This is a genomic window from Nitratireductor mangrovi (assembly GCF_007922615.2).
Classification (GTDB): domain Bacteria; phylum Pseudomonadota; class Alphaproteobacteria; order Rhizobiales; family Rhizobiaceae; genus Mangrovimarina; species Mangrovimarina mangrovi.
This window is the reverse complement of the sequence record NZ_CP042301.2, coordinates 621883-676362: the sequence shown is the minus strand read 5'-3', so window position 1 is coordinate 676362 and position 54480 is coordinate 621883. Positions and strand designations below refer to the sequence as shown.

The 54480-nt window shown below is 65.8% G+C and carries 64 protein-coding genes (2 of these 64 cut by a window edge); 27 read left to right on the top strand and 37 right to left on the bottom strand.

Translation table 11 applies throughout. The features are described 5' to 3' along the window. From FQ775_RS03235 to FQ775_RS03195, 9 genes are all read left to right on the top strand, one after another. A protein-coding gene (locus tag FQ775_RS03235; protein ID WP_146299669.1) for a cyclopropane fatty acid synthase crosses the window boundary here: on the top strand, positions 1-21 show its final stretch. The gene continues 1269 nt to the left of window position 1, outside the view; the window shows 21 of its 1290 coding nt (coding positions 1270-1290); the start codon falls outside the window, past its left edge; the stop codon is at positions 19-21. Between the two features lie 204 nt (positions 22-225). Next, the gene (locus tag FQ775_RS03230) at positions 226-1716 is read left to right on the top strand and encodes a replicative DNA helicase (protein ID WP_146299670.1); all 1491 of its coding nucleotides are present in this window, start codon (positions 226-228) and stop codon (positions 1714-1716) included. A gap of 5 nt (positions 1717-1721) precedes the next feature. Continuing rightward, positions 1722-2894 (top strand): alanine racemase, encoded by a 1173-nt coding sequence (gene alr, locus FQ775_RS03225; RefSeq protein ID WP_146299671.1) that lies wholly within the window; start codon positions 1722-1724, stop codon positions 2892-2894. 72 nt (positions 2895-2966) lie between these two features. Next, positions 2967-4364, top strand: a complete 1398-nt coding sequence (gene radA / locus FQ775_RS03220) for a DNA repair protein RadA (protein WP_146299672.1) — start codon at positions 2967-2969, stop codon at positions 4362-4364. A gap of 30 nt (positions 4365-4394) precedes the next feature. Continuing rightward, complete coding sequence (locus tag FQ775_RS03215; RefSeq protein WP_146299673.1) at positions 4395-4916, top strand: CvpA family protein; 522 nt, start codon at positions 4395-4397, stop codon at positions 4914-4916. Positions 4917-4983: 67 nt separating this feature from the next. Beyond that, positions 4984-6489, top strand: coding sequence for an amidophosphoribosyltransferase (purF, locus tag FQ775_RS03210; protein ID WP_146299674.1), 1506 nt, complete (start codon positions 4984-4986; stop codon positions 6487-6489). A gap of 15 nt (positions 6490-6504) precedes the next feature. Continuing rightward, complete coding sequence (locus tag FQ775_RS03205; protein WP_146299675.1) at positions 6505-7266, top strand: SDR family NAD(P)-dependent oxidoreductase; 762 nt, start codon at positions 6505-6507, stop codon at positions 7264-7266. A 27-nt stretch (positions 7267-7293) separates the two neighbouring features. Then, on the top strand, positions 7294-7881 hold the full coding sequence (locus FQ775_RS03200) for a hypothetical protein (RefSeq protein WP_146299676.1): 588 nt from the start codon (positions 7294-7296) through the stop codon (positions 7879-7881). A 123-nt stretch (positions 7882-8004) separates the two neighbouring features. Next, positions 8005-8625, top strand: coding sequence for a hypothetical protein (locus tag FQ775_RS03195; RefSeq protein WP_146299677.1), 621 nt, complete (start codon positions 8005-8007; stop codon positions 8623-8625). A 70-nt stretch (positions 8626-8695) separates the two neighbouring features. Here FQ775_RS03195 and FQ775_RS03190 read toward each other — a convergent pair whose 3' ends face one another. The 4 genes from FQ775_RS03190 to FQ775_RS03175 all read right to left on the bottom strand — a co-directional run bounded on the left by FQ775_RS03190 (position 8696) and on the right by FQ775_RS03175 (position 11493). After that, the gene (locus tag FQ775_RS03190; protein WP_146299678.1) at positions 8696-9343 is read right to left on the bottom strand and encodes a hypothetical protein; all 648 of its coding nucleotides are present in this window, start codon (positions 9341-9343) and stop codon (positions 8696-8698) included. 138 nt (positions 9344-9481) lie between these two features. After that, on the bottom strand, positions 9482-9799 hold the full coding sequence (locus FQ775_RS03185; protein WP_146299679.1) for a hypothetical protein: 318 nt from the start codon (positions 9797-9799) through the stop codon (positions 9482-9484). Between the two features lie 81 nt (positions 9800-9880). Continuing rightward, complete coding sequence (locus tag FQ775_RS03180) at positions 9881-10384, bottom strand: OsmC family protein (RefSeq protein ID WP_146299680.1); 504 nt, start codon at positions 10382-10384, stop codon at positions 9881-9883. 83 nt (positions 10385-10467) lie between these two features. Then, on the bottom strand, positions 10468-11493 hold the full coding sequence (locus tag FQ775_RS03175) for an AraC family transcriptional regulator (RefSeq protein WP_246730257.1): 1026 nt from the start codon (positions 11491-11493) through the stop codon (positions 10468-10470). Between the two features lie 164 nt (positions 11494-11657). Between FQ775_RS03175 and FQ775_RS03170 the strand changes: the two genes are divergently transcribed. Continuing rightward, positions 11658-12110 (top strand): cupin domain-containing protein, encoded by a 453-nt coding sequence (locus FQ775_RS03170; protein ID WP_146299681.1) that lies wholly within the window; start codon positions 11658-11660, stop codon positions 12108-12110. 107 nt (positions 12111-12217) lie between these two features. Then, positions 12218-13708, top strand: a complete 1491-nt coding sequence (locus tag FQ775_RS03165; protein ID WP_146299682.1) for a flavin-containing monooxygenase — start codon at positions 12218-12220, stop codon at positions 13706-13708. A gap of 83 nt (positions 13709-13791) precedes the next feature. Here FQ775_RS03165 and FQ775_RS03160 read toward each other — a convergent pair whose 3' ends face one another. The 6 genes from FQ775_RS03160 to FQ775_RS03135 form a co-directional block, all read right to left on the bottom strand. After that, a complete protein-coding gene (locus FQ775_RS03160; protein WP_146299683.1) occupies positions 13792-14136 on the bottom strand; it encodes a RidA family protein in 345 nt (114 codons plus the stop codon). A 66-nt stretch (positions 14137-14202) separates the two neighbouring features. Further along, positions 14203-15012, bottom strand: a complete 810-nt coding sequence (pssA, locus tag FQ775_RS03155) for a CDP-diacylglycerol--serine O-phosphatidyltransferase (RefSeq protein WP_246730256.1) — start codon at positions 15010-15012, stop codon at positions 14203-14205. A 3-nt stretch (positions 15013-15015) separates the two neighbouring features. Then, positions 15016-15714 carry a phosphatidylserine decarboxylase gene (locus FQ775_RS03150; RefSeq protein WP_146299684.1) on the bottom strand — a complete coding sequence of 233 codons (699 nt, stop codon included), beginning with the start codon at positions 15712-15714 and terminating at the stop codon, positions 15016-15018. A gap of 89 nt (positions 15715-15803) precedes the next feature. Then, a complete protein-coding gene (locus tag FQ775_RS03145; protein ID WP_146299685.1) occupies positions 15804-17696 on the bottom strand; it encodes an ABCB family ABC transporter ATP-binding protein/permease in 1893 nt (630 codons plus the stop codon). 45 nt (positions 17697-17741) lie between these two features. Continuing rightward, on the bottom strand, positions 17742-18071 hold the full coding sequence (locus FQ775_RS03140) for an ArsR/SmtB family transcription factor (RefSeq protein WP_146299686.1): 330 nt from the start codon (positions 18069-18071) through the stop codon (positions 17742-17744). A 57-nt stretch (positions 18072-18128) separates the two neighbouring features. After that, a complete protein-coding gene (locus FQ775_RS03135; protein ID WP_167812753.1) occupies positions 18129-20090 on the bottom strand; it encodes a LysM peptidoglycan-binding domain-containing protein in 1962 nt (653 codons plus the stop codon). A gap of 115 nt (positions 20091-20205) precedes the next feature. On the opposite strand from FQ775_RS03135, the gene FQ775_RS03130 reads away from it, so the two are divergent. After that, positions 20206-20811 carry an LOG family protein gene (locus tag FQ775_RS03130; RefSeq protein ID WP_146297378.1) on the top strand — a complete coding sequence of 202 codons (606 nt, stop codon included), beginning with the start codon at positions 20206-20208 and terminating at the stop codon, positions 20809-20811. A gap of 100 nt (positions 20812-20911) precedes the next feature. Further along, the gene (locus tag FQ775_RS03125; RefSeq protein ID WP_146297380.1) at positions 20912-22138 is read left to right on the top strand and encodes a glycerophosphodiester phosphodiesterase family protein; all 1227 of its coding nucleotides are present in this window, start codon (positions 20912-20914) and stop codon (positions 22136-22138) included. A gap of 52 nt (positions 22139-22190) precedes the next feature. Here the strand turns inward: FQ775_RS03125 and rarD are convergent, their stop codons facing one another. From rarD to cysS, 7 genes are all read right to left on the bottom strand, one after another. Next, a complete protein-coding gene (gene rarD / locus FQ775_RS03120) occupies positions 22191-23123 on the bottom strand; it encodes an EamA family transporter RarD (RefSeq protein WP_146297382.1) in 933 nt (310 codons plus the stop codon). Between the two features lie 77 nt (positions 23124-23200). Continuing rightward, a complete protein-coding gene (cimA, locus tag FQ775_RS03115) occupies positions 23201-24820 on the bottom strand; it encodes a citramalate synthase (RefSeq protein WP_146297384.1) in 1620 nt (539 codons plus the stop codon). A gap of 115 nt (positions 24821-24935) precedes the next feature. Continuing rightward, positions 24936-25895, bottom strand: coding sequence for a prolyl aminopeptidase (gene pip, locus FQ775_RS03110; RefSeq protein ID WP_146301762.1), 960 nt, complete (start codon positions 25893-25895; stop codon positions 24936-24938). Then, positions 25889-26359: a GFA family protein gene (locus FQ775_RS03105; RefSeq protein WP_146297386.1), complete on the bottom strand. Its 471-nt coding sequence runs from the start codon at positions 26357-26359 to the stop codon at positions 25889-25891. The genes pip and FQ775_RS03105 overlap by 7 nt, the downstream gene beginning before the upstream one ends. Continuing rightward, positions 26352-26846, bottom strand: coding sequence for a GFA family protein (locus tag FQ775_RS03100; RefSeq protein WP_146297388.1), 495 nt, complete (start codon positions 26844-26846; stop codon positions 26352-26354). The genes FQ775_RS03105 and FQ775_RS03100 overlap by 8 nt, the downstream gene beginning before the upstream one ends. After that, positions 26843-27283, bottom strand: a complete 441-nt coding sequence (locus FQ775_RS03095) for an endonuclease domain-containing protein (protein WP_146297390.1) — start codon at positions 27281-27283, stop codon at positions 26843-26845. The genes FQ775_RS03100 and FQ775_RS03095 overlap by 4 nt, the downstream gene beginning before the upstream one ends. 187 nt (positions 27284-27470) lie before the next feature. Next, positions 27471-28970 carry a cysteine--tRNA ligase gene (gene cysS, locus FQ775_RS03090; RefSeq protein WP_146301763.1) on the bottom strand — a complete coding sequence of 500 codons (1500 nt, stop codon included), beginning with the start codon at positions 28968-28970 and terminating at the stop codon, positions 27471-27473. Positions 28971-29380: 410 nt separating this feature from the next. Between cysS and FQ775_RS03085 the strand changes: the two genes are divergently transcribed. Continuing rightward, the gene (locus FQ775_RS03085; RefSeq protein ID WP_146297392.1) at positions 29381-29545 is read left to right on the top strand and encodes a transcriptional regulator; all 165 of its coding nucleotides are present in this window, start codon (positions 29381-29383) and stop codon (positions 29543-29545) included. A 32-nt stretch (positions 29546-29577) separates the two neighbouring features. Here the strand turns inward: FQ775_RS03085 and FQ775_RS03080 are convergent, their stop codons facing one another. Further along, positions 29578-30342 carry an SOS response-associated peptidase gene (locus FQ775_RS03080; RefSeq protein ID WP_146301764.1) on the bottom strand — a complete coding sequence of 255 codons (765 nt, stop codon included), beginning with the start codon at positions 30340-30342 and terminating at the stop codon, positions 29578-29580. A gap of 88 nt (positions 30343-30430) precedes the next feature. Here FQ775_RS03080 and FQ775_RS03075 point away from each other — a divergent pair, with 88 nt between their 5' ends. The 7 genes from FQ775_RS03075 (at position 30431) to FQ775_RS03045 (ending at position 34651) form a co-directional block, all read left to right on the top strand. Further along, positions 30431-30892 carry an NUDIX hydrolase gene (locus tag FQ775_RS03075; RefSeq protein ID WP_146297394.1) on the top strand — a complete coding sequence of 154 codons (462 nt, stop codon included), beginning with the start codon at positions 30431-30433 and terminating at the stop codon, positions 30890-30892. Continuing rightward, positions 30889-31266, top strand: coding sequence for a TIGR02301 family protein (locus FQ775_RS03070; protein ID WP_146297396.1), 378 nt, complete (start codon positions 30889-30891; stop codon positions 31264-31266). Before FQ775_RS03075 ends, FQ775_RS03070 begins: the two co-directional genes overlap by 4 nt. A 131-nt stretch (positions 31267-31397) precedes the next feature. Continuing rightward, positions 31398-31655, top strand: a complete 258-nt coding sequence (locus tag FQ775_RS03065; RefSeq protein WP_146297398.1) for a hypothetical protein — start codon at positions 31398-31400, stop codon at positions 31653-31655. 25 nt (positions 31656-31680) lie between these two features. Further along, positions 31681-32490, top strand: coding sequence for a hypothetical protein (locus tag FQ775_RS03060; protein WP_146297400.1), 810 nt, complete (start codon positions 31681-31683; stop codon positions 32488-32490). 65 nt (positions 32491-32555) lie between these two features. Continuing rightward, positions 32556-33008 carry a hypothetical protein gene (locus tag FQ775_RS03055; protein WP_146297402.1) on the top strand — a complete coding sequence of 151 codons (453 nt, stop codon included), beginning with the start codon at positions 32556-32558 and terminating at the stop codon, positions 33006-33008. A gap of 120 nt (positions 33009-33128) precedes the next feature. Continuing rightward, complete coding sequence (gene ygfZ / locus FQ775_RS03050; RefSeq protein ID WP_146297404.1) at positions 33129-34046, top strand: CAF17-like 4Fe-4S cluster assembly/insertion protein YgfZ; 918 nt, start codon at positions 33129-33131, stop codon at positions 34044-34046. Next, positions 34046-34651, top strand: coding sequence for a YfbR-like 5'-deoxynucleotidase (locus FQ775_RS03045; protein ID WP_146297406.1), 606 nt, complete (start codon positions 34046-34048; stop codon positions 34649-34651). The genes ygfZ and FQ775_RS03045 overlap by 1 nt, the downstream gene beginning before the upstream one ends. Before the next feature lie 7 nt (positions 34652-34658). Here FQ775_RS03045 and FQ775_RS03040 read toward each other — a convergent pair whose 3' ends face one another. The 5 genes from FQ775_RS03040 to FQ775_RS03020 form a co-directional block, all read right to left on the bottom strand. Next, on the bottom strand, positions 34659-35354 hold the full coding sequence (locus FQ775_RS03040) for an RNA polymerase sigma factor (RefSeq protein WP_146297408.1): 696 nt from the start codon (positions 35352-35354) through the stop codon (positions 34659-34661). Positions 35355-35362: 8 nt separating this feature from the next. After that, entirely contained in the window at positions 35363-35788 is a 426-nt protein-coding gene (locus tag FQ775_RS03035) for a plastocyanin/azurin family copper-binding protein (protein WP_246730255.1), read from the bottom strand. Between the two features lie 98 nt (positions 35789-35886). Then, the gene (locus FQ775_RS03030; protein WP_146297410.1) at positions 35887-36312 is read right to left on the bottom strand and encodes a DUF5602 domain-containing protein; all 426 of its coding nucleotides are present in this window, start codon (positions 36310-36312) and stop codon (positions 35887-35889) included. Between the two features lie 166 nt (positions 36313-36478). Further along, positions 36479-37012, bottom strand: a complete 534-nt coding sequence (locus FQ775_RS03025) for a GFA family protein (RefSeq protein WP_246730254.1) — start codon at positions 37010-37012, stop codon at positions 36479-36481. Positions 37013-37071: 59 nt separating this feature from the next. Beyond that, positions 37072-37935 carry a GNAT family N-acetyltransferase gene (locus FQ775_RS03020; RefSeq protein ID WP_146297411.1) on the bottom strand — a complete coding sequence of 288 codons (864 nt, stop codon included), beginning with the start codon at positions 37933-37935 and terminating at the stop codon, positions 37072-37074. A gap of 129 nt (positions 37936-38064) precedes the next feature. Between FQ775_RS03020 and FQ775_RS03015 the strand changes: the two genes are divergently transcribed. After that, positions 38065-39045 carry a LysR family transcriptional regulator gene (locus FQ775_RS03015; RefSeq protein ID WP_146297412.1) on the top strand — a complete coding sequence of 327 codons (981 nt, stop codon included), beginning with the start codon at positions 38065-38067 and terminating at the stop codon, positions 39043-39045. Between the two features lie 45 nt (positions 39046-39090). Here the strand turns inward: FQ775_RS03015 and FQ775_RS03010 are convergent, their stop codons facing one another. Next, entirely contained in the window at positions 39091-40104 is a 1014-nt protein-coding gene (locus FQ775_RS03010; RefSeq protein WP_146297413.1) for a GlxA family transcriptional regulator, read from the bottom strand. Positions 40105-40263: 159 nt separating this feature from the next. Between FQ775_RS03010 and FQ775_RS03005 the strand changes: the two genes are divergently transcribed. Then, positions 40264-40488, top strand: a complete 225-nt coding sequence (locus FQ775_RS03005; protein WP_146297414.1) for a nickel-binding protein — start codon at positions 40264-40266, stop codon at positions 40486-40488. Between the two features lie 108 nt (positions 40489-40596). On the opposite strand, the gene FQ775_RS03000 is transcribed toward FQ775_RS03005, so the two are convergent. After that, a complete protein-coding gene (locus FQ775_RS03000) occupies positions 40597-42063 on the bottom strand; it encodes a RimK family ATP-grasp domain-containing protein (protein ID WP_146297415.1) in 1467 nt (488 codons plus the stop codon). Between the two features lie 33 nt (positions 42064-42096). Here FQ775_RS03000 and FQ775_RS02995 point away from each other — a divergent pair, with 33 nt between their 5' ends. Further along, entirely contained in the window at positions 42097-42684 is a 588-nt protein-coding gene (locus tag FQ775_RS02995; protein WP_146297416.1) for a peptidase C39 family protein, read from the top strand. Here FQ775_RS02995 and FQ775_RS02990 read toward each other — a convergent pair. The 3 genes from FQ775_RS02990 to FQ775_RS02980 form a co-directional block, all read right to left on the bottom strand. Continuing rightward, the gene (locus FQ775_RS02990) at positions 42681-43136 is read right to left on the bottom strand and encodes a GNAT family N-acetyltransferase (protein WP_146297417.1); all 456 of its coding nucleotides are present in this window, start codon (positions 43134-43136) and stop codon (positions 42681-42683) included. The genes FQ775_RS02995 and FQ775_RS02990 overlap by 4 nt on opposite strands. Next, on the bottom strand, positions 43136-44086 hold the full coding sequence (locus FQ775_RS02985; RefSeq protein ID WP_146297418.1) for a hypothetical protein: 951 nt from the start codon (positions 44084-44086) through the stop codon (positions 43136-43138). Before FQ775_RS02985 ends, FQ775_RS02990 begins: the two co-directional genes overlap by 1 nt. Before the next feature lie 266 nt (positions 44087-44352). Then, positions 44353-44526 carry a hypothetical protein gene (locus FQ775_RS02980; protein ID WP_167812752.1) on the bottom strand — a complete coding sequence of 58 codons (174 nt, stop codon included), beginning with the start codon at positions 44524-44526 and terminating at the stop codon, positions 44353-44355. Positions 44527-44813: 287 nt separating this feature from the next. Between FQ775_RS02980 and FQ775_RS02975 the strand changes: the two genes are divergently transcribed. The 3 genes from FQ775_RS02975 (at position 44814) to FQ775_RS02965 (ending at position 49180) form a co-directional block, all read left to right on the top strand. After that, entirely contained in the window at positions 44814-45674 is an 861-nt protein-coding gene (locus FQ775_RS02975) for a mechanosensitive ion channel family protein (RefSeq protein WP_432420062.1), read from the top strand. Positions 45675-45825: 151 nt separating this feature from the next. Continuing rightward, positions 45826-47064 (top strand): MFS transporter, encoded by a 1239-nt coding sequence (locus FQ775_RS02970; protein ID WP_146297420.1) that lies wholly within the window; start codon positions 45826-45828, stop codon positions 47062-47064. 97 nt (positions 47065-47161) lie between these two features. After that, a complete protein-coding gene (locus FQ775_RS02965) occupies positions 47162-49180 on the top strand; it encodes a PhoX family protein (protein ID WP_146297421.1) in 2019 nt (672 codons plus the stop codon). Between the two features lie 52 nt (positions 49181-49232). On the opposite strand, the gene FQ775_RS02960 is transcribed toward FQ775_RS02965, so the two are convergent. From FQ775_RS02960 to FQ775_RS02920, 9 genes are all read right to left on the bottom strand, one after another. After that, positions 49233-49751, bottom strand: a complete 519-nt coding sequence (locus FQ775_RS02960) for a PaaI family thioesterase (protein WP_146297422.1) — start codon at positions 49749-49751, stop codon at positions 49233-49235. Continuing rightward, positions 49748-50509 carry a DNA repair protein RecO gene (gene recO, locus FQ775_RS02955; RefSeq protein WP_146297423.1) on the bottom strand — a complete coding sequence of 254 codons (762 nt, stop codon included), beginning with the start codon at positions 50507-50509 and terminating at the stop codon, positions 49748-49750. The genes FQ775_RS02960 and recO overlap by 4 nt, the downstream gene beginning before the upstream one ends. Then, on the bottom strand, positions 50496-50750 hold the full coding sequence (locus FQ775_RS02950) for a hypothetical protein (RefSeq protein WP_146297424.1): 255 nt from the start codon (positions 50748-50750) through the stop codon (positions 50496-50498). Before FQ775_RS02950 ends, recO begins: the two co-directional genes overlap by 14 nt. A 71-nt stretch (positions 50751-50821) precedes the next feature. After that, complete coding sequence (locus FQ775_RS02945) at positions 50822-51241, bottom strand: MAPEG family protein (protein ID WP_146297425.1); 420 nt, start codon at positions 51239-51241, stop codon at positions 50822-50824. Between the two features lie 114 nt (positions 51242-51355). Then, on the bottom strand, positions 51356-52276 hold the full coding sequence (era, locus tag FQ775_RS02940) for a GTPase Era (RefSeq protein ID WP_146297426.1): 921 nt from the start codon (positions 52274-52276) through the stop codon (positions 51356-51358). Then, entirely contained in the window at positions 52273-52995 is a 723-nt protein-coding gene (gene rnc, locus FQ775_RS02935) for a ribonuclease III (protein WP_146297428.1), read from the bottom strand. Before rnc ends, era begins: the two co-directional genes overlap by 4 nt. Continuing rightward, the gene (gene lepB / locus FQ775_RS02930; RefSeq protein ID WP_146297430.1) at positions 52992-53738 is read right to left on the bottom strand and encodes a signal peptidase I; all 747 of its coding nucleotides are present in this window, start codon (positions 53736-53738) and stop codon (positions 52992-52994) included. Before lepB ends, rnc begins: the two co-directional genes overlap by 4 nt. A 101-nt stretch (positions 53739-53839) precedes the next feature. After that, positions 53840-54241 (bottom strand): holo-ACP synthase, encoded by a 402-nt coding sequence (acpS, locus tag FQ775_RS02925; RefSeq protein WP_146297432.1) that lies wholly within the window; start codon positions 54239-54241, stop codon positions 53840-53842. Next, a protein-coding gene (locus FQ775_RS02920) for a DUF2062 domain-containing protein (protein ID WP_146297434.1) crosses the window boundary here: on the bottom strand, positions 54238-54480 show its 3' end. The gene runs 348 nt beyond the window's last position; the window shows 243 of its 591 coding nt (coding positions 349-591); the start codon falls outside the window, past its right edge; its stop codon occupies positions 54238-54240. Before FQ775_RS02920 ends, acpS begins: the two co-directional genes overlap by 4 nt.

Below are 54480 nucleotides of genomic sequence, written 5' to 3'. Positions count from 1 at the left end.
CGCCGCAAGCGCACGGCCTGACACACCTCCCGCCGCGACCATTGTCGAGCCTTCTGGTATAGAATCGGGCGGCTGGTCCGGGCGCTGATTCGCGTCAACCGCATTTCACCGGCAAACGACGATTGTCCTGTGGATGGCTGTGAATCACGTGTGGTGAGCCGCATTCCTTCACCCATTGGTAAGGAGTTCTGGTACCGAGGTTCGGCATAAATCCGAAGAGAGACGATGGCAGAAGCAGTCCGCAAACTCGGCGCGGCGGAAACCCCGCTTTATCGCGAGCCTCCCAACAACATCGAAGCCGAGCAGGCCCTGCTCGGCGCCATTCTGGTCAACAACGACGCCTTCTACCGGGTATCGGATTTCCTGAAGCCAGGGCATTTCTACGAGCCGCTGCACCGCAAGATCTTCGAGGTCGCGGGCGAGTTGGTGCGGATGGGCAAGATGGCCAATCCGGTGACCATGAAGACCTTCCTGCCGGCCGAGGAGAAGGTCGGCGACATGACGGTCGCGCATTACCTGGCGCGGCTGGCGGCCGAGGCGGTCACCGTCATCAACGCCGCCGACTACGGCCGCGCAATCTACGATCTGGCGACGCGCCGGGCGCTGATCACCGTCGGCGAGGACATGGTCAACATCGCCTTCGACGCGCCGGTCGACATGTCGCCGTCCGACCAGATCGAGGACGCCGAGCGGCGGCTGTTCGAACTGGCCGAAACCGGCCGCTATGACGGCGGCTTCGAAAGCTTCACCGACGCCGTCAAGACGGCCATCGACATGGCCAACGCCGCCTATATGCGCGACGGGCACCTGTCGGGCATCTCGACCGGCTTCCGCGACATCGACCGCAGGCTCGGCGGGCTGCAGCCGTCGGACCTCGTGATCCTCGCCGGACGCCCGGCGATGGGCAAGACGTCGCTTGCCACCAACATCGCCTTCAACATCGCCTCGTCCTACGTGCCGGCGCAACAGGCCGACGGCTCCTTCAAGGCCGCCAATGGTGGCGTGGTGGGCTTCTTCTCGCTGGAAATGTCGTCAGAGCAGCTCGCCACCCGCATCATCTCCGAGCAGACGGAAATCTCCTCATCGAAGATCCGCCGCGGCGAGATTTCCGAGGTCGAGTTCGAGAAGCTCGTCGCCTGCTCGCAGATGATGGAAAAGACGCCGCTCTACATCGACCAGACCGGCGGCATCTCGATCGCCCAGCTGGCCGCGCGTGCGCGGCGGCTGAAACGCCAGCGCGGCCTCGACGTCATCATCATCGACTATGTGCAGCTCATGCAGGGCACCTCGGCGCGCGCGGCCCAGAACCGCGTGCAGGAGATCACCGAGATCACCACCGGGCTAAAGGCGCTCGCCAAGGAACTCAACGTGCCGATCATCGCCCTGTCGCAGCTGTCGCGCCAGGTCGAGAGCCGCGACGACAAGCGCCCGCAGCTTGCCGACCTGCGCGAATCCGGCTCGATCGAGCAGGATGCCGATGTGGTGCTGTTCGTCTATCGCGACGAATATTACCTGCAGAACCGCGAGCCGGAGCAGGGCACGCCCGAATATGAGGACTGGCTGGTGAAGTTCGAGCGCGTACGCGGCAAGGCCGAACTGATCGTCGCCAAGCAGCGCCACGGTCCGACCGGAACGGTCGATCTCGCCTTCGAGGGCCAGTTCACGCGCTTTTCCGATCTGGCCGAGGAAGATCGGCTGCCGGAACGCTTCGAGTAAACGGAGTGGCGGACGAAGTACGTTATCGCGAAGCCGGGCCGGACGCGCGGCTCGCCGGCGGCCAGCTGACGATCGATCTGCGCGCCCTGCAGGCGAACTACCGCGCCCTCTCCCGCATTGCAGGCAAGGCGCACACGGCCGGCGTGGTCAAGGCCGATGCATACGGGCTCGGCGCGGAAGCAGTCGTGCCCGCACTTGTCGAGGCCGGCTGCGACACCTTCTTCGTCGCGCTGCCGACCGAGGGCATCGCCGTGCGCGAGGCGGCACCGAAGGCGCGCATCTACGTGCTGGGCGGGCTGTTCGGCCGCGAGGCGGCGGAAGTCTATGCCGAGGCGGCACTGGTGCCGGTCATCAACACGCGCGAGGAAGCGGCGATATGGGAAGCTGTGGGGCACGCCGGCGGCAAGCCGTGGCCCTGCGCCATCCATGTCGACACCGGCATGAACCGGCTCGGGCTGACCATGGCCGAAGCAAGGGCGCTCGCGGAGGAAAACGCGCTCACCGGCGCGCTCAGGCCGGTGCTGATAATGAGCCACCTTGCCTGCGCCGACGAACGCGAGCATCCGCAAAACAGGCTGCAACTGGAGGCGTTTCGCGCCGTGCGAGCGCTCTTTTCCGGTGTCCCGGCGAGCCTCGCCAATTCGGCCGGCATCGTGCTCGGGCGCGACTTCCATTTCGACATGGTGCGGCCGGGCATCGCGCTTTATGGCGGCTCGCCGGGCGGGCGCACCGGCATGCATCCGGTCGCGACCACCGCCGCGCGCATCGTCCAGATCCGCCACGCCGCAGCCGGGGAAACGGTGAGCTACGGCGCGACCGTCACACTCGAGCGCGCCACCATCATCGCCGTGGCCTCAGCCGGCTATGCCGACGGCCTGCATCGCGCGCTTTCGGGCAGCGGCGTGCCGCTGCGTGCCGCCTCGGCGGCAGGCGGCCAGGGTTTCGTGCATGGGCGGCGGGTACCGATCCTCGGCCGCATCACCATGGACCTGACCATGTTCGACGTGACCGAGCTCGGCGACGGGGCGCTCGCGGTCGGCGACACGATCGAGCTGTTTGGTCCCAACATTCTTCTCGATGAGGCCGCTGCCGCTGCCGGAACGATCTCGTACGAGTTGCTCACGAGTATGGGCCGGCGGTTTCACCGCAGCTATGTCAGCAACGACGACGAGGCCTGATGGCCGGCGCACGGGCCTTGCCGCCGGTTGACGGCGCGCAACAAGTATGGAACTGGAACAAGAAGGCATTCCATGGCCAAATCCCGCATCCAGTTCATCTGCCAGAGCTGCGGCACCGTGCATTCGCGCTGGGCAGGCAAATGCGACGCCTGCGGCGAATGGAACACGCTGGTCGAGGAAGGCACGGCCGGCGGCATCGGCTCCGGCCCGGCGACCCTGCGCAAGGCGCGCAAGGGGCGCGCCGTGGCGCTGACGACGCTTTCCGGCGAAATCGAGGACGCGCCGCGCATCGCGTCGGGCATCGGCGAGCTTGACCGGGCGACCGGCGGTGGCTTCGTGCGCGGCTCGGCGCTGCTGATCGGCGGCGACCCCGGCATCGGCAAGTCGACGCTTCTGACCCAGGCGGCGGCGGCCCTGGCACGCCAGGGCCACCGCGTCGTCTACGTCTCCGGCGAGGAGGCGGTGGCACAGATCAGGCTGCGGGCGCAGCGGCTGGAAGCCGCCGACACGCCGGTGGAACTGGCGGCGGAGACCAATGTCGAGGACATCCTTGCCACCATCGCCGACGGCCGTCGGCCGGACCTGCTGATCATCGATTCGATCCAGACGCTTTGGACCGACGTGGCCGAATCGGCGCCGGGCACCGTCACCCAGGTGCGCGCCTCCGCCCAGGCGCTGATCCGCCACGCGAAATCCACAGGTTCCGCGGTCGTGCTTGTCGGCCATGTCACCAAGGACGGCCAGATCGCCGGACCGCGCGTCGTCGAGCACATGGTCGACGGCGTGCTCTATTTCGAGGGCGAAGGCGGCCATCACTACCGTATCCTGCGGACGGTCAAGAACCGCTTCGGGCCGACCGACGAGATCGGCGTCTTCGAGATGTCGGATCGCGGCCTGCGCGAGGTTCCGAACCCGTCGGAGCTTTTCCTCGGCGAACGCAGCGCGCAGGCGCCGGGCGCGGCGGTCTTCGCCGGCATGGAGGGCACGCGGCCGGTGCTGGTCGAGATCCAGGCGCTGGTCGCCGCCTCGCCGCTCGGCACGCCGCGGCGGGCCGTGGTCGGCTGGGATTCCTCGCGGCTTTCCATGGTGCTGGCGGTGCTGGAAGCGCATTGCGGGGTGCGCTTCGCCACCAACGACGTCTATCTGAACGTCGCCGGCGGCTACCGCATCGCCGAGCCCGCGGCCGACCTGGCGGTGGCGGCGGCGCTGGTTTCCTCGCTCACCGGACTTGCCCTTCCGGCCGATTGTGTCTATTTCGGCGAAATCAGCCTATCGGGCGCCGTCAGGCCTGTCGCGCATGCGCAGCAGCGGCTGAAGGAAGCGGAGAAGCTGGGATTTGGCCAGGCTGTCCTGCCGGCCGGAAGCGGCGAACTGGCCGGCGGCATCGCGACGCGATCGTTCCAGCCCGGAGCGCTGGCCGACCTGGTGGCCCGGATCGCCGGTTCGAAACGAGGGCATGGCGGGGAATGACGCCGATGCCCCAAACGGAGCGGAGCCCTAATGCCGATCACGCTGCTTGACGGAATCCTCGTCGGCTTCACCCTGGTTTCGGCGGTTCTCGCCATGGTGCGCGGTTTTTCGCGCGAGATCCTGTCGATCGCGTCGTGGGCGGCATCGGCGGCGGCGGCCTTCTTCTTCTATCCCCTGGTGCTGCCCTATGTGACGCCCTATGTCGACAACGCCCAGCTGGCGCTCGCGGTGGCGGCGGCGATCGTGTTCTTCATCGCGCTGATCGTGGTGTCGGTGATCACGATGAAGATCGCCGACTTCATCATCGACAGCCGCATCGGCGCGCTCGACCGCACGCTCGGTTTTGTCTATGGCGCGGCGCGCGGCGTGCTGGTGATCGCGGTGGCGCTGCTGTTCTTCAACTGGCTCGTCGGCGAGAACCGGCCGGCCTGGGTCAACGAGGCGAAGTCGCTGCCGCTGCTGGAAGGCATCGGCGAGCGGCTGCAGGCGCTGCTGCCGGACGACCCTGAGAACTCGATCATCAAGAAGATCACCAGCAGCGACGGCGGCTGAGACCCGGCCGAAGCCGGCGGCGACGCGGACGGCACCGCGCATCGGACCCTTCGAAAGGCGGCCTGTCATGGCAGACACGCTTGCAAGCCCCGTTTCCGACCAAACTTCCCGCGAGGGACAGGTGACGGACGAGGCGGACGATCATTTCCACGACGAATGCGGCGTCTTCGGCATCTTCGGGCGCCAGGACGCGGCGGCGATCGTCACGCTCGGGCTGCACGCGCTCCAGCATCGCGGCCAGGAGGCGGCCGGCATCGTCTCCTTCGACGGCAGCCAGTTCCACATCGAACGGCATGTCGGGCTGATCGGCGACACCTTCACCAAGCAGGCGGTGATCGACAGCCTCAAGGGCAGTCGCGCCATCGGCCACACGCGCTACGCGACCACCGGCGGCTCGGGCGTGCGCAACATCCAGCCGCTGTTCGCCGAACTCGCCGATGGCGGCTTCGCCGTCGCCCACAACGGCAACATCACCAACGCCATGACGGCGCAGCGCAACCTGCAGAAGCAGGGCGCGATCTTCTCCTCGACCTCCGATACCGAGACCATCCTGCACATGGTCGCGACCAGCAAGGAGAAGGATTTCAACGCGCGCTTCATCGAGGCGGTGCGCCAGCTCGAAGGCGCCTTCTCGCTGGTGGCGCTGTCGTCGAAAAAGATGATCGGCTGCCGCGACCCGCTCGGTATCCGCCCACTGGTGCTGGGCGATCTCGACGGGGCCTGGATCCTCGCCTCGGAGACCTGCGCGCTCGACATCATCGGCGCCCGCTTCGTGCGCGACATCAAGCCGGGCGAGATGGTGGTGATTACCTCGAAAGGGGTCAACAGCCACTTCCCGTTCGAGGAAGCGAAGCCGCGCTTCTGCATCTTCGAATATGTCTACTTCGCGCGCCCGGACTCCTCCGTCGAGGGCCGTAACGTCTACGACGTGCGCAAGCAGATCGGGGCGGAACTGGCGCGCGAGAACCCGGTCGAGGCCGATCTGGTGGTGCCGGTACCCGATTCCGGCACGCCGGCAGCGATCGGCTTCGCGCAGGCGGCGGGCCTGCCCTTCGAGCTCGGCATCATCCGCAACCATTATGTCGGCCGCACCTTCATCCAGCCGACCGATTCCATCCGCCACATGGGCGTGAAGCTCAAGCACAACGCCAACCGGCGCATGATCGAGGGCCGGCGCGTGGTGCTGGTCGACGATTCGATCGTGCGCGGCACAACCTCGCAGAAGATCGTGCAGATGGTGCGCGACGCCGGCGCGAAGGAGGTGCACATGCGCATCGCCTCGCCGCCGACGCGCGCCTCGTGCTTTTACGGCGTCGACACGCCGGAGACCGCCAAGCTGCTCGCCTCGCGCATGTCGATCGAGGAAATGCGCGACTTCATCCGCGTCGATTCCCTGGGCTTCCTGTCGATCGACGGGCTCTACCGGGCGGTCGGCGAGGCGGCGCGCGACAACGATGCGCCGCAGTTCTGCGACGCCTGCTTCACGCGCGACTACCCGACCCGGCTGCTCGACCACGAGGGCGCCGACAACGTGCGCACGCTCTCGATCCTCGCCTCGCGCGCACAGCTTTAGGAAAGCGTTCTCGAATTGACATCCTCCCCCGACCTTACCGGGCGCGTCGCGCTCGTCACCGGCGCCTCGCGCGGCATCGGCTATTTCGTCGCCAGGCAGATGGCGGCGGCCGGCGCGCACGTGATCGCGGTTGCCCGCACCGTCGGCGGGCTGGAGGAACTCGACGACGAGATCAAGGCCGAGGCGGCCCGCACCGGCAAGGGTGAAGCGACGCTGGTGCCGCTCGACCTCACCGACATGGCCGGCATCGACCGGCTCGGCGGCGCGATCAACGAGCGCTGGCAAAAGCTCGACATTCTCGTCGCCAATGCCGGCGTGCTCGGCGTCATCGCGCCGATCGGCCATGTCGAGGCCAAGGTGTTCGACAAGGTGATGGCGGTCAACGTGACCGGTACCTGGCGGCTGATCCGCTCCGTCGATCCGCTGCTGAGGCGGTCCGACGCCGGCCGCGCGATCGTGCTTTCCTCGGGGTCGGCGCATTCGGCGCGCGCCTACTGGGCGCCCTACGCGGCATCGAAGGCGGCGGTCGAGGCGCTGGCGCGATCCTGGGCCGACGAGACCAGAAACACGCCGCTCCGGGTCAACATCGTCAATCCCGGCGTGGCGCGCACGGCCATGCGCGCGCTGGCGATGCCGGGCGAAGACCCCGAGACACTGCCGCATCCTTCCGAGGTTGCGGCGGAGATCCTGCCGCTTGCCAGCCCCACTCTGACCGAGACCGGGCTGATCTGGAACGTCGAGCTCGGCCGCTTCACGGCCTGGCAGAAGCCGGCGTAAAGCCGTGCCTGCCCAAGCGACCGCATCGTGATCGATTTCCTCGCGACCGGAAAGCTCGGGCCGCTTTCGGTTGTGCAGAACCGCGCAGAGGTCGAAAGTTTGCTGGGAACTCCCGACGATACCGATCTCTGCCCTTTCTACCGGCGATACGGCAATCTCGAGATTCTCTTTGCAGAGGCCGAGCCGCACTCGATCCGGTGGTTTCAGATCGAGGGTTTCGCCTACATGAGGCGGGCTACGACCGCCCTGTGCTCGCGATTGAGGCTTCAGCTCGATGGCGTCAGGCGATCGACCACAGTCTCCAAGTTGATTCGACTGAGCCTCCGGCAACCGGCGGAGACCGAGCTTCATTTCTACGCCGATGGCGATGAGTTCGTCCTGCATCTGTTCCTCGGCGACGCCGTGGAAGTCGTGGGCACATGCCAGGCAGACTCCGGCAGTGAATGGCAGCCAGGCCGCAGTCCGAGTCCCTTTCCCGAGGACCGGTTCGACATCGACAGCATCTATGGCCATTCAACGCCGTCTGGCCGCGAGCAGCGTAAGGCACTGTCGAGGATCGTTACCCACAGAGTGAGTGGGACTGACTATCTGCAACAGGCAGCAGCCACGAAATAGACCGCTTCACGGCCTGGCAGAAGCCGGCATAGGCGCTTTCCACACGCGTTGTTGATTTTCCTCCTTTTGTTCCGGCCCGTAGCCTTTGCGACGGGCCGGGGAGCTCAGTTCGGGAGGAAACCGATGACGAGAACGTTCCTTGTCGCCGCCGCGCTCTTGGCCGGCGGCGTGCTTGCCGCCAACGCCCAGGACAATTCGATGAGCTTCTTCATCACCAGCGCCGGGCCCGGCAATGGCGCCGATCTCGGCGGGCTGGAAGGCGCCGACGCCCATTGCGCAAGCCTTGCCGAGGCGGCCGGCGTGTCCGGCAAGACCTGGCGCGCCTATCTGTCGACCGACGGCGAAAACGCCCGCGACCGCATCGGCAGCGGTCCCTGGCACAACGCCAAGGGCGACAAGATCGCCGACGATGTCGCCGCGCTGCACAGCGACGCCAATGCGATCTCGAAGGAAACGGGACTCGACGAGAGCGGCAACACGGTCAACGGCCGCGGCGACCAGCCCAACCGGCACGACATCCTGACCGGTTCCAACCCCGACGGCACGGCGGCCGCCGCGACCTGCGAGAACTGGACGGCGAGCGGCGAAGGCTCGGCGATCGTCGGCCATCACGACCGCATCGGCCTGCGCGACGACGCCCCCTCGAAATCATGGAACTCGTCGCATCCCTCGCGCGGCTGCAGCCAGGAAGCGCTGCAGGGCACGGGCGGCGACGGCCTGTTCTACTGCTTCGCGGCCAACTGATCGCAACACGGCTACACGCAAGAAAGCCCCGGCGACGCTTCGCCGGGGCTTTCCTGCGGACAATCCTCGCTCAGCGGCCGAGGCGCATCTGGTAGCCGGGGCCATGGCGGTCGTAGTTGTTGCCACCATATTTCTTGTGCAGAGCCGCCCGCTTGACCGCCTCCTCGTGCAGGGCTTTCATCGCCGCGTCACGCTTGGCTTTCTGCTGGGCGCGCCAGGCGGCAAGCCGCTCATCCTTCTTCTTTTCCTCCTGGCATTTGGGGCAGTCGTCGCGATATTTCGATGCCTTTTCCTTCTTTGGCTTCGGTGCGCGCTTGGCGGGCTCGTAGCCCATCACCTGGCGGGTCACGTCGCCGGGCGTGTAGCGGGTGTCGAAGCCGAGAACCTGATCGAAGATGCACCACACCACCGTGCAGGAAAAATCGCCGACGACGCCGCCGATCAGGCCCAAACCGATGCGGCGCGGCGCGCCGGCGGTCTGGATGATCTTCGCGGCATCCTCGAAGCTGTCGCGCTTCTTCGGCTTGGGCTTGCTGGCGGTTTCCTTCTTCTTCGGAGTGGCGGTTGCGGGCGTGTCGCCGATCTCGATCGTGCCGGCATAGGTGCGGTCCGGGCCGCCGCCGTCACGGGCCGAGGCGATGTCGGTCGCCGCCAGGGTGCCGGCGAGGATCGCGGTTGCGGTCACGAGATTGGTCAGTTTGAAAAAGCTGGCAGACATCTTGTCCCTCCATGGTTTGCGTTTGCCAATGACTGTTGGTCGCGGCGGCGGGACAAAAGGTTCAAAGGAGCGGCGAAAAAATCCGGGCGTGAAAAAGGCCCGGCTTGCACCGGGCCTTTTCCTTCCCTCTCGGCCTTGTCAGCGGCCGAGTTCGAACCGGAAGCTCGCGCCCGGAGTTGTACTGAACGGATGCGGCGACAGCGGCGCAGGCGGGTTGGAGCGGTTGAAAATGTCGGGCAAGCGCCGATCCTCGCCGGGACCGGGCTGACAGTTACGGCACGGCCGGATGTCGTCGAGAATGCCCGGCGGCGGCACGGTATCGAGGAAGATCGGCCGGGCATCAATGTCCGGCAGACCGCCGTCGCGGGCCGAGGCGACATTGGTTGCGGCCAGCGATCCGGCGAGGATCGCGGCGGCGGCGAAGGCATTCATAAGCTTGGAGATAGTCGTGGACATGGCGTCCCTCCATGGTTTGCGTTGCCAATGCCGGTTGGTCGCAACGGAGGGACGAAAGGTTCAAAGCGTCCAAAAAACCGGTCAGGCGACCGAGACGGACAGCTCCGGTTTCGTGCTCAGCGTCTGGAACACGACGCAATAACGTTCGGTAAGCTTCAGCAGGCTGTCGATGCGCTCCTGCGGCTCGTCGGTGTCGAGGTCGAAGGCAAGCCGGATCGCGGAAAAGCCGACCGGCGCATCCTTCGCGACGCCGAGCGTGCCGCGGAAGTCGAGGTCGCCCTCGGCCGATACCGTCGCGTTGCCGAGGCGGAATTCGAGCGCGGTAGCGACAGCCTTGAGCGTCACGCCGGCGCAGGCGACCAGCGCCTCCAGCAGCATGTCACCCGAGCAGAGCTCGGCGCCGGTGCCGCCGGTGGCCGGGTGCAGGCCCGCGACAGCGATGGCGCGGCCGGTCTCGACCTTGCAGGCGATGTTCCGGTCGTCGACCGCGCCCGTCGCCTTCAGAGTGATCAGGCCGGCCGCGGCATCCTCGCGCAGGCGCGCCTTGATCGGGGCCTGCAGGCTCTTCAGCGCTTCCGCATCCATCGGATTTCCCTCCGTTACAGAAGGCGCTCAGAAAATCACGGCCCCCGCGCAGCAGCAAGCGGGATTGCGGCCGAGGAAGAGCGTCAGTTCGCGCGGGTGCGGCGCGCGGTCTCGCTTGGCAGTTCGCCGAACTCGCGGCGGTAGGCGGCGGAAAAACGGCCGAGATGGGCAAAGCCCCATTTCAGCGCCACGTCGGTTACCGACACACCCTCACCGCCGTCGAGCAGGTCGAAGCGGACACGGCGCATGCGTTCGCGCTGCAAGGCGCGCATCGGCGACACGCCGTGCCTGTCCCTGAAAGCCAGTTGCAGCGTACGCGGGGTGACGCCGGCGGCTTGCGCGATGTCGAGCACGGTGATGGCGCGAGCGCTGTTTTCGCGGATGAACTCTTCCGCCCGGCGCAGATGCCGCGGCGCGGCGCCGCGGCCCGACCGGTCGAGGAACAGCGTCATGTTGCTCGGCTGCCAGGTCAAAAACGCCTCCATCAGCCGCTGTTCGTTGAAGGTGGCCTGGATGCCGGAATGGACGCCGGCTTCCGCGCCCTCGAACAGAAGCCGCGACAAGGCACGCCAGCCATTCATCTCGGGCCGGGTGAAATCGATGCACGGGTCGAAGACGAGCGGCCCCGGCAGGGCGCGGTCGAATACCTTTTCGGCGAAGGCGAGGAACGGCGCCTTGCTGACCTGGATCAGCAACTGCCCGCAGCCGCTCCACCAGCGCATGCGGGTCTCCAGATCGGCGTTGAGCACCGATGCGGTCTGCGGCCCGGTCAGGAACTCACGCCCGCCGTTGCGGATCGTCGCCGCCCCGGCGATCGGCATCTGGATCAGGTAAAAACTGTCGAGCGCGCCGGGATCGATCATCACGTCGGCGCCGTAGCTGATGTAGTTGAGCGAGATCATCTCGCCGGGCACATGGCGGTGGGTCGCGCGGAAGGAGCGCCCCTGGCCGATGATCTCGAGCCGGTGGCTGCAGAAAATGCGGGCGACCCTTTCGCGCGCGCAGTCGAGATCGTCCGTGTCGAACAGGACGTGGCGGGAAAGCGGAAGCTCGCGGCGGGAACCCTCTTCAGCCCACATTGGCAAAGTGTAGCACCGTTGGCGTTCCATCCAAGCTTTTGCCGCTTCAAGACGCCGCGCATGGCAGAAAATTTCGTTTTCCGGATAGTGATCTCGTTTTGCGGACAGCCGAGCGGCCGCCGGCGGGTCTAGTCTTGCAGGCAGGAAAAGGCGTCCCGAGAACGCGCCTTTCCAGCCACAAATGGGAGAACAACATGAGCGACAACCTCGACAAGGGCATCACCCGCGAAGGCACCGGCTTCAACGGCAAGACCTGGAACATCCTCGGCCAGGTCTATTTCCCGAAGGCCGTATGCGAAAGCACCTTCGCGTTCGAGACCAACAGCGAGCCCGGGCAATTCGTGCCTGTCCACGTCCATCCGACCCAGGACGAGTTCATCCTGGTGCAGGAGGGTGAGTTGGACCTGAAGCTCGATGGCGAATGGGTGAAGGCGAAAGCCGGCGACCTGGTGCGCATGCCGCGCGGCATCCCGCACGGCTATTTCAACAAGTCGGACAAGCCGGCCCGGGCGATGTTCTGGGTGTCGCCGGCGCGCAAGTTGGAAGAATTGTTCAACCGGCTGCACGACCTCACCGATCCGGAGGAGGTGGTGAAGATCTCCGCCGATCACGAGGTCGACTTCCTGCCGCCGGAAGCCAACGACTGACCGCCTGAACGCAACAAAGCGGCCGCCGCGAGCGGTCCGGGCGGCGCGCAGCAGCGCGCCGCGGGGCGGAGCCTTGCGCCGACGGTCGCCAGACAAGGGGAATCACGATGGTCGAGAAGAAAAAGGTCGCCGTCATCGGCGCCGGCGTCAGCGGGCTTGCCGCCGCCAAGGCGTTCAAGGAACGCGGACATGAGGTGACGGTCATCGAGCGCAGCCAAGGGCTGGGCGGCGTCTGGGAGCCGTCGCGCTCCTATCCCGACGTGCAGACGCAAAGCCCGAAGGACCTCTATCGCTACACCTCGAAAGCGATGCCGGGCGACTACCCGGAATGGCCGAAGGGGCCGCAGGTGCATGCCTATCTCGAAGATTACGCCGCGGAAAACGGCATCGTGCCGCTGATCCGCTACCAGACGCGGGTCGCCGGCATGGAGCGGCGGGGCGGCGGCGCCAGAGGCTGGACGCTGAAGCTGGAAGACAAGGATGGAGCTTCGACCGGAGAGGATTTCGACTTCGTCGCCATCTGCACCGGCCAGTTCTCCGAAAAGAACGTGCTGACCCATCCCGGCCAGGACGATTTCGTCGCCGCCGGCGGCAAGGTCATGCATTCGTCCGAATACACCGACCCGGCCGCGCTCAGGGGCCGGAAGGTGGTGGTGCTCGGCTTTTCCAAATCCGCGACCGACATCGCCGTCAATGCGGTCAAGTCCGGCGCCGCCGCCGTCACCATCGTCTATCTGGAATCGGTCTGGCGGATCCCCTACTTCATCGGCGGGCTGATCAACTTCAAGCGCATCCTCTATATCCGCGCCCAGGAAAAGATGTTCCCGGGCTGGGGCCAGTCATGGCTGGCGCGGGCCAACCACGCGATCGCCAAGCCTTTCGTGTGGGCCAACTGGCGGGCGCTGGAGAGCCTGCTGACCATGCAGCTCAAGCTGAAGAAGACCGGGCTGAAACCCAACGAGCCGATCGAGCGCGGCATCAATTGCTCGGTGCCGATCGTCACGCCCGGGTTCTTCGACATGGTCGCCGACGGCCGCATCCGCGCCATCCAAGGCACGTTCGCGCGCTACGAGCCCGGAACCGTGTTTCTCACCGGCGGCGAGCGGGTGGCGGCCGATATCGCCATCCAGGCGGTCGGCTGGAAACTCGGCGTGCCGTTCCTGCCGGAGGAATACCGGCAGAAGCTCGTCGAGCGCGACGGCCAGTACCGGCTCTATCGCATCATCGCCAATCCCGACCTGCCGGACATGGGATTCGTCGGCTTCAACTCCTCCTTCTGCACCGTGCTCAGCGCCGAACTCGCCGCCAACTGGCTGGTGCGCTACGCCGATGGCATGCTGGCGCGCCAGCCGAGCGCGGAAGAGATGAACCGCAACATCGAGATGATGCTCAACTGGAAGCGCAAGGAGCGGCCGGCCGCAGGCGTCTATGGCGGGCTCTGCGTGGCGCCCTACCATTTCAAGCATTTCGACGAGCTTCTGGCCGACATGGGCGCCAGGGTCAGGCGGCGCAATCCGCTGGCGGAAAACCTGACGCCGCCCAATGCCGACGCGTTTGCGCGCTACCTCGCCTCGACGCCGCAATACCGCGCCGCCTGACAGGCCTCCCTCGCCGGCCGGGCTCCCTCCGGGCGGCAACTGGAAGGGCGGGCGACCGCCCTTCCCTTTTGCTCGACGAGCGCTTACGCGGCAGCGACGATGATGATCTCGACCAGAAGGTCGGGGGCGGCCAGCCGCGCCTCGCCGGTGGCACGCGCCGGCGGGTTGGCCGGATCGATCCAGGCCTCCCAGACCTCGTTCATGGCCGCGAAGTCGCGCATGTCGGCGAGCCAGATCGTGGCCTGCAGCAGCTTCGACTTGTCGGTGCCGGCGGCGGCAAGCTGGCGGTCGACCGCGGCGAGGACGTCCTTCGTCTGCTCGGCGACCGGCTTGCCGGGCGTTCCGACCTGGCCGGCGAGATAGACGGTGCCGTTGTGGATCACGGCCTGGCTCATGCGCTTGCCGGGTTCGATGCGGCGGATGGTCATGGTTTTTTCTCCTTGGGACTTGGAAATCGGAGCTATGCCGGGGGCAGGCGCCGGGTGTGGGACCGATCAGCCCTCCCCCCCCTCGTCCGGCCCGTCGCGCGCCTCGCGGCGGCGGTAGCCGAGCCAGCTCAGGGGGATGAAGCAGAGATAGGCGAGCGCTGTCACGCTCATCGTGTGCCAGGGATAGTTGATCAGCAACAGCACGTAAAAGACGATCAGAAGGATCAGCGGCATGACCATGTCGCCGCGGATGCGGCCGAGGTTCTTGCCCGACCAGACCGGAATGCGGCTCACCAGCAGGACGGCGACCAGCAGCGTGAAAGCGCAGGAAAACCAGGCAAAGCCCCGCGAATGCTCGACGCCCAGAAAGCTCAGATAGGCCGGCAGCAGCACCAGCATGGCGCCAGCCGGGGCCGGCACGCCGGTAAAATAGCCGGCGCGCCAACCCTTGCCCGGATCGTGGTCCATGACGTTGAAACGCGCGAGCCGCAGCCCGCAGGCGATGGCGAAAAGCAGCGCGGCGATCCAGCCCGGCGCACCCGCGCGGTCGAGCAGAAAGGCGTAAAGCACCAGCCCCGGCGCGACGCCGAAATTGACGATGTCGGCCAGAGAATCCATCTCGGCGCCGAACTTCGACGTCGCTTTCAGCGCCCTCGCCACACGGCCGTCGACGCCGTCGAGGAAGGCGGCGAGCAGCACCATGGCGACGGCCAACTCGATGCGGTGTTCGAAGGCCAGACGAATGCCGGTCAGCCCGGCGCAGATGGCGAGCACGGTGACCAGGTTCGGGATCACCATGCGCAGCGGGATTTCGCGGATGCGCGGCCCGCGCGGGTCGCGTCTCGGTGCGCTGCCCGGTTCGAGGCCGTCAGCCACCGGTCACGATACCCGCATCAGCGGCGCCGAAGCCGGTGCGCCGAACTCGGCGATCACCGTCTCGCCGGCAATCGAGGTCTGGCCGACGGCGACGCGCGCCACCGCGCCCGCCGGCAGGAAGACGTCGACGCGCGAGCCGAAGCGGATCAGCCCGATGCGCTCGCCGACGGCGATATCGGTCTCCTCCTCGACCCAGCAGACGATGCGGCGCGCCACGAGCCCGGCGATCTGCACCGTGGCGACCGGACCGTTGGGGCTTTCGATCAGCAGGCTGTTGCGTTCGTTCTCGCGGCTCGCCTTGTCGAGCTCGGCGTTGAGGAACTTGCCGGCGCGATGCTCGATGCGGCTCAGCCGGCCGCGCACCGGGGCGCGGTTGATGTGGCAGGAAAAGACGTTCATGAACACGGAGATGCGCAGCATCTCGACATCGCCGAGACCGAGCTCGCGTGGCGGCATGGCCGGCCCGACATTCGACACGATGCCGTCGGCGGGGCTGACGACGAGCCGGTCGTCGACCGGGGTCACGCGCTCGGGGTCGCGGAAGAAATAGGCGCACCAGGCGGTCAGCGCTACGCCGATCCAGAACAGGCTGGTCGAGAAGACGCCCAGAATGATGGCCGCACCGGCAAAGGCGCCGACAAAGGGCCAGCCCTCGCGGTGCACGGGAACGAGGGCGTTGCGGATCGATTGCTGCAGGCTCATCGCCGTGGCGGGCTCCGGTTTTTCAGAGCCGGATGCTTAGCGGAAACGACCTTGCGCCGCAACGCGTGGCGCGACCATGGCGACGCCCATCAGGCCTCTCCGACCTCGGCCGTCCGCCGGCGGACAATGACGCCCATCTCGTCGGTCTCGCGGGCGCGGCGCAGCTTCTCCTCGGCTTCGGTCGCCTCGCGCTGGCGGTCCCACATCTCGGCGTAAAGACCGCGGCAATCGAGCAGCGCACGATGGGTGCCGCGCTCCGCGATCACGCCGTCCTTCAAGACGATGATCTCGTCGGCGGCGATGACGGTGGACAGCCGGTGCGCGATGACCAGCGTCGTGCGGCCGCGGCTGACCAGGTCGAGCGCGCTCTGGATCTCCTGCTCGGTGTGGGTGTCCAGCGCCGAGGTCGCCTCGTCGAGAATCAGGATCGGCGGCGCCTTGAGGATGGTGCGGGCGATCGCCACGCGCTGCTTCTCGCCGCCGGAGAGCTTGAGGCCGCGTTCGCCGACCATGGTGCGATAACCTTCCGGCAGCTGCGCGATGAAAGCGCCTATCTGGGCGAGATCGGCGGCCTTTTCGACCTCCTCGTCGCCCGCCTCGGTGCGGCCGTAACGGATATTGTAGGCGATGGTGTCGTTGAAGAGCACCGTGTCCTGCGGGACCATGCCGATGGCGCCGCGCAGGCTTTCCTGGGTGACGTCGCGCACATCCTGGCCGTCGATGGTGATCGTGCCTTGCTGGATATCGTAGAAGCGGAACAGCAGCCGCGAGATGGTCGACTTGCCGGCCCCGGACGGGCCAACGATCGCCACGGTCTTGCCGGGCGGCACCTCGAAGCTGATTCCCTTCAGGATCGGCCGGCTGGCGTCATAGGCGAAATGCACATCGTCGAAGCGGATCGCGCCTTCGCTGACCTCGAGCGCGGTGGCGCCCGGCCGGTCGGTAATTTCCTGCGGCACGTCCAAAAGGTCGAACATCTGCTCGATGTCGGTCAGGCCCTGCCTGATCTCGCGGTAGATGAAGCCGATGAAGTTGAGCGGGATCGAGAGCTGCATCAGCATGGCGTTGACGAAGACGAAGTCGCCGAGCGTGTGGGTTCCGGCGGCGACCTCGAGCGCCGACATCACCATGACGGTGGCCATGCCGGCGCCGAAGATGACGCCCTGGCCGAAGTTCAGCCAGCCGAGCGAGGTCCAGATGCGGGTCGCGGCCACCTCGTAGCGGGCCATCGAGCGGTCGAAGCGGCGCGCTTCCATCGCCTCGTTGCCGAAATATTTGACCGTCTCGAAATTGAGCAGCGAATCGATCGCCTTGGTGTTGGCGTCGGTGTCGCTGTCGTTCATCTCGCGACGGATGCCGATGCGCCAGTCGCTCGCCCTGACCGTGAACCAGGTGTAGAGCCAGACGGTGACGGCGATGACGGCGACGTAGCTCCAGCCATAGGCGACCGCGAACACGATCGCGACCAGCGCGAACTCGATCACGGTCGGCAGCGTGTTGAGGATGGTGAAGCGGACGATCGTCTCGATGCCCTTCACGCCGCGCTCGATGATGCGCGACAGGCCGCCGGTGCGGCGCTCGAGGTGAAAGCGCAGCGACAGCGTGTGCAGGTGCACGAAGGTCCTGTAGGCGAGCTGGCGCACCGCATGCTGGCCGACACGCGCGAACAGGGCGTCGCGCAGCTGGTTGAAACCAAGCTGCACCAGGCGCACGACATTATAGGCGACGACCAGCATCACCGGCGCGATGAGGAAAGCGGGCAAGGCAGGCAGAGCCGACAGGTCGCCGTCGAGCGCGTCGGTCGCCCATTTGAAGAAATAAGGCACCAGGAGCAGCACGAGCTTGGCGGTGACGAGGAAAAGCGTCGCCCACACGACCCGCATCTTCAGGTCGGCGCGGTCGGCGGGCCACATATAGGGCCATAAATTGCGCAGCGTCTGCAGCGTCGAGCCGGATTCGGCGGAAACGGTCTTGTCGGCCAAGGATGGCTCCCGGGGTTTGTCGCGGCGTCGCAGCCGCCCTTGTCGCTATTGGTCGCAGCAGCCGGCGAGGAAGGTCGACGCGCTGCCCGAGAGGCGGGCGACGGCCTCGCGATCGACCGTGTATTGCGAACGCCGGTTCTCGGGCCGGTAGCGCACCAGCCCGGCCTCGACCAGCACCTTGAGATGCTGCGAGACCGTGGACTGGGCAAGGTCGATCTCGTCGACGATCTCGCGGCAGCAGCACGCTTCACGGCCGGCGAGATGGCAAAGGATGCGCAGACGGGCCGGATGGGCAAGTGCCGCGAAGCCGGCGGCAAGCGCCGGCAGGGCGGTACCGTCGGGTTTCAGGCAGGTTGTTGCGGCCGCGATATTCATCGTAAATCGACGATATACGATGAATTGCCCCGGCGCAACGTCGGCTAGCAAAAACGTCTACTCGATCGCGGAAGCGGCGTCGCCCGACGCCTCGATGGTCGTCATCTGGTCTTCCATCGCCTGCATGTCGGCATCCTCGCCGTCATTCGACTTGTCCGGCACGCGGAAGACCTGTCCCGGCCAGATGCGGTGCGGATCCTCGATCTGGTCCTGATTGGCCAGATAGATGGTCGAATAGCGAATGCCGCGACCGTAGACCCGGCGCGAAATACGCCACAGCGTGTCGCCGCGCCGGATGATGACGGCACTCGCGACCGGCTGCAGCTTCGGCGCCAGAACCTCCTCGACCTCCGGCGCAGTGGGCACGGTGTCTGCGGCAGGCTCGGTGGCCGCGACCACAGCCTCCGGCGCGGGCTTCTCGGACGTGACGGCCGGTTCGGGCGACGCAGCCTCTTTGCCGGCCGTGTCCTCGCCCGTCTCTCCGGCAGGCGTTGCCGCCTTCATCTCCGGCTCCGGCTTTGCCGCCGCAGGCGCTTCGGCCGCCTCCGTCTCGCCGTTGTCGGCCGACATCGCCGGCTTTTCCTCGGCCCTGGCCATCGCCAATTCTTCTTCACCGTCGGCTTCCGCCGGCGTCTCGGCGCGCGGTTCGGTCTCGACCACGACCGGTGCCGGCATTTCCGGCGCCGGCGCCACGGCGGCGATCGCCTCGCCGGGCTCGCGCTGGAACGGCACGGCGGCGCGCGCCACCACCTTGCGGCCGCCATCGTCGAGCAGGTCGGCACGAATGATGTAGTCGCCTACGGGCAGATCGCGTTCGGTCTCGATCAGGAAGCGGCCGGAGGGCGACACTTCGGTCTCGCCCAAGAGGTCGGCATTGGCATAGACACGCACCGTCAGGCCGGGTTGGCCGATGCCGGCAACGAAGACCTTGCGGCCCTCGATCTCGACCGCCTCGACCAGCACCACGGGCCGGTCGGCTTCGGCAGGCGCGGGCGCCTGCGCGGCCGGCTCGGCGGCCGGCGGTTCCGGCGTGGCCTGTTCGGCCGGCGCGGGGTCTGCCCTGGCGACGTCGACGGGCTCTTCCGCAGGCTCGGGCTCGGCGGCGGCTGGGGTCGACTCGGCCTCCTCGGCCGGCGCTTCGGCAGCGTCGGCGGGCGCTGCCTCGGGTGCGGCCGCTTGCGGCTCCTCAGCCATGCCTTCGGCCTCCGGCTCAACGGCCGGGTCCGGCTCCGCCCTGGCGACAACCGTTTCCCCTGCCTCGGCGGGGGCCGCGGCTGTCTCTTCAGCAGGCGCTTCGCTTTCCACGGCAGGCGCCTCGGCGGTGTCCGGTGCCGGCGGGGCTTCTTCCGTCTCTGGCGCCGGCGCCTCGGCGGTTGCGGCCGGCTCGGCCTCCTCGGCGGGCGCCACCTCTTCCGTCGCAGCCTCGGCCGGCGCGGCCTTGGGCACAGTGATCAGCTTGCTCGGCTTGCCGGGCTCCTCGACCAGCGCCAGGACCTCGCCGGACGCCGTTTCGGGAACCGACACCAGCGCCGTCTCGACCGACGTTGCAACAAGATTGTCGGGCGTCGTCGAGCGCAGCACGATCTGGTAGTCGCCGGGCTTCAGCGGATCGTCCAGCACCACGGCAAAATCGCCTTCCGGCGTTGCGGTCGTGCGCGCAATCACTGTCGTTCCGGTGATGATCTCGATCGCAGCGTTGGCGGCGGCCTTTCCGGCCAGCACCACCGAACCGTCGGGCTCGACCCGCACCAGATCGAAGGTAGGCGGCACGACCTCGGCCTTGTCCGGAGGCGCGTCCTCATTGTTGCCGGCCGCGGGCGCCGCGTCCGGCTTGTCGGGAGCCGGGATCACCGCTTCCCCGGGGGCGTCGTCGGGGGCTGCCGGGTCGGGCAGCGCAGCGATCATCGCCGGCGGGTCCTCGAGGACACCGTCCAGTGCGCCGGTAACGTAGGCAGTCGTGACGGCTGCGGCCGATCCACCGGCCAGGAATAGAAGCGCCTTCAGCGGCGAGATGACCATCGGTTGTGCGAATCCTTTGCCGATTACGGACGATTAGCCTGTTTTTGGCAGTGCGACAAGAAAAACGCCGTGCCGGCCTTGACGCCCACGGCGACTGTCACCACCAATCTGAAACATGAGCGACATCCACTCCATCTGCGTCTATTGCGGCTCCTCGCCGGGCAAATCTCCGCTGCACGTCGAGGCGGGCCGGCGGCTTGGCAACGCCATCGCCGATGCCGGCCTGCGGCTGGTCTATGGCGGCGGCGCCAGGGGCATCATGGGAGCCGTCGCCACCGGCGCGATGGAAGCCGGCGGCAAGGTGACCGGCATCATCCCGGAATTCCTGATGAACAAGGAAGCGACCGAAGACGCCCTTGCCCAACTCGACGAACTCGTCACCACCGAGGACATGCATCAGCGCAAGCACATCATGTTCGAGAAATCCGACGCTTTCGTGGCGTTGCCGGGCGGCATCGGCACGCTGGAGGAAATCGTCGAGATCATGACCTGGGCCCAGCTCGGGCGGCATTCTAAGCCGATCGTCTTCGCCAATCTCGACGGCTTCTGGGACCCGATGGTGTCGCTGCTCGATCACATGAAGGCGCAGGGCTTCATCCATTCGGCCGCCAATGTCCGGCCGCTGGTGCTCGATGATGTCGACGATGTCGTTCCGGCGATCCTGAACACGAGGCAGGGCAAGCACCCGGAAGGCTCGCAGGCCGTCATCGAGCGCATGTAGCGCGCCCTTGCGCGTCGTCACGAAACTGTCGCGCGCCCGCAGTCGGCCTGTCATCAGCCGCTGGTTCTGTGGTCTCTTCGCAAAGCTGCAGGAGACCATCATGATTCGCATCGCCATCGCCGCCCTCGCCATCTCGACGGCGGGAGGATCCTTGCCGGCGCTGTCGGCCGACACGGCGGCGAGCGTGCAGCTCGGCCCGCGCCCCTTCTACCTCATCGACCAGATGAGGGACGGCCCGCTCAAGGAGAAACTTGCCGCCTGCCAGGCCGGACCGTTCTCGAAATCCGACTGGTCGATCGGCCATCGCGGCGCGGCCATGCAGTTCCCCGAGCACACGCGCGAATCCTATGTTGCAGCGGCGCGCATGGGCGCCGGCATCCTCGAATGCGACGTCACCTTCACAAAGGACAAGCAGCTGGTGTGCCGGCATTCGCAGGCCGATCTGGCAACAACCACCAACATCCTCGCCACCGAGCTCGCCGGCACCTGCGTCAAGCCGTTCAAGGCGGCAGCCGGCGACGACAAGGCGTCGGCCTCCTGCCGCACCTCGGAGCTGACGCTGGCCGAATTCAGGACGCTCAGCGGCAAGATGGACGCGGGCAACGCCTCGGCGACGACCGTCGAGGCGTTCCTCGACGCCACCCCGGCATGGCGCACCGACCTCTATGCCGGCTCCGGCACACTGATGACCCATGCGGAATCGATCGAGCTCTTCAAGGCGCTAGGCGTGAAGTTCACGCCTGAACTGAAGGCGCCGGCGGTCGAGATGCCGTTCGACGGCTTCACCCAGGAGGCTTACGCGCAGGCGATGATCGACGAATACAAGGCGGCCGGCGTCGACCCGGCGGACGTCTTCGCGCAGTCGTTCCAGCTTGAAGACGTGCTCTACTGGATCGAGAACGAACCCGAATTCGGCAGGCAGGCGGTCTATCTGGACGACAGCTACGACATGGATGGCTGGTCGCACACCGACCCGTCGACATGGCCCCATTCCATGCAGGAACTCAAGGACATGGGCGTCAACTACATCGCGCCGCCGATGTGGGTTCTGGTCACGCTCGATGACGGCCGGATGGTCCCTTCCGCCTACGCCAGGGAGGCCAGGAAAGCCGACCTTAAGATCATCACCTGGACGGCGGAGCGCTCCGGCCTGCTCACGCAGGGCGGCGGTTGGTATTATCAGTCGGTCGGCGAGGTGGTCGACAATGAAGGCGATGTGTTCGAGATGATGAACGTCCTGCACGAGGATGTCGGCATTGCCGGGCTGTTCTCCGACTGGCCGGCAACGACGACCTACTACGCCAACTGCTTCGGCCTGACGAACTAGGCTTGGCCTCGGCCCGGGCGGAAAACCTGTTCCGACTTTTCATGCAATTGCCCTAAGTCGTGCCCGGCTCGATGTCCGCCAGGCGGGCGCGGCGCGCCTCGGCGAGGATCGACCAGGTGTAGATCGCCAGCGCCGCCCAGATCAGCGCGAAGGCCGCGAGTCGTACGCCGCCGAAGGGTTCGTCGAACACGAAGACGGCGATGAGGAAAATCATCGTCGGGGCGATGTATTGCATCAGGCCGATGGTCGAGAGACGCAACAGCTTGGCGCCGAAGCCGTAAAGCAGCAGCGGCACCGCGGTCGCCGGGCCGCAGGCGAGCAGCAGCGCGATGTTGCCGGGCTCGGCGAGCGCGAAATGGCTGGCGCCGGTGGTTTCCAGCCAGAACAGGTAGAAAAGCGCCGGCAGCGCCAGGATCAGCACTTCGAGGAAAAAGCCCTGGCTGGGGCCGATCGGCAGCGTCTTGCGCAGAAAGCCATAGCAGGCGAAGGAAAAGGCCAGCACCAGCGACACCCACGGAAGGCCGCCGGCCTCGACTGTCAGCAGCGCCACGGCGGCGGCGGCGAGGGCCACCGCGACAATCTGCGCCCGGGTCAGCTTCTCGCCGAGCAGCACCGCGCCCATGGCGATGCTCACCAGCGGGTTGATGTAATAGCCGAGCGAGGTCTCGACGGCGCGTCCGACGGCGATCGCCCAGACGTAGAGGCCCCAGTTGACGGTGATGAAACCCGCCGTCAGCGCCGCCATGGCGAGCGTGCGCGGCGAGCGCAGCGCCGCCTTCAGGTCGGCAGTGCGTCCGAGTGCGACCAGCACCGCGCCGGCGATCGGCACCGACCAGACGATGCGGTGCGCCACCACTTCCACTGCCGGGATGTGGCCCAGCGCCTTCATCAGCAAGGGCAGCAGGCCCCACAGGAAATAGGCGGAAAAGGCGAAGGCGAAGCCGCGCGCGGCGGCGTTGTCGGCCGGAGCCGTCTCGGTGGTCATTCGTCTCCTATGCGATGGCGACCTGCCATCGGCCAACCGCTTTCGGGCAATGGACCAGCGCGAATTTGCGGGCTGGCCTACTCCGCCGCGGCCAGCCCGGCCATCTCGCGGTTCTTCATCAGCTTGTAGACGATCGAATCCATCAGCGCCTGGAAGGAGGCGTCGATGATGTTGTCGGAGACGCCGACCGTCCACCAGCGCGCGCCGGTGCCGTCATGGCTTTCGATCAGCACGCGGGTGATCGCCTCGGTGCCGCCATTGAGGATACGGACCTTGAAGTCGACCAGCGTCATGTCGCCGATCTCGGCCTGGTATTTGCCGAGGTCCTTCCTGAGCGCGATGTCGAGCGCGTTGACCGGGCCGTGGCCCTCGGCCACCGACAGCTTCTCCTCGCCGTCGACGGTGACGCGCACGATCGCCTCCGACACCGTCTTCAGCTGTCCGTTGGCGTCGAAGCGGCGCTCGACCATGCAGCGGAAGGAATCGACCTTGAAGAAGTCCGGCACGCGGCCGAGCGTGCGCCGCGCCAGAAGCTCGAAACTGGCGTCCGCCCCCTCATAGGCGTAACCCGTCGCCTCGCGCTCCTTGACCAGCGAGATCAGCGTGTCGAGGCGCGGATCGTCCTTCGCCACCTCGATGCCGCGGCGCTTCAGTTCGGCGATGAAGTTGGATTTGCCGCCCTGGTCAGACACCATGACGCGGCGCCTGTTGCCGACCGCCTCCGGCGGCACATGCTCATAGGTCTGCGGCTCCTTGAGCAGCGCCGAGGCATGGATGCCGGCCTTGGTGGCGAAGGCCGAGGCGCCGACATAGGGCGCCTGCGGTTCCGGCGCGCGGTTCAGGAGTTCGTCGAAGGCGTGGCTGAGGCGCGAGATGTCCGCCAGCGCGTCGGACGAAAGCCCGGTCTCGAAGCGCGCCGCATAGGCTTCCTTCAGCATCAGTGTCGGGATGATGGAGACCAGGTTGGCGTTGCCGCAGCGCTCGCCGATGCCGTTCAGCGTGCCCTGCACCTGGCGCACGCCGGCCTCGATGGCGGCCAGCGAATTGGCGACCGCCTGGCCGGTGTCGTCATGGGCGTGAATGCCGAGCCTCTCGCCGGGGATGCCGGACGCGATCACCTTTTCCACGATGGCGCGGATTTCGGACGGCTGCGTGCCGCCGTTGGTGTCGCACAACACCACCCAGCGCGCGCCGGCGTCATGGGCGGTCTTCGCGCAGGCCAGCGCGTAGTCGGGATTGGCCTTGAAACCGTCGAAAAAATGCTCGCAGTCGAGCATCGCTTCCTTGCCGGCGGCAACCGCGGCCTCGACCGAGGTCCGGATGGAATCGAGGTTTTCCTCGTTGGAGCAGCCGAGCGCGACGCGGACGTGATAGTCCCAACCCTTCGCGACGAAGCAGATCGCATCGGAAGCCGAGGCGACCAGCGCGGCAAGGCCCGGATCATTGGAGGCCGAAACGCCGGCGCGCTTGGTCATGCCGAACGCGACGAAGGCCGACCGCGTCGTGCGCTTTTCGGCGAAGAACGCCGTGTCGGTCGGGTTGGCGCCCGGGTAGCCGCCTTCGACATAGTCGACGCCGAACTCGTCGAGCAGCCTGGCGATCGCGATCTTGTCCTCGACGGAGAAGTCGATGCCTGGCGTCTGCTGGCCGTCGCGCAGCGTCGTGTCGAAGAGGTAGATGCGTTCTTTGTGGCTCATTTCGGCGCCTCTCGTCGCGCGACGGATTCGCAGTTCTGTCCGTCCTCGCACGCTGCGCGGCTGCGGTCGGACGGGCCGCGCGGCGTGGTGTCGAAGAGGTCAATGCGTTCCCCGGTCATGGTCGGTCCGCGAAACGGTCGGTGGCCTCGATCAGATGATGCAGGATGCCGGGTTGCGAATAGGCATGGCCGGCGCCCTCGACGAGATGCAGCGCGGCGTCCGGCCACGCCTTGGCCAGTTCCCAGGCGTTCTTGGCCGGGCAAGGCATGTCGTAGCGGCCGTGAACGATGACCCCCGGAATGCCGGCAAGGCGGCGGGCGTCACGCAGCAACTGGCCGTCCTCGAGCCAGCCGCCATTCATGAAGAAGTGGTTTTCGATGCGGGCGAAGGCGAGCGCGAAATCGTCCTCGCCGAACCTGTCGCTGGTCGCCGGCTCCGGCAGCAGGGTGATGGTCTCGCCTTCCCAAAGGCTCCAGGCCTTGGCGGCCGCGATCTGCGCTGCCCGGTCGGTGCCCGTCAGGCGCCGGTGATAGGCCGCCATCATGTCGGAACGCTCGGCCGCGGGGATCGGCGCCAGGAAACGCTCCCATTTGTCGGGGAAGATTTCCGAGACGCCGAACTGATAATACCAGGAAAGCTCCGCCCGGGTGAGCAGATAGACGCCGCGCAGGACCAGTTCGGATACCCGCTCGGGGTGGGTCTCGGCATAAGCGAGCGCCAGCGTCGAGCCCCACGAACCGCCGAAGACCTGCCACTTTCCGACCCCCATCATGGTGCGCAGCCGCTCGATGTCCGCGACCAGATGCCAGGTGGTGTTGGCCTCGAGCGAGGCATGCGGGGTCGAGCGCCCGCAGCCGCGCTGGTCGAACAGGAGCACGTCATAACGTTCGGGATCGAACAGGCGCCGATGCGCCGGGGCGATGCCACCGCCGGGGCCGCCATGCAGGAAAACCGCCGGCTTGGCGCCCCTGGTGCCGGCGCGCTCCCAGTAGACGACATGGCCGTCGCCGACATCGAGCGTGCCGTGCTCGAACGGCTCGATCTCCGGATAAAGGCTGCGCAGGCCGCTCATGATTTCTCCTCCGGCGGCCACGTTTCGGTGTCGTGGTCGGGGTGCTGGTAGCTCTCGACCGAGGCCATGAAGGCGTCGAAGGCGGCGTTCTCACCGGCCGGCCGCCATGGCAGCGCATGCAGGCCCTCCACGAAATCCAGCTTGTCGGCCGGGTTCAGCTGGATCACGGGCGCGGCCAGCGAGGGATCGTCGAGGGCGCCGATGGCGATCTCGGTGCCGCCTTCATATTCATAGGTCAACGGCGTGCCGCATTTTTCGCAGAAGCCGCGGCGAATAACGTTGGAGCTCCGGAACCGCGCCGGCTCGCCGCGCGTCCATGCGAGCCCCTTGGCCGTCACCAGCGGCCCGTAAAAGCCGCCGAAAGCCTTCTGGCACATGCGGCAGTGGCAAAGTGATGCGCGGCCGAGCGCCGCGCAGCGGAAGCGCACCGCCCCGCACTGGCAGCCGCCGGTGACATCGTCACTCATGATCGTCCTCCGGCGGCCAGCTTTCGGTGTCATGGTCGGGATGCTGGTAACTCTGCAGTTCGCGCAGGAAATGCTCCGCCTCGACATCCTCCAGCGTGGCGTGGGCAGGCAGGCCGGGCACGCCGTCGACATAGGGCAGCTTGCTCTCCAGCCCCCATTGCACCGTCGGCGCGATCTCCTCCGGGTGGTCGAAGGCGGCGATCGCCAGCGCCACGCCGTCGGGCGCCTCATAGGTGAGCGGCGTGCCGCATTCGGCGCAGAAGCCGCGCCAGGCATGGCTTGAGGAGCGGAAGCGCTTCGGTTCGGCGCGGGTCCAGTCGAGCCGGGCGCCGCGCACCGAGACCAGCGGCAGGTAAAAATTGCCGCTCGCCTTCTGGCACATGCGGCAATGGCAGACCGAGGCGTCGCCGAGCGCGCCCTCGATGCGGAAGCGCACCGCGCCGCACTGGCAGCCGCCGGTGTAGACGGGCCGGTTGTCGAGGCTCATGACCGGTGGCTCCCATGTAGCCGTGCGGCGGAGGTCGCCTGCCCCTTGATGGGTGCGTGGCCGCGGGGCGCCTGCGCCGTCGCGTCCGCCGCCGAAAGCCCGGCGACCGTCGCGATGTGATCGCAGACACCGGCGTCATCATTCCAGAAGCGAAGAACGGTCCAGCCCAGCAGATTCAGCCGTCGGTCGCGTGCCCGATCCCGCAACGCCGCACCGGTTCTGCCATGTTGGGAGCCGTCTACCTCAACGATGATTTTTCTGGCCGGACACGCAAAGTCGACGATGTATCCGCTTATCGGCATCTGCCGGCGGAAGCCAAGCCTCATCAGCCTGTGACCGCGCAACTCGCTCCAAAGCTTCAGTTCGGCCTCTGTCATTACCTTGCGCATCTTGCGCGCGTTGGCACGGTGCGTGGCGGGAACACGATAGTGGCTCACGGCGCACCCCCCTCTGGCCTGCCGGCCATCTCCCCCTCGAGGGGGGAGATCGGCTGTCGCTGTCGGCCAAGGCAATCGCTACCGCCAGCGCCGAGGCGCCAACGCTGGAGCTGCCAATCTCCCCCCTTGAGGGGGAGATGTCGGCGCAGCCGACAGAGGGGGGTGTCTTTGAAAACGTGCCCTGCCCTCACCGCTTCACCTCCCAGGTGGTGACGCGCTCGCCGGTCTCGGGGTCCTTGCCGTCCTTGAGCTGGATGCCCTGCGCCAGCAACTCGTCGCGGATGCGGTCGGCCTCGGCCCAGTTTTTTTCGCGGATGAAGGCGAGGCGATCCTCTATTCTTGCGTCGATAATCAGCTTGGTATCGTCGTCGACTTCATTCAACCACCGCGTAAAGATCTCATAAGCAGGCAGCAGCCCGAGGAATCGCAATGTGGCATTTAGGCTCGCGTGCGAAACTCCGTCCGATGCATTTCCCGGGTTGGCCAGATGATCCAAATCGCTAATCGCTGGCCAGAAGCTTAGATCGTCCAATAGGTGGGAAATCACGGACGAAGAAACCAAGTCGTCTGATGGTTCGTCGCGGAGATATGCGCTCTTAAGCCAGCGTATCAGCTTCTTCTCCGCCTCCTCCAGCCGCCGCACCGAAAAGTCGATCGGCTCGCGGTAGTGCGTCATCAGCATGGCGAGCCGCAGCACCTCGCCCGGCCACTTTCGCCCGCCGAACTTTTCGGTGTGCAGGAGATCGTGGATGGTGACGAAATTGCCCTCCGACTTCGACATCTTGCGGCCCTCGACCTGCAGGAAGCCGTTGTGCATCCAGTAATTGGCCATGACCTCCGTGCCGTGGGCGCAGCGCGACTGGGCGATCTCGTTCTCGTGGTGCGGGAAGATCAGGTCGAGCCCGCCGCCATGGATGTCGAAGACTTTGCCCAGATGGTGCTGGCTCATCACCGAGCATTCGATGTGCCACCCAGGTCGACCGCGAATACCAAGCGTGTTCGAATTCAGTCGCAACGCATCGCGGTTGTCATCTGACAGTTCAAACGTCGCATCCCATCCCGGTTCGTTATCGTGGCTTTCCTTCCAAAGAACAAAATCCCCGGGATTACGCTTGTGATCCTTGGCCTCGATCCGAGCACCGGCTTGCTGGTCTTCCAAGCGGCGGCGTGACAGCTGTCCATACTCCGGCATGGAAAGAACGTCGAAAAGAGCCTCGCGTCCGTCTTGACCATGGGCGACATAGGCATGGCCCCGATCCAACAACGTCTGAATCATCGCCACCATGCCGTCGATGTGCTCGGTCGCCCGCGGTTCGAAGGTCGGCTCCAGGCAGCCGAGCGCCTTCACGTCCTCGTGGTACTGGCGCGCGGTCTTTTCGGTGACGTTTCGGATCGCCTCGTTGAGCGGCAGGTCGGGGAAGTCGCGCCGGGCGCGGTCGTTGATCTTGTCCTCGACGTCGGTGATGTTGCGCACATAGGTGACGTGGTCTTCGCCATAGAGATGGCGCAGCAGCCGGAACAGCACGTCGAAGACGATGACCGGGCGCGCATTGCCGATATGGGCATAGTCGTAGACCGTCGGCCCGCAGACATACATGCGCACATTGTCCGGGTCGATCGGGAGAAAATCCTCCTTCGCCCGGGTCAGCGTGTTGTAGAGGCGAAGTCCGCGAAAAGCCTCTGGCATGCAATCGTCCCCTTCATCGGCCGCCGGCGCCATCCGCCCGGCGGCAAGCCGCAATCCGTCGCCCGCCGACTGGCCGGGGCGTTTTTCTCAACCTTGATGAGGGGCGAAAACGACCGGGCCAGCGTGTGGCTAGCCGCAAATGCAAATGCCGGTAATGGCGCGCATCGTTTTCATGGGCGGCTTTATCGCCCCGGCAGGCGCGGGCGTCAAGCCGTATCCGGCCCGTGCCGCGCCCACCGGAACTGTTGTCGCCATGCAACATCGGCGCCGGAAGGAAACCTCCCGTTAAGCGGAATCGCGAGACCATCAGGAACAGTGCGGCAGCCGCCACGTTTCCGTCGTAATCACCCATCAAGTGCGCGGCCGCTCAGCGGTTGTCGCGAGCAGAAAAAGACACGGGTACGACAACGATGTCACGCACCACCACCGACGCCGAACGCGAGCGCAAGCGCGCCGAGGCCGAAGCGCTCACCAGCAACTACCGCGCCATTGGCCCGGCCGCCGTCCTGGCCGCGCTGATCTGCCTGAAGTCCAAGGACGAGCGCCCGTCGCTGGCCGGCAGCCGCGCGGCCTGAACAGGCCGCGGCCTGCGGCCTTTCGCGGCCGGTCAGAACAGCGTCAGCTGTCCCTGACCGCCCGGCTTGGCCGCCTCGGCTTCCGCCTCCGTGGCCTGCGCCGCGGGCTCGACCCGCTCCAGGATGTCGGGCCCGGTGTTGGCTACCTTGTTGACCTTGTCGGATATCGGGATCGCCTCGAAGAAACCTGGCTCCACTGGCTGGAGCAGGTCGGCGACGTCGCGCGGCTCCTGGTTGCGGCAGTCGAGCCAGCGGGAAAAGTGCTCGGGCCTGATCACCACCGGCATGCGGTGGTGGATCGCGGCAAACTCGGCATTGGCGCCGGTGGTCAGGATGGCCCCGGTGTCGATCTCCGAGCCGCCGGGCTCCGACCAGGTCTCCCAAAGGCCGGCAAAGGCGACGACGCCGCCATCGCGCGGCCGGACGTAATAGGGCTGCGCGGCCTTCTTGCCTTCGCGCTTCCACTCGAAGAACCCCGACGCCGGCACCAGTGAGCGGCGATGGCGCATGGCCGCCTTGAAGGCGGGCTTTTCGGCCGCGGTCTCCGAGCGCGCGTTGATCAGGAGCGGCATGTCCTTCGGGCTCTTGGCCCATGACGGGATGAATCCCCAGCGCACCAAGAGCGCCTGCCGGTCGGGCAAGTTCGAGCCCGGCTGTCGCGGCGGGCCGGCGACCGCCATCAGGATCGGCTCGGTCGGCGGGATGTTGTAGCGTGGCGGAAACGCGTCCAGTTCCATGAGGCCCAGGTAGGCCGCCACCTCGTCGGGGCTCACCGCCAATGTGTATCGTCCGCACATCGGCGCAAACTCGCCGCCGTGCCCCTGCGCGTCAAGCCGCAATGCGGCAAGCATTGCGCGCGGCCGGCGTCGCGGCTAACGCTGGGGCATGCCCGATCCCGAACAGGCCCAGGCCGCCGTTTCCGTAGCGCTGAGGCGCGGCGAACGCCTGCTCCTGGTCCGGCGCGGGCGCGCGCCGTCGCAGGGCCTCTATGCCTTTCCGGGCGGACGCGTCGAACCCGGGGAGACGCTGGAAGAGGCGGCACGGCGCGAGCTTTTCGAGGAGACGGGCCTCTCGACCGGGCGGCTGACCATCCATGCAGTGGTGGAGATCGAGCGCTCCGAAAGCGCCTTCCCGCCCTATCGCCTGACGGTCTTTCGTGCCGACCATGCCGGCGGCGAGCCAGTGGCAGGCGACGACGCCGAGGCCGTCGGCTGGTTTACGCTGGAGGAGGCGGTGCAACTGCCGATGCCGGCTTCCATGCATGAGGCGGTGCTGGCCATGCTGGCACCTCCCGGGACCACGGGTCTTGCTGGTGACAAAATCGACGTGCAGAACGGCAGCGCATGATCAGACCCCGCCTTCTTCCCTCATTCCTCGTGCTCGCCGCGGCCCTCGCCGCCGCGCAGCCGGCGCGCGCCGTCGACGCCCCCTATGAGGAGCGACTGATGCGGCTCAGCGAAGTGCTGGGCTCGCTCCACTATCTGCGCAATCTGTGCGGGGAGACCGGCAATCTGTGGCGCGAACAGATGGAAGCGCTGCTGGCCAGCGAGAACCCGACGCCGGACAAGCGGGCCCGTTTCGTCGCCCGCTTCAATCGCGGCTACCGCTCCTTCGCGGCCACCCACGTGACCTGCACGGAATCGACCCGCGAGGCGATCAAACGCTACATGAAGGAGGGCGAAGAGCTCTCGCGCGACATCGCCGTCATGTTCGGCAATTAGCAGATCGTTAACTTTTTCGGCAGGCGCGGCGTGCAAGCCACGATGCATGTGCTAAAAGATTAACGGGACATTAAGGGACGACGGGCGGATGCCGCGCGATTCGCGGCACCGTTGAAAGGGTGGAATGCTGCATGGAACATGGTAGCGGCGAAATCGACGCGCTGATCCGCGAGGAAAAGCGCCTGACCGCGATCGAGAGTCAAACCGAGGCCTGGGCCGAGGGCCTTTCCGCCGGGATCGAACCGGAAATCATTGCCGAGGCGGCACTCACCACGGCTTTCGAGGAATTGCTGCGCAGCTGCAACGAGGACATCGCGCTGAGCCTGATCGAAAGGATCCGCGAAAAGGTTGTCAGCGGCGAATTCGACGCGGGCCGCGCCTGCCACTGATGCTATCGGGGACGACGCCCTGGCGATGACATCGGCTCCGGCACCCTCAGAGCAGAGCTTCTTCCTGACGATGCGGGTCGCGGTTCTGGCCGCGCTGGCATGCGCGCCGCTCGGCCTTGCCAGCAACGCCTACGCCACGCCGCGCGATGTTCTTGCACTCAGCGAAATCAAGCGCGACGAGGTGCCGGCAGAAGCGGCAGAGACCGAGGACCCGGCCGCGATGCCGGAGCAGCCGGCGCCGGTCGACACGGTGCCGATGCCCGACCCGATCGAGCGGCTGCCGCTGCCCCAGGCCACCGAGCCGGCCCCGGAGAGCGGGACCGACAGCGAGGAGGCCGGCGAGCCGGACACGATCGCGAGCGAGCCGCTGCCCGAGATCATCCACGACCTCGACCGCCTGCCCGAGCCGGTGCGGCGCATGCGGGCGCTGATCATGGAAGCCTGCGCAAGCGGCGACCTCGAGGCCCTGCGGCCGCTGATCGGTCCCGGGCCGAACGGAACCCAGCTTTCCTTCGGCGGCCCGGTCGACGATCCGATCGCCTACCTGCAGGACGTCTCCGGCGATGGCGGCGGCCAGGAGATCCTCGCCATCCTGCTCGAGGTGCTGGATGCCGGCTTCGTCCATCTCGAACCCGGCACGGCCAACGAAATCTATGTCTGGCCCTATTTCTATTCGATGCCGCTCGACGGGCTGACGCCGCCGCAGCGCGTCGAACTGTTCAAGATCGTCACCGCCGGCGACTACGAGGACATGAAGAATTTCGGCGGTTACAATTTCTACCGCGTCGGCATCAATCCCGACGGCCGCTGGCTGTTCTTCGTCGCCGGCGACTGAGTCCCGCCGTCCGGCCTTGCATGCCGCAACCTGGCCCCCATATGAAAATTGCCGGAGGGAGGCCGATGGACACCTACGAAGAGACCGTTCCGTCGCATGACCGCGCGCTGCGCACGCAGCGCAAGACCAGCCGCGGCAGACTCTTCCGCCGCGTCGCCATCTTCCAGTTCAAGCTTTTCGCCGACGGCCTGCGCGACATCGTGATGAGCCCGCTGTCGATCGTGGCGGCGATCGCCGGCGCCATTTCCTCGCGCGATCCCGATGTCTATTTCGACCGGCTGATGCATTTCGGCCGCGACACCGATCGCTGGATCAACCTGTTCGAACTGCACGATCCGGAGCGTCGCGACACGACCACGCTCGACACCATCGCCGACGATCTGGAGGAGGCGGTGAGGCGCGATTATGCCGGCGGCGGCGTCAGCGCCCAGGGAGCGGAACGGCTGCGCGCGCTCGCGCAACAGTTGCGCCGGCGCGGTGCGCGCCCTGCCGGGGGCGAGGCCCCGGCCGGCGACTGAGCGGTCGCTGCCGCGTCAGCATGGGACAGCAAACCGTCGCTATCATGGCGTTGCGGCTTGTCGCCCTGCTGCGGCAGGCTTAGGTAGAGCCTGAACCCCAACCGACACCGCAGTTTCACCATGCCCTCGATCGACCTGCCCGACCGCGCCATCATTTCCGTTTCCGGTCCCGATGCCGAGCACCTGCTCCAGAATATCCTCACCACCGACCTCGGCGCGCTCGGCCAGGGCGAGGCCAAACCGGGCGCACTGCTGACCCCGCAAGGCAAGATCCTGTTCGACTTCATGATCGTGCGCGAGGGCGCCGACGGCTTCCTGATCGAGTGCCGGAGCGACATCGCGGAGGATTTCCGGCGCCGGCTGAGGCTCTACAAGCTGCGCGCCAAGGCCGACATTACGACGCGAGAACAAAGCGTTGTGAGCGTTTCCTGGCAGAATGATTCTGATAGTTTGCAGAATGAGTCAGGTTCCTCGCAAACCGATTCAGCTTCTTCACAACCCGATTCAACCGGCTATCGCGACACCCGCTTCCCCGAGGCGCTGGCCGTGCAGCGCAGTTTCGGCGACCGCGCCACCGCCGGGATCCCACCGGAGGCGATCGAGGCCTGGACGGCGTTGCGCGTTGCCCATGGCGTTGCCGAGAGCGGCAGCGACTACGAACTCGGCGATGCCTTCCCGCACGACGTGCTGCTCGACCAGAATGGCGGGCTGGGGCTGAAGAAGGGCTGCTATGTCGGCCAGGAGGTGGTCAGCCGCATGCAGCATCGCGGCACCGCACGCCGGCGCGTGCTGATCGTAAAGGGCGAGACCGCCCTGCCCGCGCCCGGCACGGCCGTGACGACCGCCGGCCGCGCCGCCGGCACACTCGGAACGGTTGCAGGCAAAACAGGACTCGCAATCCTGCGCATCGACCGCGTGAAGGAAGCCATCGACGCCGGCGAGCCGGTGCTGGCCGGCGACGTACCGGTCACCGCGTCGATCCCGCCCGGTGCCCGCTTCGGGTTTCCCCAAGCTGCTGCCGGCGAGGCCGGAGCGTGATGGCCGACCGCGCCGGAGCGCCGCCGAGGGCCTGGCAGCGCATGCTGTCGGGACGCCGGCTCGACCTGCTCGACCCCTCGCCGCTCGACATCGAGATTGCCGACATCGCGCACGGGCTGGCGCGCGTGGCGCGCTGGAACGGCCAGACGCATGGCGACCACGCCTTCTCGGTCGCGCAGCACTCGCTGCTGGTCGAGCACATCTACCGGCTGCGCCATCCCAACGCAGCGCCAACCGCGCTGCTCGCGGCGCTGCTGCACGACGCGGCCGAATATGTCATCGGCGACATGATCTCGCCGTTCAAGGCGGTGGTCGGCGGCGGCTACAAGGCCGTGGAGCAACGCCTGCAGGCGGCGGTCCACCGCCGCTTCTCGCTCCCGGAGCGGGCGGAGAGGCTGAAGACCTCGATCAAGCGCGCCGACCAGGTCGCCGCCTGGTACGAGGCAACCGAACTCGCGGGCTTCGCGGTCGAGGAGGCGAACCGCTTCTTCGGACGGCCGCGCGGCATCTCCGCCGACGCCCTCGACCTCAGGCCGTTGCCTGCCAAGACCGTGCAGAAGGCGTTTCTTGCCCGCTTCGATGCGATCGAGGCGCTGCACACCTGACGGCGAGCTACGCCCTCGCCTGCTTCAGCGACCGCACTACCCGCCCGGCCATCCTGTCGCAGCGGCTGCCGGCGAAGGGAAACAGGTCCGGCAGGCTTTCGGCGGCATGGCGGGCAAGGCCGGCGCGCATCATGCCGCGCGCACGATGCAGTCTGGTCCTGACGGTCGCCGGCTTGATGTCGAGGTGACCGGCGGTCTCCTCCACGCTCATGCCCTCGATGTCGCGCAGTATGAAGACGATGCGGAACGCATCGGGCAACTCCTCGACGACCTGCTGCAAGAGTTCGCGTACCTGTGACCGGCCCATGGCCTGCTCCGGGTTCGGTTGGACGGCTGGGAAGGCGATCACACGCGCGGCCCCGCCGTTTTCGCTCTCCGCCGCTTCCAGAGGCAGCGCCGGCCTTCGCCGCCGCCGGCGCGCCAGCGCGGCGTTGATGGCGATGCGGGTAATCCAGGTCGCGAAGCTCGACCGGCCATGAAAGCGGTCGAGGGCCGAGAAAGCGCTGACATGCGCCTCCTGCACCACATCCTCGGCCTCGGCGTCGTCGCGCAGCACGGCCCGCGCCACCCGGTAGAGCCGACGGTTGTAGCGCTGGACGAGGATGCGGACGGCGGCCTCGTCGCCACCGCGGGCGAGATCGACCAGGGCCGTCTCGTCCAGCCGGACGGCGTCGGCGCCCATGTGTCTAGCCAGTGCCTGCATGACGTTTTCTAACCCTCGCGCACGATGCCGGATTGCATGATCGCCTCGACGGACGGAAACCTGTCCAGGGCAGCGTGCGGCAGCGCCCCCTCCGTGTCTCCACCGCCGGCATAGTCCTGCCAGCCGCGCGGCGGCTCGCCGACGACGATCCGCCCGACCATGCCGGCATGCTCGTGCGGCACACAGTAGAAATCATAGACGCCGGGGACGGTCAGTGTCACCGCGAAGACCTCGTCCGGCAGCAGATAGTCCGAGTCCCAGGGCTCGGCGCCGTCGGGGATGCGCCTTGGCCGGTCCAGAAGGTCCGGATGATAGGCGGTCGCCGTGTGGCTGTTGCCGGCATCGCGATTGACCCAGCGTACCCTGGCACCGGGGGCGACATGCAGCCCGACAGGATCGAAGCCGACGCGCGAGCCGTCGCTGTTGCCAACCATTGCGATTTCGGCTGTTCTGCCTGCGCCGAAGGCCGGGCGGAGGAGCAGGCCGGCGGCGAAACCGCCGCCGAGCCCGAGCAGAGTGCGCCGCGTGACGATCACTGCGCCACCCGCGCTTCTTCCGCGGCCGGAACGTGCCACAGCACGATATGCGCGTGTGGCATCTCCACGCCCGGATGGCCGGCATTGTGATAGACGTCGATGTGATCGACGCTGCCGGCCGGCGAAAGGAGGTCGTCGAAGCGCTTGTCCGGGTCGGCGAGGTCGTCGACCGGCAGCATGTAGATGGTGCTCACCAGTTCCCCGTCGCGGTCATAGGCGAGGAACGGCCCGGCCGGCAGGGTCGACGGGTCGACGAAAAGCTGGCCGAGGCCCGGAATGAAGTCGGGCAGCTTCACCAGCCCGGAGACAGCCTGGTAGGCACCGCCGGGAGGCGACTTGGCGATCTCGGCCGGGACGTCGTTCGCGAGCGCGGCGAACGATCCGGCGAGCAGGAAGGCGAGCGAGGCGGATAGGGTCTTCATGACGGCAATCTCCCGTGGACGATCCCCGCACAACGCGGGGATTTCGGTCCATTGGATGCCGCCGTTGCGAAAACGTTCCCGGATTTCTTGCCGGGCGGACCGCGTCTGCGATCCGGGCGCCGCCGAGCCACACGACGAGAAACGCGCCTTTCCCGTCCGTACCAGGTCAGAACAGCTGCGGATCTTCCGGCAGCAGTTCGCCGGACCCGCCGGCATGCGCCGGGAAATCACGCAGTTTCGGCAGGCCGTCATGGATCGGGAGCACGGTGTCGGCATAGTTGAGATGCACCGAGGGCTCGAACTTCACGCTCGGCAGGATGGCAGCAAAGACGTCCGTGAAACCGAGGCCGGGATGGCCTGTCATCACGTTGCCGCCGCACTTCGTGCAGAATTGCCGGTCGCTCATGCCGGTCTTGTTGAAGTGGCCCAGATGTTCTTCGCCCCGCACGACCCGCACCTGCTCCGCCTTCCACAGCGTGAAGGCATTGAGGGGCGCTCCGGTGAAGGAGCGGCAGGAACTGCAATGGCAATACCCCATTTCCAGCGGCGTGCCCTTTGCCTCGATCTCCACGGTGCCGCAAAAGCAGCGGCCACGATGCAAACCGTCGCTCGCGGCGGTCTGGCCCACGTCGCCCGTGCTCGCGACCGTACCGGCAGATGCGCCGGGCGCCACGTCACAGCCTGTTGCCATGTCATCCATCATGATTTCCTTTCTCTGGGAGGATGTCGTCCGGCCGCGCCGGACCGCCCGTTTTCGGCTCAATAGAAGACCGAGGGCATGTAGACGCCCGCCGGGGTGTCATATCGTCCGCGCGTCATAAGCGTCATCGGCTTGGTCGCACGCAGACCGAGCGCCAGGCAGCGGCGGAAGAGCTTTTCCTGGCGGGTGGGCAGCAGGAACGACAGCGGAGCGCCGGCAAGCCGTGCCGCGCCGAGAAGCAACTCCTCCATGTCATCGGTCGTCGCGGCGACGGCATGGCTGATGATCCAGCGCAAGGGCTCGGTAGCGTAGGCGACGACACGCCCTTCCCTGACGGCGACCATCGGCGCGAGATCGCGCACGGCATCGACCAGTTCGGAGCGACGCGAAAAGCCATGCACGCGCTTGCAGAGCGCGTCGCAGGCATCGATGTCCTCCTCCAGCAGCGGCCGGACCTCGACGTCGCCCTTGGCCTTGCCGTCGGGCGTGCCGGCCATCACCACCACCGGCTCGCGCACGGCAAAGCCCAGTGAGGCATAAAGGCCGAGCGATCCCATGTTGAAGCCGTCCTGCAGCAGGCGCACGCTGTCGGCTCCGTTGCCGCGCTCGATCACCGCCTGCATCAGGCGTCGCCCGGTGCCGTCGCCCTGGAAGCCGGGGGCGACCGTGATCGGGCCGACGCCGCGCACGGAATCGCTCTCCTTGAGGAAGTTGGAGCCGATGATCCGGCCGTCACGCTCGGCCACCACGCCATAGGTGGTGCCGGATCGAGTGAGTGCGGCTGCCAGGCCGATGGCCGCCTCCGCCGAGGGAAAATCGGGCTCGAAGCCGTGCCTGTGGGCGACAGCCGCGAACGCCTCGTACATGATGCGGCCGCAAGCTTCGGCATCCGCCGGAACGGCTGCTCGTATCTGTGTCGTCATGATCGTTTCTCGTCCAATCGGTCCATGCCGCCCGTCTCTGGCGGCGGGCGCGACTGATACGCCCGAGGGTGGCACCGGGCCATCAGCGATTGTGGCGCTTGTCGCGGCAAAAATGCATAATCCCGCGCCATGATCGACTGGAACGATTTGCGCTATTTCCTCGCCATCGCGCGCTCCGGCAGCACGGCGGCGGCCGGCCGGCAGCTTGGCGTCAACCAGTCCACGGTGGTGCGCCGTCTCGCCGCACTCGAGGCCGGGCTTGGTCTGAGGTTGTTCGAGAAGCAGCGGCAGGGCTACCGCCTGACCCCCGAAGGCGAGGCGCTGGTCGCCAACGCCGGTTCGGTCGAAACCGCCGTTCTGGAACTGACACGACGCGCGGCCGCGCTCGACAGCACGCTCACCGGCTCGCTGCGGGTTTCGGCCGTCGCCCTGGGGCTGGTGCCGCGGCTGATCCGCGAATTCGAGCGGCATCATCCGGACATCAAGGTCAGCCTGATGATCGAGGAAAGATACGCCGACCTCGGCGCCGGCGAGGCGGATGTCGCCCTCAGGGCAGGTCCGCCGGGGAGCAGCACCCTGGTCGGTCGAAAACTGAGCGACCAGACCTGGGCCGTCTACGCGACCGGCGACTATGTCGAACGCCACGGCGCTCCAGCCACGCCCGACGACCTCAACGCTCACCGTGTCATCGGCTTCGAAGGCGTCATCGAAGACATCACCGCCGCCCGCTGGCTGCGGGAAGTCGCGCCGCGTTGCGAGATCACCACCCGCAGCAACAGCGTGCTGGGGCTGCTGCAGGCTGCAAAGGCGGGTTTCGGGCTGGCACTGCTGCCCTGCCAGATCGGGGACCCGGAGGAAGACCTGGTCCGGGTGCTCGACCCGCAACCGGGCCTGACCGGCGGACTGTGGATCCTCACCCATCCAGACCTTCACAAGCGGCCGAAGGTGCGGGTCTTCTTCGACTTCATGGCGCAGGCGATCGTCAAGCACCGCCCGCTATTGCTCGGGCAGACACGTCCGCTTCGCGGCAGTGGGCCGGCATTGCCGCCGCCCGCGCGGGAACCGGCAACCGAAGGCCACCCCGATGCCCGGCCGGGGAGCGACCTCTAGCGCACGCAGGCCGACATGATCGGATCGCAGCGGGCCGCAGGGGCCTCATCCGCTGGACTGCCGCAGCCGAAAACGCTCGCGGTAGGCGGATGGCGTCAGTCCGCTGTGGCGCTTGAAGACGCGCCGGAAATGGGCGGTGTCTTCGTAACCAACCTTGAGACCAGCCTGCTGGACCGAAGGCTCGCCGTCCTCGAGCAACTGCCTGGCGGCGGCGACACGGATCATCTGCAGGTATTCGCCCGGAAGGTGTCCGGTGGCCGCCTTGAAGCGGCGGACAAGCGTCCTCGGGCTCATTCCGACTTGGCGCGCCACATCTTCGGTGGGCGGACAGTCACGGAAATTGGCATGCAGATATTCCTCGACGTCCCTCACCCGTGGATCGCCGTGACTTCGCGCGACAGGGAGAAATGCATAGCCGGACTGGTGAAGGCGCGGCATGTCGAGAATGAGCGCCTTGGAGCATTGGATCGCGACCTCGCGTCCGCATAACCGCTCGACCAGGTAAAGGCTCAGATCGGTCGATGCGTTGACGCCACCGCCGCAGAAAAGACCCTGGTCTTCAGTAATCAGGAGGTCCGTGCGCCAGTCGACATCCGGGTAGCGGTGCCGGAAATCCTCCGCCACCCCCCAGTGGGTTGTGGCGCGACGGCCATCGAGCAGCCCGGCCTCGGCGAGAAAGGCAACGCCGGAACAAACGCCGGCCAGCATCGCGCCGCGCCGGCGCCAGTCGAGAAGCCACGGCAACACGCCGCGATGGCGGTCGATCCATTGTGACGGCGTCGGGCCGGATGCCGACACGAACACGACATCGGCATGGCTAACGTCGTGGATGCTTGCATCCGGCTGTATCTTCAGCCCGTAGGCGCTTTCGATCGGGGCGCCATCCACCGAGACCATGGTCACCCGGAAGCGTGGCCGGACCGGGCGGCCGCTCATCTCGTTCCACATCTTGCCGGCGGCGGCAAAGACCTCGATCGGCCCGACCGCGGTCGACGCGTAGCCGTCGTTGGCAAGCAGGATCGCAACGTCGAGCACAGGCTTGCGGCTTGTCTCAACCATGGTCCCGATTATCGGGCAGCGAGCCGAAATTTCCAGACCCCGAAGGCAGATCGGCAGATTTGCCACCGTTCAATGTCGGGATCGTCCACTTCAGGCCAGCGTACGACAGGGCCATTCTTCCTTTCATGGTCACAAGGGCCGCAACCGAGGAGAATCGAAATGGACCTTTATGTCATCCGCCGTCGCGGCATGTGGGCGAACGAAACGGAAATGGAGGCTGCCGCCGCGGAGTCGGCGCGGGTCGGCGAAGAAATGACCGACCGGGTGCGCTGGATCCGCTCCTATGCGGTGAAGGAGGACGACGGCCGCGTCGGATCGGTGTGCATCTATGAGGCCCGCGATCCCGACGCGATCCGCGAACATGGCCGCAGGATCGGCGCCTAAAGCGAAGACTTTCAGCCGGTCGCCACGACGGCGATCGTTCGCCCCGATCCGGACTAGGCCGGCTTGCCGGGCTGGCGCCACGAAACGCCGGCCCGGCCTTCAGACCGGCTACCGCCCCTGGCGCTCGAGCCGGTCGATGAACCATTGCGTCAGGCGCTGCCACACCACGTCCTTCTCGCCGGCGTCCTCGCAGCCATGGTCGAGATTGGGGTTGTCGTTGACCTCGATGACGTAGACGCCCTCGGCCGTCTCCTTGAGGTCGACGCCGTAGAGCCCGTCGCCGATGCAGCGGGCGGCGCGCACGGCGACATCGATGACATGCTGCGGCGTGCCGGCGAGCGTGAACGACTTGAAGCCGCCCTCCACCGGCTTGCCGCCGCGTTCGTGGTTGACGATCTGCCAGTGCTTCTTCGCCATCAGGTAGTGCACCGAAAACAGCGGCTCGCCGCCCAGAACGCCGATGCGCCAGTCATATTCGGTCGGCAGGAACTTCTGCGCGATCAGGAGATCCGAATCGGCGAGCCATTGCGTCGCCAGCGCCTTCAGTTCGGCGGGCGAACTGGCCTTCTTGACGCCGCGCGAGAACGAGGAATCCGGGATTTTGAGCACCAGCGGAAAGCCCAGCGTCTGGGCGGCGATCTCAAGGTCGGCGGGACCGGCGATCATCACCGTCGGCGGCACCGGCACCTTGTTCAGGGTCATCAGCTCGTTGAGATAGACCTTGTTGGTGCAGCGGATCATCGACAGCGGATCGTCGATGACCGGCATGCCTTCCTGCTGGGCGCGGCGTGCGAAGCGGTAAGTATGGTTGGAGATCGCGGTCGTCTCGCGGATGAAGAGAGCGTCGTAGTTGGCCAGCCGGGCAAGGTCCTTCTTCGTGATCGGCTCGACCTCGACGCCCATCTTCTCGGCCACCCGCGCCCAGTGGCGCAGCGAGCTAATCGCCGAGGGCGGCAGTTCCTCGTTGGGATCGACCAGGGTCGCGAAGCTGTAGCGGGCCTGGGTGCGGGTGCGCGAATCGCGCCATTCGCGGCTGGTATAGGTGCCGAGGCAGGCGACGAAGCGCTCCTTCTCGGCTTCGCTCATGCGGGCGAGTGGCAAGAAACCGATCTTGCGGATCGACGCCCAGCCTTTCTCGTCGCGTATGGCGACCTCCAGCGCCGGGGCCCGGAACCAGTCGAACAGGAGCCGTGCGAAGCGGTCGGACGCCTTGCTCGGCGCGATGCCGAAAAAGACGGTCAGGCGCGACGGGATTTCGCCGCCAAGCTCCTTGCGGCAGCGGTTCAGCGCCTGTTCAAGCTCCGGCAGTGCGTTTTCGTAAAGCTTACGCTCGGAAAGATCGATCATCGTTTCCACGGTAGGGATGACCCGGTGGCCGCGCGAGGAGGCGAGCAGCGAGGCGTAGTAGCCCCTGCTCTGGTAGCCGTAATTGTTGGAAAGGTTGATGACGTTGGGGCGCTGGCCGCGAAACAGCGCCGGATGGGCGAGGTAGTCGCGGTTGGTGATGATCTTGTGCGGAGTAGCCGAGTGGTCAACGTCGCTGATCCGGCCTACAAGGATAACCCACGAAGCCATCGCTGCTAATCCACCAGTTCAACGAGGACGGTCATGTCGCAGGCGCTACCCTTTCTGTGCGGTCCGGCCGCGTTGATCACACTTCTCTCGTGGAAAGGGTCTATCATAGCCAATGACCTTGGCAATCAGATCGATTTGTGGCGCACAGCAAACACCGTTTTCATGGGCCAGGGACCAGCTGGCTGCGACGGCGCTGGTCTGCTGAGAGCTGCCGATAAGCACAATCAGAAGCTCAAACTCATTCGCACCAAGTCGGACTTCAGTTTCGCGCGCACTGTTCGTAGTGAAGTGCAGAAAACCGTGATACGCCAAGTTGAGAATGATAACCTTGCCTTTGCTGACGCACTAGGTCGACTGATAACCATAAATGAAATGAAATCAGCTAAACAATTTTTGCCCGACACTCCTGCTCTCTTATTATGCAGTATGCGCGCTTATTCTATGTCAAACGAATACCACTGGATTACCTTCAAGCCGGGCGCAGACATGGCAATATACGATCCGCTGTCAGGTCAATATGAAACAAAAATCGACCTACGTTTTTTCGAGAGCTTCCTGCACAACGGTTTACATAGTACGCTATCCGCATACGAAAAATACATAGTAGATATAATTTTCTAGAGAAACTCTTTCACCATCTTTATGCATGCTGCGCCGTCTGGATAATAATCTCTTACTGTCTTATATTTTCTATACCCAAGTTTCGTGTACCGATTTATTAGTTTTTCATTGTCTTCGCGTACTTCACATTGCACCCCAAGTCCCATTTCTTGAGCCCGCTGTTCAATTGCACCAAAAAGCTGCTTTCCGTATTCGCCGCGCTGCGCATCGGGTGCAACGGCCAATGAGTAGAACCTGAGCGCCTTCCGTTTTCCGTGAAGGAACCCGAGAGCGTATCCTTGCACCGTACCGCTGTCATCTTCAACGACGAGAAGCAAAGCGTTCGGACTGGATAAATGTCTATAGAACTGCCGTGGCGTCATTCGCGAGTAATATGCCTGATTAAAGCATAACTTCTCGATGACAAGAAGACTTTCTACGTCTCGGTACTCAGCCTTCCGCACATTGCTCATCAGTTGCTCCTTTTGTATGCATAAATGTAAACAAGAATAAACAAGCTTATAGAAAATGCTAAGGCTGCCAACTTCGTACCATCAATCGATGTGTTCATACCCATTAGATTTGCTGCCCATCCGATAAGCCACTCAAATATTGGCAGCACTTGCGTGAAAGCCAATAAGAACAGGACAAGCTCCACGACCCTTTCGTAACGGCGAGTAAGTTCGGCTTGGGCTCCTCTGGCGCTCTCCAGGAAAAAATTCGACATACGCTCCAGCTTCACAGAATCAGACTCGACATCCAGTGTCTTCCAGCAATTTTCGTATATCTGGCTATCGAAAGATCTTGTACATATACTGAGTGGATCGAAAAGACTTATTCTGCTCGTTATGTATCGATAACTCTCATCATGATATCTTATGCTCTCCAGAAGCTGACGACGTGTATGCTTTTTCGGCGCATTAGCGTTCTCGCGCGCCAGCCGAGAGTAGTCATTGATTGATGCAGCATAGTACGAATAAAATGCCGTCCATAGTCCAATAATGCGCTGCCAATTCTTCTTTTTCGGGCTATCCTTTATTACAATTGCAAGAGAACCAGTCGCACCGACGAGATGAAGCACTTCTTCGGAATCGAATTGATGATGTCCTCCTAGGTCGCTGCCTCCGCAAATCGTCACAAACTGCCGCATCGACTCAGCATCCATCTCGATCTTATCAGCAATTTTTATTATGTTGATAGAAAAGCTCCATGTAAGTGCTAATCTAGCGCGAGCTTTCTGGTCGTCATGATGGAGCAGAGACAGAATAGCAGATTCAACGCTCCGCTCCTGCATCGTACACAAATTTCCATAAATTTCAGATAGTTCGGCGCTCGAAAGCCCGCCAATTGAAGTATCAAAACAAAAAACCGCCGCGCCCAAGCGGTCGTCAAAGAAGATAAGCCAACTGGAGAAATCCGCCATGTCTAAATGGCGATCCAGTTCCGATATCGGTGATAACTGAATTATGTTTGTAAAGATTGTCGTACGCGGAAACGAGTTACGCAGCTGTTCGGGGAACCAGCTATGCCAACTCGAGCGCTCCCATCCCGACGCCGTTCCGGCGACATCGTCGCGGAGCCTAGGTCGAGAGCCAAACATGAGCGGAACTACACAAACGATTTTCGTGGTTGTGTCCGATCTTTCGAGCACGTGTTCCTCCCGCGCGCCTTAGTTCGATATTTCCTATATTAGTCTGGCCTGCGCGAGAATTGGGGAATCAGCGTCGACCGCTTCGCACTGTCGCTTTCGATCAGTTGCCGGAACGAGCGGCGCGAGATGCGGTCAGTCGAAAAGACGGCGTTCTCGATCGCCACGAGCGCATCGATGTCGCGCGGTTCCGCCTGTCGGATGGATGATGGCATGCGGACTTCACATCCCATGATCGGCCCTTTGGCCCCCTCGATCAGGGAGCGCCTGCACCGGGCATCATGGAGCCCAAGCTGAAAATTGCCAACGCGCCGGAATTGAGACGGAATTGTGGCGACGGCCGTGAACGCTGCCTGCGCGTCACCCTCCGCTATCCGCACTCCGCCGCATGTTAAGGCTGACGGCCGGTACGCGGCTTTCATCGCCCCGGCCGATCCTTTCTAATAGGAATCGAACAGCCCAAGGGGCGACATTGGAGTTCAGGCAGGAGAACATGGAAAAAATCGAAACGAACATGTCGGGGCTGATGGCGGCGGTCTCCGGAGGAATGCAGCAGGCGGGCGCGCTCGCCGTCGAATATTCCTTCTCGATCCTGGGTGCGATCATCCTCCTGATCGCCGGCTTCGTCGCGGCAGGCGTCGTCGAACGCGCCTCCTATCGCGGTCTTGGCCGCGTCCGCGGTTTCGACGAGACGCTCAAGCGTTTCTTTTCCAAGGTCGCCCGCTACGGCGTGCTGATCATCAGCATCGTCGCGGTTCTGGCCCAGTTCGGCGTCCAGACCGCCAGCATCCTGGCCGCCCTCGGCGCCGCCGGCCTCGCGATCGGCCTGGCGCTGCAGGGCACGCTACAAAACATCGCCGCCGGCATCATGCTCCTGGTCCTGCGGCCGTTCCGGGTCGGCGAATATGTCGATGCCGGCAGCGTTTCCGGCACCATCGTCGAGATCGGCCTGTTTGCGACCGAGCTCAAGTCGATCGACGGCCTGTTCGTGCTGGCTCCCAACAGTGAACTCTGGAACTCGCCAGTCACCAACTATTCCCGCAATGCGGTGCGCCGCGCCGACATCAGCATCGGGATCGGCTATGACGACGACATCGACCTCGCGCAGACGACGCTTGCCGGCCTGATCGACGGTGACGACCGGGTGCTTGCCGAGCCGGCGCCGACGACGTTCGTCGGCGAGCTTGGCGACAGCGCGGTGGCGGTGACGGTGCGCTACTGGACCAAGACGCCGGACTGGTTCCAGACCAAGCTCGACCTCACCAAGGCGGCGAAGCTCGCCTTCGACGCCAGGGGCATTTCGATCCCGTTCCCGCAGCGCGATGTGCATCTGATCGGCCAGCCGCAGGCGCAGAACGCCTGAGACGCCGCCACGCACGAAAACCGGGCGGCGGGGCGCGAGAGCGTTCCGCTGCTGCGTCAGATCAAAAAAACTGATTGATCCAGCGCGTCCAATTCACTGGAATGAATCAACGAAACCGCTAGTGTCGGCCTCCAAATCGGAGTCCTTCGACATGGCGAGCATTTCGGCCACCGCGCAGAGCAGGTCCACGCTTCCGTGGCTGATCATCATCTGCGGCTGTCTCATAGCGGCGCTGACCTTCGGTCCGCGCTCCGCGATGGGCTTTTTCCAGTTGCCGATGCTGGCAGAGAAAGGCTGGGACCGCACCACCTTCGGCCTCGCCATGGCGATCCAGAACCTCGCCTGGGGCCTGGGCACGCCGGTCTTCGGCGCCATCGCCGACAAGTTCGGCACCTGGCGCGTGCTGGCGCTCTCGGGCGTCATGTATGCGACGGGCCTCTACCTGATGGCGAACGCCGACAGCGTGACGATGCTGCATGTCGGCGGCGGCCTGCTGGTCGGCCTCGGCGTGGCGGCGGGATCGTTCGGCATCGTGCTCGCGGCGTTTGCCCGCAACGTCGCGCCGGAAAACCGCAGCCTCGCCTTCGGCATCGGCACGGCGGCCGGTTCGGCCGGCATGTTCTTCTTCGCGCCGCTGAGCCAGGGGCTGATCGACACCTATGGCTGGTACGATTCGCTGATCGTGATGAGCTTCATGATGCTTGCCATCCCGGTGCTGGCCATCCCGCTGCGCGGCAACTCCAGGAGCGGCTCGGTCAGCCAGACCGAGATCGAACAGAGCGTCGGCCAGGCGCTGCGCGAGGCCCTCGGCCACCACAGCTACCTGCTGCTGGTTTCAGGCTTCTTCGTCTGCGGCTTCCAGGTCGCCTTCATCACCGCGCATTTTCCGGCCTATGTCGCCGATATCGGCATCGAGGCCCGTTACGCGGTGATCGCACTGGCGCTGATCGGCTTCTTCAACATTATCGGTTCGCTCGCCTCGGGCTTCATCGGCCAGCGTTATTCGAAGCCGATCTTCCTGGCCTGGATCTATATCGGCCGGTCGGTGCTGGTAACGGCGTTCCTGCTTCTGCCTCAGACGCCAGCCACCGTCATCGTCTTCGCCGGCATCATGGGGCTGCTGTGGCTGTCGACCGTGCCGCCGACCAACGCCTTGGTGGCGATCATGTTCGGCACCAGCCATCTCGGCATGCTGGGCGGCATCGTCTTCCTGTCACACCAGATCGGCTCCTTCCTGGGCGTCTGGCTCGGCGGCTATCTCTACGACATCTACGGGTCCTACGACGCGGTCTGGTGGCTGGGTGTGGCGCTTGGTATCTTCGCGGCGATCGTGCACTGGCCGATCCGCGAGGCTGCTGTGGAGCGCCCTGCCCTGGCGGCGGCCGAATAGGGAAAATCACCCTGCCTTAGCCGGCTTCCGTCATGCGGATGCAACAGCCGGCGGCCTAAATCCCGGGTGGTTTCGCAGACCCACCCAGGAGGCAGGCATGAACGAGCGCATCGACCCGTCAGATATCAGGACACCCACCGACATCCGCGAGGAATCGGAGGATGTCGGCCGCAACCCGAGCGCCAATCCGACGCTCGGCGACATCATCAACCGCCGCTACTCGCGGCGCGGCTTTCTCGGCGGCTCGCTGGCGGTGGCGGCGATCGGCGCCACGGTCAGCCCGCTTGCCCTGTTGAGCGCGCGCGAGGCGAAGGCCGCGTCGGCCTCCGCATTCGATTTCACCGAAATCGAGGCCGGCGTGGACGAGACGCATCATGTCGCCGAGGGTTATGACGCCGACGTCCTGCTGCGCTGGGGCGACAAGGTTTTCGCCGATTCGCCCGAATTCGACCCTGCCAACCAGACTGCCGCGGCCCAGGCGCGCCAGTTCGGCTACAACAACGACTATATCGGCTTCGTGCCGCTCGAAGGCTCGGCCGAACACGGCCTGCTGCTGGTCAACCACGAATACACCAATGCAGAGCTGATGTTTCCCGGCTTCGCCATGGTGGTGAAGGAGAAGATCGAGAAGGAAGGCCAGGAGCCGGTCGAGGTCGAGAAGGTCAAGACCGGCGAGTACACCAGGGACCTCGTCGACATCGAGATGGCGGCGCATGGCGGCACCATCATCGAGATCCGCAAGACCAACGGCAAGTGGCAGCCGGTGCTCGACGGGGCCATGAACCGGCGCATCACCGTCGACACGGAGATGACCCTGTCCGGCCCGGTCGCCGGCCACGACCGCGTCAAGACAAAGGCCGACCCGTCGGGCACCAGGGTGTTCGGCACCCTCAACAACTGCGCCGGCGGCTTCACCCCGTGGGGCACCTACCTGATGGCTGAGGAGAATTTTCACGGCTATTTCACGGGCGAATTGACCAGGGAGGGCGAGCCGGAACATCCCGAGGCAGCCAACTACGGACGCGTCGGCGTGCCGGCAGGCTGGTACAATTGGGGCGCGTTCCACGACCGTTTCGACGTTGCCAAGGAGCCGAACGAGCCCAATCGTTTCGGCTGGATCGTCGAGGTCGATCCGATGGACCCGAATTCGGTGCCGAAGAAGCGCACGGCGCTTGGCCGCTTCAAGCATGAAGGCTGCGAAACCATCGTCAATCCGGACGGCCGCGTCGTGACCTATTCGGGCGACGACGAGCGTTTCGACTATGTCTACAAATTCGTCTCGACCGGCACCTTCAACGCCGACGACCGCGCCGCCAACATGGACCTGCTCGACGAGGGCACGCTCTACGTGGCGAAGTTCAACGAGGACGGCAGTCTCGACTGGATGCCGCTCACGCACGGCGAAGGCCCGCTCACGGCCGAAAACGGCTTCGCCGGCCAGGCCGACATTCTGATCGAGACCCGCCGCGCCGCCGACCTGCTCGGCGCGACCAAGATGGACCGGCCGGAAGACGTCCAACCCAACGCGAAGACCGGCAAGGTCTACGTGATGCTGACCAACAATACGCGCCGCAAGGCCGACGACCTCAACGCCGCCAACCCGCGCGCCGGAAACGCCTTCGGCCACATCATCGAGATCAGCGAGACTGGCGGCGATTTCGCCTCGACGCGCTCGACCTGGGAAATCCTGCTCAGATGCGGCGATCCGAGCGTCGCCGAGGTCGGCGCCACCTTCTCGGCGGCCACGACCGCGAATGGCTGGTTCGGCATGCCCGACAATTGCGCCATCGACGCCGACGGGCGGTTGTGGGTCTCGACCGACGGCAACAGCCAGAAAGCCACCGGACGCACCGACGGCCTGTGGGCGGTCGACACCGAAGGCGAAGCGCGCGGCACGTCGCGGCTGTTCTTCCGCGTGCCGGTGGGCGCGGAAATGTGCGGTCCGCTGTTCACGCCCGACGGCGCGACGCTGTTCCTCGCCGTCCAGCATCCAGGTGACGAAGGCCTCGCCACCTACGAAAACCCGGCGACGCGCTGGCCCGATTTCGACCCCGCGCTGCCGGTGCGCCCGGCCGTCGTGGTCATCACCAGGGCCGACGGCGCCAGGATCGGCTGATCCAGCCTGTGCAGGGGGCGGAACTTCTCCGCCTCCGGCCGCCCGTGACCGGTCAGCGCGGCTTCAGCTTCTCGGCCGGAAAGATCGAGCAGGTCTCGGTGCCGAAGGCGAGCAGCTTGCCGCTGCTGTCGAGCAATTTGGCCTCGGAGACCGCGAGGGTGCGGCCCTTGTGCACGACGAACCCCTCGCAGACCACCTCGCCGGTCTTCGGCGTGATCGGGCGGGTCAGGTTCACCTTGAACTCGGCCGTCGTGTAGGCCTCGCCCCTGGCAAGCAAGGTCTGCACGGCGCAGGCGAGCGCGGAATCGAGCAGCGTCGCGGCCCAGCCGCCATGGACGCCGCCGAGCGGGTTGAGGTGCCGCTCGCCCGGCACGCCGCGAAAGACGGCTCGGCCTTCCGAGACCTCGACCAGACCGTAATTCAGCCGCGCGCCGATCGACGGCGCCGGATATTTGCGGTCGACGATGCGCTGGAGCAGTTCGAGCCCGGTATATTTCTCGATGTCCTCATGCGGGATCGTCCCCAATCCCAGCGGCGACACGTAGCCCGGGTAAAGTTCCACTTCGCTCATTCAAGGCTCCTCGCTGGTGATGTCGCGCCCACCTCGCGCAGGCGCCGCAGCGCAGCCAGAAAGCCGGCGCGGGTTTCCGGCGGCTCGATGCCGCGCGGCTCGTAGACGTGGCGGGCAAAAAAATAGCCGGTCAGGCGGAAGGCGTCCTCCAGCGCCGCGGCGTCGGCGCGCAGGCCGGAGCCCGCGCGCAGGAAGGCGGGCAGCGGCAGCAACCGGTCGCGATAGGGCGTGCCGGCAAGCCGCGACACGGCGCGGCCGGTCTTGGGCGAAACATAGGTAAGGTCGTCGCCGGTTCCCGTCGCCGCGCAGCGCGCCAGGTCGAGCCCGAAGCCGAGATCGTCGAGGAGCAGCAATTCGAAGCGCACGATCAGTTCGGCCGCCGAAGCGGGCTCGTCGAGGTGGCCGATGACAATCTCCAGCGTCTCGTAGAGGCCCCGATGCGGGTCGCGTTCGGGCAGCAGCCGCAGATGCGCGGCCATGGTCTGCAGGCCGTAGACGGCGCAGGCGCTCGCCAGCAGCCGCGCGGCGTTGAGCTCGACCGGTTCGACGGCAAAATTGCCGAGATGCTCGTCGAGGCGCGCGCGCCAGGCGAGTTCGACCCGGTTGCCGGGCTGCAGCACCGGCTGCTGCTTGCGCGAACGGCCGCCGCGGACCAGGCCGAGGTGACGGCCGTGGTCGCGCGTCATCACCTCCAGGATAAGGCTGGTCTCGCCGTGGCGGCGCGTGCCGATGATGATGCCTTCGTCACGCCATTCCATTGTTCATGCTTGAACTGTTTTCAGGGACTTGGCAAGGCTCGCCAAGGTGCGAGGGCCGCGCCAGGACAAGCCATGTCCAGATGTCGCGCCCGGTGCCGGCGCCGATATCGGCGATGCGCAACGGGCGTTGCGGGAAAAGATCGGCGACGGGCGCAAACAGCGTCTCGCAGGAGATCGCCTCGCTGCGCGCGATCCAGTCGTCACCGACCGCAGCATATCCTTCGAGCACTTCGCCGATCATCCGGCCGTCCCGCGTGATGGCCCGCGGTCGCGGGCCTCATCGCATGGTCGTTGCAGGCCGGACGCTATGGGTCAAGCGGTCGCCCATTCGAAGCTGACGAAGATGTCGATGGCGTAGACGACGAGCGCCAGGAAGGCGACGAGAAAGACCATCGTGCGCGCCATGAAGACGGAAACGCCGGCAATGTAGATCACCGCATGGGCGATGCGGGCGAAAAAGAAGATCGCGGCGCACCAGACCGTCACCGCGTCGTGCACGCCGGCGAGATGGGCGATGACCACCAACCCGGCGAAGGCGCCATACTGCTCGACCAGGTTGATGTGGGCACGGTCGGCGCGACGCACCCAGTGCGGCACCTCGGCGTGACGGCCTTCGACATATTCCTTCGGCTGCAGCGGCCCGACCTTGGTCGCCTGGCCGTAGATATAGGGTATCCACAAGACACCGAGCAGGACCGTGGACAGGAACAGGTAGAAGAGTTCGGTCGTCATCGGCTTCCCCTTCGTTCGATCGCGGGCGGTTTCCAATGCAATTTAACACAAATGTAAAATAAGGAAAGCCGCCGACTTTCGCGCACGCGGACGGTTTGCGGCCGAAGCCGTCAGCTACTCGGGGAAGTCGAGCCCCATCTCGCGATAGCGCTCGGGGTCGTCGCCCCAATTGCCGCGCACCTTGACGAACAGGAACAGGTGCACCTTCTGCTCCAGCACCTCGGCTATCTCCTTGCGCGACGCGCTTCCGATCGCCTTGATCGTCTCGCCTTTGGCGCCGAGCACGATCTTCTTCTGGCTGTCGCGCTCGACATAGATCACCTGTTCGATGCGCACCGAGCCGTCGGGCTTTTCCTCCCATTTCTCGGTCTCGACATGCGACGAATAGGGAAGCTCCTGATGCAGCCTGAGATAGAGCTTTTCGCGGGTGATCTCTGCCGCGAGCTGGCGCATCGGCAGGTCGGAAATCTGGTCTTCGGGGTAATACCACGGCCCTTCCGGCAATCGTTTCGCCAGATGGTCGAGCAGGTCTGCGCAGCCCGAGCCGGTGAGTGCGGAGATCATGAAGGTTTCCTCGAAGCCGGCCTTCTCGTTCGCCGTCGCCGCCAGCGCCAGCAGCGTCTCGCGCTTCACCCGGTCGATCTTGTTAAGCACCAGCAGCATGGGCTGGCGGATGTCGCCGAGCCGGTCGAGCAGTGCCTCGGCGTCGCCGCTGATGCCGCGTTCGGCATCGATCAGCACCACGACGATGTCGGCATCCCTGGCCCCGCCCCAGGCGGTCGTGACCATGGCACGGTCGAGCCGGCGGCGCGGGCTGAAGATGCCGGGCGTGTCGACGAACACGATCTGGGCGTTGCCGTGGACGGCGATGCCGCGCACGATGGCGCGCGTGGTCTGCACCTTGTGCGAGACGATCGAGACCTTGGTGCCGACAAGCTGGTTGACCAGCGTCGACTTGCCGGCGTTGGGCGCGCCGATCAGCGCCACGAAGCCGGAGCGGGTCGCGGCGCCGCCCTCGCCGCCCGCCCCGCTCATGACACGGGCTCCGGCTCGTTCCACACGCCCTCGCGCACCAGAAGCGCGCCGGCCGCGGCCTGCTCGGCCTCGCGCTTGGCGCGGCCTGACCCGGTCGCCGGCGGCAGGTCGCCGACGGTGACGGTCACGGTGAACAGCGGCTCGTGGTCGGGGCCTTCGCGGCCCTTCAGCGCGTAAACCGGCGTCGTACCAACCGACTGATGCGCCCATTCCTGAAGCTCGGTCTTGGCGTCGCGCACGGCCTGCGCCGCCGCCCGGCTGCGCGGCTCCCAGTAACGCAGCACGAACGGGCGCACCGCTTCCAGCCCGCCATCGAGATAGATCGCCGCGATCAGCGCCTCCATGACGTCGGCACGCGTGCTGCGGCCCTTGCGGCCCTTGGCCGACCGCAGCCCGGCCTCGGCGCGGATGAAATCGGCAAGGCCGATCTCCTCGGCGACCTCGGCGCAGGCCTCGCCGCTCACCAGGGCATTGAGGCGCAAGGCGAGCTCGCCTTCTGGCGCGCCCGGAAAGGCATGAAAAAGCATGTCGGAGACGACGAGGCCGAGCACACGGTCGCCGAGAAACTCCAGCCTTTCATAGTCGGAGCCGGTGCCGCGGCGGGCGCTGGCGTGGGTCAGCGCACGCTCCAGCCTGTCCTGGTCGCGGAAGGCGTAACCGGTCCGCTCGCGCAGCGCCTCCACCAGTGCGGCGCCTGACGGTCGCTTGCGGAAACTCATTGGATCATGTTGAACAGCCGCGACACGCGAATGTTGGTCGGCCATTTCCAGACCTCGAGCGGGCTGGCGCCGCCGGAGATCGAGAAGAAGATGATGTTGGCGCGTCCGACCAGATTGTCGTCCGGCACGAAGCCGAAACGGCGGCTGTCGGCGGAGTTGTCGCGGTTGTCGCCCATCATGAAATAATGCCCGTCCGGCACGACGAATTCGCGCGTGTCGTCGTCGATGCCGTTCGGCGTGATGTCGAGCGTGTCGTAGGAGACGCCGTTGGGAAGCGTCTCGCGCCAGACGTCGACGGGGCGGTCGACCTCGGTGATGTCGGGATTGTCGATCTGCCCGGTCTTTTCGCGCGCCACCGCCTCGCCATTGATGAACAACTGGCCGCCGCGCATCTGGATGCGGTCGCCCGGCATGCCGATGACGCGCTTGATGTAGTCGAGCGACGGGTCCGGCGGGTATTTGAAGACGGCGACGTCGCCGCGCTCGGGCGGCGAAGCCCAGATGCGGCCTTCGAACAGGTCGGGCGAAAACGGCAGCGAGTGGCGCGAATAGCCGTAGGCCCATTTGGTCACGAACAGGTAGTCGCCCTCGAGCAGCGTCGGGCGCATCGAGCCGGACGGGATCGAGAACGGCTGGAACAGCAGGGTCCTGATGACGAGGGCCAGCAGCAGGGCCTGGACGATGACGCTGACGGTTTCGCCAAGGCCGCCGGATTTCTTCTGCGATTTGTCAGCCACGCTCATATGGTCCTCGATTCACCAGCCGGAAGGTCATATCGGCTCCGGCGGCGCGGAGCAACGCAATAGCCGGCAGGATCAGGCGCAAAACACGGCAAAGATGGCGCTTATTCGGCGGGCAGCGCCTCGATCACGACAAATGCCTGGGCGAGCGGAAAGTCGTCGGTGATGGTCAGGTGCACGTGCGGCCTGTGCCTAGGCGGCATCAGCGCGGCAAGCCGCCTCGCCGCGCCATTGGCAAGCTCCATGGTCGGGCGGCCGGCGGCGTCGTTGACCACGCCCATGTCGCGCCAGAAGACGCCGTCGGCGATCCCGGTGCCCAGCGCCTTGGCGCAGGCTTCCTTGGCGGCGAAGCGCTTGGCATAGGAGGCGGCGCGGGTCTTGCGGCGCTCGGAGCGCTCGCGCTCGATATCGGTAAAGATGCGCTGGATGAAGCGTTCGCCGTGGCGTTCCAGCGAGCGCTCGATGCGCCTGATGTCGATCAGGTCGGATCCGAGGCCGACGATCATCCGCGAGCAACGGCTCCGGCATGCGCCCGCGACAGGGCGGCGCGGCGCGTCGCGCGCTCGGCCAGCCGGCGCTGGCGTTCGTGACGGAAGGTGACGACGCTCCACCGCGTCACAAGGTAAAAGCCGAGGGCGAAGGCCATGCCGATCGGAATGGCGCCGGCGACCATCGGCTTCAGCACCGGATCCCAGAGCTGCCAGAACTCGAAATGGCCCAGCAGGCGGCCGAAATGGATGCCGTC

Coding starts and splice junctions, on each gene's coding strand:
- FQ775_RS03060 (WP_146297400.1), top strand. CDS start 31,681: ATGACATCGGCTCCGGCACCCTCAGAGCAGAGCTTCTTCCTGACGATG.
- FQ775_RS03180 (WP_146299680.1), bottom strand. CDS start 10,384: ATGGATGCGGAAGCGCTGAAGAGCCTGCAGGCCCCGATCAAGGCGCGC.
- FQ775_RS03070 (WP_146297396.1), top strand. CDS start 30,889: ATGATCAGACCCCGCCTTCTTCCCTCATTCCTCGTGCTCGCCGCGGCC.
- FQ775_RS03085 (WP_146297392.1), top strand. CDS start 29,381: ATGTCACGCACCACCACCGACGCCGAACGCGAGCGCAAGCGCGCCGAG.
- FQ775_RS02995 (WP_146297416.1), top strand. CDS start 42,097: ATGTCGCAGGCGCTACCCTTTCTGTGCGGTCCGGCCGCGTTGATCACA.
- recO (WP_146297423.1), bottom strand. CDS start 50,509: ATGGAATGGCGTGACGAAGGCATCATCATCGGCACGCGCCGCCACGGC.
- ygfZ (WP_146297404.1), top strand. CDS start 33,129: ATGCCCTCGATCGACCTGCCCGACCGCGCCATCATTTCCGTTTCCGGT.
- FQ775_RS03040 (WP_146297408.1), bottom strand. CDS start 35,354: ATGCAGGCACTGGCTAGACACATGGGCGCCGACGCCGTCCGGCTGGAC.
- radA (WP_146299672.1), top strand. CDS start 2,967: ATGGCCAAATCCCGCATCCAGTTCATCTGCCAGAGCTGCGGCACCGTG.
- FQ775_RS03045 (WP_146297406.1), top strand. CDS start 34,046: ATGGCCGACCGCGCCGGAGCGCCGCCGAGGGCCTGGCAGCGCATGCTG.
- FQ775_RS03100 (WP_146297388.1), bottom strand. CDS start 26,846: ATGAGCCTCGACAACCGGCCCGTCTACACCGGCGGCTGCCAGTGCGGC.
- FQ775_RS03170 (WP_146299681.1), top strand. CDS start 11,658: ATGAGCGACAACCTCGACAAGGGCATCACCCGCGAAGGCACCGGCTTC.
- FQ775_RS03035 (WP_246730255.1), bottom strand. CDS start 35,788: ATGGTTGGCAACAGCGACGGCTCGCGCGTCGGCTTCGATCCTGTCGGG.
- FQ775_RS03130 (WP_146297378.1), top strand. CDS start 20,206: ATGAGCGACATCCACTCCATCTGCGTCTATTGCGGCTCCTCGCCGGGC.
- FQ775_RS03230 (WP_146299670.1), top strand. CDS start 226: ATGGCAGAAGCAGTCCGCAAACTCGGCGCGGCGGAAACCCCGCTTTAT.
- FQ775_RS02970 (WP_146297420.1), top strand. CDS start 45,826: ATGGCGAGCATTTCGGCCACCGCGCAGAGCAGGTCCACGCTTCCGTGG.
- FQ775_RS03075 (WP_146297394.1), top strand. CDS start 30,431: ATGCCCGATCCCGAACAGGCCCAGGCCGCCGTTTCCGTAGCGCTGAGG.
- FQ775_RS02945 (WP_146297425.1), bottom strand. CDS start 51,241: ATGACGACCGAACTCTTCTACCTGTTCCTGTCCACGGTCCTGCTCGGT.
- FQ775_RS03190 (WP_146299678.1), bottom strand. CDS start 9,343: ATGTCTGCCAGCTTTTTCAAACTGACCAATCTCGTGACCGCAACCGCG.
- FQ775_RS02990 (WP_146297417.1), bottom strand. CDS start 43,136: ATGAGCAATGTGCGGAAGGCTGAGTACCGAGACGTAGAAAGTCTTCTT.
- FQ775_RS03140 (WP_146299686.1), bottom strand. CDS start 18,071: ATGAATATCGCGGCCGCAACAACCTGCCTGAAACCCGACGGTACCGCC.
- FQ775_RS03175 (WP_246730257.1), bottom strand. CDS start 11,493: ATGGAACGCCAACGGTGCTACACTTTGCCAATGTGGGCTGAAGAGGGT.
- era (WP_146297426.1), bottom strand. CDS start 52,276: ATGAGCGGGGCGGGCGGCGAGGGCGGCGCCGCGACCCGCTCCGGCTTC.
- FQ775_RS03185 (WP_146299679.1), bottom strand. CDS start 9,799: ATGTCCACGACTATCTCCAAGCTTATGAATGCCTTCGCCGCCGCCGCG.
- cimA (WP_146297384.1), bottom strand. CDS start 24,820: ATGAGCCACAAAGAACGCATCTACCTCTTCGACACGACGCTGCGCGAC.
- FQ775_RS03015 (WP_146297412.1), top strand. CDS start 38,065: ATGATCGACTGGAACGATTTGCGCTATTTCCTCGCCATCGCGCGCTCC.
- FQ775_RS02985 (WP_146297418.1), bottom strand. CDS start 44,086: ATGGCGGATTTCTCCAGTTGGCTTATCTTCTTTGACGACCGCTTGGGC.
- FQ775_RS03125 (WP_146297380.1), top strand. CDS start 20,912: ATGATTCGCATCGCCATCGCCGCCCTCGCCATCTCGACGGCGGGAGGA.
- FQ775_RS02965 (WP_146297421.1), top strand. CDS start 47,162: ATGAACGAGCGCATCGACCCGTCAGATATCAGGACACCCACCGACATC.
- FQ775_RS02980 (WP_167812752.1), bottom strand. CDS start 44,526: ATGCCATCATCCATCCGACAGGCGGAACCGCGCGACATCGATGCGCTC.
- FQ775_RS03000 (WP_146297415.1), bottom strand. CDS start 42,063: ATGGCTTCGTGGGTTATCCTTGTAGGCCGGATCAGCGACGTTGACCAC.
- FQ775_RS03215 (WP_146299673.1), top strand. CDS start 4,395: ATGCCGATCACGCTGCTTGACGGAATCCTCGTCGGCTTCACCCTGGTT.
- FQ775_RS03065 (WP_146297398.1), top strand. CDS start 31,398: ATGGAACATGGTAGCGGCGAAATCGACGCGCTGATCCGCGAGGAAAAG.
- rarD (WP_146297382.1), bottom strand. CDS start 23,123: ATGACCACCGAGACGGCTCCGGCCGACAACGCCGCCGCGCGCGGCTTC.
- FQ775_RS02960 (WP_146297422.1), bottom strand. CDS start 49,751: ATGAGCGAAGTGGAACTTTACCCGGGCTACGTGTCGCCGCTGGGATTG.
- FQ775_RS03020 (WP_146297411.1), bottom strand. CDS start 37,935: ATGACGACACAGATACGAGCAGCCGTTCCGGCGGATGCCGAAGCTTGC.
- FQ775_RS03150 (WP_146299684.1), bottom strand. CDS start 15,714: ATGAGCCTGCAGCAATCGATCCGCAACGCCCTCGTTCCCGTGCACCGC.
- FQ775_RS03030 (WP_146297410.1), bottom strand. CDS start 36,312: ATGAAGACCCTATCCGCCTCGCTCGCCTTCCTGCTCGCCGGATCGTTC.
- rnc (WP_146297428.1), bottom strand. CDS start 52,995: ATGAGTTTCCGCAAGCGACCGTCAGGCGCCGCACTGGTGGAGGCGCTG.
- FQ775_RS03005 (WP_146297414.1), top strand. CDS start 40,264: ATGGACCTTTATGTCATCCGCCGTCGCGGCATGTGGGCGAACGAAACG.
- FQ775_RS03025 (WP_246730254.1), bottom strand. CDS start 37,012: ATGGATGACATGGCAACAGGCTGTGACGTGGCGCCCGGCGCATCTGCC.
- FQ775_RS03055 (WP_146297402.1), top strand. CDS start 32,556: ATGGACACCTACGAAGAGACCGTTCCGTCGCATGACCGCGCGCTGCGC.
- FQ775_RS03010 (WP_146297413.1), bottom strand. CDS start 40,104: ATGGTTGAGACAAGCCGCAAGCCTGTGCTCGACGTTGCGATCCTGCTT.
- FQ775_RS03165 (WP_146299682.1), top strand. CDS start 12,218: ATGGTCGAGAAGAAAAAGGTCGCCGTCATCGGCGCCGGCGTCAGCGGG.
- purF (WP_146299674.1), top strand. CDS start 4,984: ATGGCAGACACGCTTGCAAGCCCCGTTTCCGACCAAACTTCCCGCGAG.
- FQ775_RS02950 (WP_146297424.1), bottom strand. CDS start 50,750: ATGATCGGCGAAGTGCTCGAAGGATATGCTGCGGTCGGTGACGACTGG.
- lepB (WP_146297430.1), bottom strand. CDS start 53,738: ATGAGCGTGGCTGACAAATCGCAGAAGAAATCCGGCGGCCTTGGCGAA.
- cysS (WP_146301763.1), bottom strand. CDS start 28,970: ATGCCAGAGGCTTTTCGCGGACTTCGCCTCTACAACACGCTGACCCGG.
- acpS (WP_146297432.1), bottom strand. CDS start 54,241: ATGATCGTCGGCCTCGGATCCGACCTGATCGACATCAGGCGCATCGAG.
- FQ775_RS03195 (WP_146299677.1), top strand. CDS start 8,005: ATGACGAGAACGTTCCTTGTCGCCGCCGCGCTCTTGGCCGGCGGCGTG.
- FQ775_RS03105 (WP_146297386.1), bottom strand. CDS start 26,359: ATGAGTGACGATGTCACCGGCGGCTGCCAGTGCGGGGCGGTGCGCTTC.
- FQ775_RS03135 (WP_167812753.1), bottom strand. CDS start 20,090: ATGGTCATCTCGCCGCTGAAGGCGCTTCTATTCCTGGCCGGTGGATCG.
- FQ775_RS03080 (WP_146301764.1), bottom strand. CDS start 30,342: ATGTGCGGACGATACACATTGGCGGTGAGCCCCGACGAGGTGGCGGCC.
- FQ775_RS03160 (WP_146299683.1), bottom strand. CDS start 14,136: ATGACCATCCGCCGCATCGAACCCGGCAAGCGCATGAGCCAGGCCGTG.